The organism is Paraburkholderia mimosarum LMG 23256 = NBRC 106338, from assembly GCF_000739815.1.
Taxonomy (GTDB): Bacteria; Pseudomonadota; Gammaproteobacteria; order Burkholderiales; family Burkholderiaceae; genus Paraburkholderia; species Paraburkholderia mimosarum.
The window spans coordinates 1-56,067 of sequence record NZ_BBJJ01000023.1 but is presented as its reverse complement, the minus strand read 5'-3'; the positions used below and the strand labels follow the sequence as shown (position 1 = coordinate 56,067).

51 protein-coding genes, 2 tRNA genes and 1 riboswitch (1 of these 54 only partly in view) are annotated in these 56,067 nt (G+C 64.9%); of the genes, 33 read left to right on the top strand and 20 right to left on the bottom strand.

Translation table 11 applies throughout. From position 1 onward, the window contains the following. On the bottom strand, window positions 1-633 hold the 5' portion of the coding sequence (locus BMI01S_RS18410; RefSeq protein WP_028231144.1) for a polysaccharide pyruvyl transferase family protein. It extends 588 nt beyond the left edge of the window; only the first 633 of its 1,221 coding nucleotides appear in the window; the start codon lies at window positions 631-633; its stop codon lies off the left edge, out of view. A gap of 184 nt (window positions 634-817) precedes the next feature. On the opposite strand from BMI01S_RS18410, the gene BMI01S_RS18405 reads away from it, so the two are divergent. Then, window positions 818-1,243 carry a Fur family transcriptional regulator gene (locus tag BMI01S_RS18405; RefSeq protein WP_028212286.1) on the top strand — a complete coding sequence of 142 codons (426 nt, stop codon included), beginning with the start codon at window positions 818-820 and terminating at the stop codon, window positions 1,241-1,243. A gap of 323 nt (window positions 1,244-1,566) precedes the next feature. Here the strand turns inward: BMI01S_RS18405 and BMI01S_RS18400 are convergent, their stop codons facing one another. After that, window positions 1,567-1,851, bottom strand: coding sequence for a DUF3303 domain-containing protein (locus BMI01S_RS18400; protein ID WP_028212285.1), 285 nt, complete (start codon window positions 1,849-1,851; stop codon window positions 1,567-1,569). A gap of 383 nt (window positions 1,852-2,234) precedes the next feature. On the opposite strand from BMI01S_RS18400, the gene BMI01S_RS40900 reads away from it, so the two are divergent. Both BMI01S_RS40900 and BMI01S_RS18395 read left to right on the top strand, forming a co-directional pair. Next, window positions 2,235-2,465, top strand: a complete 231-nt coding sequence (locus tag BMI01S_RS40900) for a hypothetical protein (RefSeq protein WP_154671265.1) — start codon at window positions 2,235-2,237, stop codon at window positions 2,463-2,465. A 507-nt stretch (window positions 2,466-2,972) separates the two neighbouring features. Beyond that, on the top strand, window positions 2,973-3,407 hold the full coding sequence (locus BMI01S_RS18395; protein ID WP_028212284.1) for a PRC-barrel domain-containing protein: 435 nt from the start codon (window positions 2,973-2,975) through the stop codon (window positions 3,405-3,407). Between the two features lie 116 nt (window positions 3,408-3,523). Here BMI01S_RS18395 and BMI01S_RS18390 read toward each other — a convergent pair whose 3' ends face one another. From BMI01S_RS18390 to BMI01S_RS18365, 6 genes are all read right to left on the bottom strand, one after another. Next, window positions 3,524-4,378, bottom strand: a complete 855-nt coding sequence (locus BMI01S_RS18390) for an urea carboxylase-associated family protein (RefSeq protein WP_028212283.1) — start codon at window positions 4,376-4,378, stop codon at window positions 3,524-3,526. Window positions 4,379-4,413: 35 nt separating this feature from the next. Further along, window positions 4,414-5,517 carry a TAXI family TRAP transporter solute-binding subunit gene (locus BMI01S_RS18385; RefSeq protein WP_028212282.1) on the bottom strand — a complete coding sequence of 368 codons (1,104 nt, stop codon included), beginning with the start codon at window positions 5,515-5,517 and terminating at the stop codon, window positions 4,414-4,416. 60 nt (window positions 5,518-5,577) lie between these two features. Continuing rightward, window positions 5,578-6,375 carry a hypothetical protein gene (locus tag BMI01S_RS18380; RefSeq protein WP_154671264.1) on the bottom strand — a complete coding sequence of 266 codons (798 nt, stop codon included), beginning with the start codon at window positions 6,373-6,375 and terminating at the stop codon, window positions 5,578-5,580. A gap of 688 nt (window positions 6,376-7,063) precedes the next feature. Then, window positions 7,064-7,825 (bottom strand): YoaK family protein, encoded by a 762-nt coding sequence (locus tag BMI01S_RS18375; RefSeq protein ID WP_028212280.1) that lies wholly within the window; start codon window positions 7,823-7,825, stop codon window positions 7,064-7,066. Window positions 7,826-7,952: 127 nt separating this feature from the next. Further along, window positions 7,953-8,444: an LEA/WHy family protein gene (locus BMI01S_RS18370; RefSeq protein WP_028212279.1), complete on the bottom strand. Its 492-nt coding sequence runs from the start codon at window positions 8,442-8,444 to the stop codon at window positions 7,953-7,955. A 163-nt stretch (window positions 8,445-8,607) separates the two neighbouring features. Beyond that, complete coding sequence (locus tag BMI01S_RS18365; protein WP_028231143.1) at window positions 8,608-9,486, bottom strand: LysR family transcriptional regulator; 879 nt, start codon at window positions 9,484-9,486, stop codon at window positions 8,608-8,610. 97 nt (window positions 9,487-9,583) lie between these two features. On the opposite strand from BMI01S_RS18365, the gene bla reads away from it, so the two are divergent. From bla to BMI01S_RS18340, 5 genes are all read left to right on the top strand, one after another. After that, window positions 9,584-10,465, top strand: a complete 882-nt coding sequence (gene bla, locus BMI01S_RS18360) for a class A beta-lactamase (protein WP_028231142.1) — start codon at window positions 9,584-9,586, stop codon at window positions 10,463-10,465. A gap of 200 nt (window positions 10,466-10,665) precedes the next feature. After that, window positions 10,666-12,408, top strand: coding sequence for a methyl-accepting chemotaxis protein (locus BMI01S_RS18355; RefSeq protein ID WP_028231141.1), 1,743 nt, complete (start codon window positions 10,666-10,668; stop codon window positions 12,406-12,408). Between the two features lie 267 nt (window positions 12,409-12,675). Then, window positions 12,676-14,886, top strand: a complete 2,211-nt coding sequence (locus tag BMI01S_RS18350; RefSeq protein WP_081723425.1) for a TonB-dependent siderophore receptor — start codon at window positions 12,676-12,678, stop codon at window positions 14,884-14,886. An 81-nt stretch (window positions 14,887-14,967) separates the two neighbouring features. Then, window positions 14,968-15,052: transfer RNA gene (locus tag BMI01S_RS18345), tRNA-Leu, on the top strand. A 56-nt stretch (window positions 15,053-15,108) separates the two neighbouring features. After that, window positions 15,109-15,184, top strand: a tRNA-Ala gene (locus BMI01S_RS18340). 114 nt (window positions 15,185-15,298) lie between these two features. Here BMI01S_RS18340 and BMI01S_RS18335 read toward each other — a convergent pair. Then, entirely contained in the window at window positions 15,299-15,799 is a 501-nt protein-coding gene (locus BMI01S_RS18335) for an Lrp/AsnC family transcriptional regulator (RefSeq protein ID WP_028212274.1), read from the bottom strand. 193 nt (window positions 15,800-15,992) lie between these two features. Here BMI01S_RS18335 and BMI01S_RS18330 point away from each other — a divergent pair, with 193 nt between their 5' ends. After that, entirely contained in the window at window positions 15,993-17,009 is a 1,017-nt protein-coding gene (locus tag BMI01S_RS18330; RefSeq protein WP_028231140.1) for a 1-aminocyclopropane-1-carboxylate deaminase, read from the top strand. 266 nt (window positions 17,010-17,275) lie between these two features. Here BMI01S_RS18330 and BMI01S_RS18325 read toward each other — a convergent pair whose 3' ends face one another. Further along, window positions 17,276-17,899 carry a glutathione S-transferase family protein gene (locus BMI01S_RS18325; RefSeq protein WP_028231139.1) on the bottom strand — a complete coding sequence of 208 codons (624 nt, stop codon included), beginning with the start codon at window positions 17,897-17,899 and terminating at the stop codon, window positions 17,276-17,278. A gap of 180 nt (window positions 17,900-18,079) precedes the next feature. Here BMI01S_RS18325 and BMI01S_RS18320 point away from each other — a divergent pair, with 180 nt between their 5' ends. The 10 genes from BMI01S_RS18320 to BMI01S_RS18275 all read left to right on the top strand — a co-directional run bounded on the left by BMI01S_RS18320 (window position 18,080) and on the right by BMI01S_RS18275 (window position 27,456). Continuing rightward, window positions 18,080-18,739, top strand: coding sequence for a glutathione S-transferase family protein (locus tag BMI01S_RS18320; protein ID WP_028231138.1), 660 nt, complete (start codon window positions 18,080-18,082; stop codon window positions 18,737-18,739). A gap of 380 nt (window positions 18,740-19,119) precedes the next feature. Beyond that, window positions 19,120-20,289 (top strand): porin, encoded by a 1,170-nt coding sequence (locus BMI01S_RS18315; protein ID WP_028212270.1) that lies wholly within the window; start codon window positions 19,120-19,122, stop codon window positions 20,287-20,289. Window positions 20,290-20,654: 365 nt separating this feature from the next. After that, entirely contained in the window at window positions 20,655-21,083 is a 429-nt protein-coding gene (locus BMI01S_RS18310; protein ID WP_238327846.1) for a glycine zipper family protein, read from the top strand. Between the two features lie 177 nt (window positions 21,084-21,260). Continuing rightward, window positions 21,261-21,839 (top strand): BPSL1445 family SYLF domain-containing lipoprotein, encoded by a 579-nt coding sequence (locus BMI01S_RS18305; RefSeq protein WP_028212268.1) that lies wholly within the window; start codon window positions 21,261-21,263, stop codon window positions 21,837-21,839. Window positions 21,840-21,855: 16 nt separating this feature from the next. Continuing rightward, the gene (locus BMI01S_RS18300) at window positions 21,856-22,446 is read left to right on the top strand and encodes a copper-binding protein (RefSeq protein WP_028231137.1); all 591 of its coding nucleotides are present in this window, start codon (window positions 21,856-21,858) and stop codon (window positions 22,444-22,446) included. A gap of 94 nt (window positions 22,447-22,540) precedes the next feature. Beyond that, window positions 22,541-22,918, top strand: a complete 378-nt coding sequence (locus tag BMI01S_RS18295) for a response regulator transcription factor (protein WP_028212266.1) — start codon at window positions 22,541-22,543, stop codon at window positions 22,916-22,918. 85 nt (window positions 22,919-23,003) lie between these two features. Further along, window positions 23,004-24,347 carry a paraquat-inducible protein A gene (locus BMI01S_RS18290; protein ID WP_028231136.1) on the top strand — a complete coding sequence of 448 codons (1,344 nt, stop codon included), beginning with the start codon at window positions 23,004-23,006 and terminating at the stop codon, window positions 24,345-24,347. Then, window positions 24,331-25,947 (top strand): PqiB family protein, encoded by a 1,617-nt coding sequence (locus BMI01S_RS18285; RefSeq protein ID WP_028231135.1) that lies wholly within the window; start codon window positions 24,331-24,333, stop codon window positions 25,945-25,947. The genes BMI01S_RS18290 and BMI01S_RS18285 overlap by 17 nt, the downstream gene beginning before the upstream one ends. Continuing rightward, window positions 25,944-26,603 carry a PqiC family protein gene (locus BMI01S_RS18280; RefSeq protein ID WP_238327840.1) on the top strand — a complete coding sequence of 220 codons (660 nt, stop codon included), beginning with the start codon at window positions 25,944-25,946 and terminating at the stop codon, window positions 26,601-26,603. Before BMI01S_RS18285 ends, BMI01S_RS18280 begins: the two co-directional genes overlap by 4 nt. A 19-nt stretch (window positions 26,604-26,622) precedes the next feature. Further along, window positions 26,623-27,456 carry a hypothetical protein gene (locus BMI01S_RS18275; protein WP_154671263.1) on the top strand — a complete coding sequence of 278 codons (834 nt, stop codon included), beginning with the start codon at window positions 26,623-26,625 and terminating at the stop codon, window positions 27,454-27,456. A 29-nt stretch (window positions 27,457-27,485) separates the two neighbouring features. Here the strand turns inward: BMI01S_RS18275 and BMI01S_RS18270 are convergent, their stop codons facing one another. Next, window positions 27,486-28,412 carry a DUF2950 domain-containing protein gene (locus BMI01S_RS18270; RefSeq protein WP_028212261.1) on the bottom strand — a complete coding sequence of 309 codons (927 nt, stop codon included), beginning with the start codon at window positions 28,410-28,412 and terminating at the stop codon, window positions 27,486-27,488. Window positions 28,413-28,424: 12 nt separating this feature from the next. Beyond that, a complete protein-coding gene (locus BMI01S_RS18265; RefSeq protein WP_052408434.1) occupies window positions 28,425-29,960 on the bottom strand; it encodes a DUF3300 domain-containing protein in 1,536 nt (511 codons plus the stop codon). A gap of 1,223 nt (window positions 29,961-31,183) precedes the next feature. Between BMI01S_RS18265 and BMI01S_RS18255 the strand changes: the two genes are divergently transcribed. After that, complete coding sequence (locus BMI01S_RS18255; RefSeq protein ID WP_051381427.1) at window positions 31,184-32,407, top strand: ATP-binding protein; 1,224 nt, start codon at window positions 31,184-31,186, stop codon at window positions 32,405-32,407. Then, the gene (locus BMI01S_RS18250) at window positions 32,404-33,096 is read left to right on the top strand and encodes a response regulator transcription factor (protein ID WP_063619599.1); all 693 of its coding nucleotides are present in this window, start codon (window positions 32,404-32,406) and stop codon (window positions 33,094-33,096) included. The genes BMI01S_RS18255 and BMI01S_RS18250 overlap by 4 nt, the downstream gene beginning before the upstream one ends. 64 nt (window positions 33,097-33,160) lie before the next feature. Here the strand turns inward: BMI01S_RS18250 and BMI01S_RS18245 are convergent, their stop codons facing one another. Then, window positions 33,161-34,162 (bottom strand): AraC family transcriptional regulator, encoded by a 1,002-nt coding sequence (locus BMI01S_RS18245; RefSeq protein WP_028231133.1) that lies wholly within the window; start codon window positions 34,160-34,162, stop codon window positions 33,161-33,163. Between the two features lie 245 nt (window positions 34,163-34,407). On the opposite strand from BMI01S_RS18245, the gene BMI01S_RS18240 reads away from it, so the two are divergent. The 10 genes from BMI01S_RS18240 to BMI01S_RS18195 all read left to right on the top strand — a co-directional run bounded on the left by BMI01S_RS18240 (window position 34,408) and on the right by BMI01S_RS18195 (window position 44,014). After that, window positions 34,408-35,463: a beta-keto acid cleavage family enzyme gene (locus BMI01S_RS18240; protein WP_028212257.1), complete on the top strand. Its 1,056-nt coding sequence runs from the start codon at window positions 34,408-34,410 to the stop codon at window positions 35,461-35,463. Window positions 35,464-35,604: 141 nt separating this feature from the next. Beyond that, a complete protein-coding gene (locus BMI01S_RS18235; protein WP_028231132.1) occupies window positions 35,605-36,936 on the top strand; it encodes an MFS transporter in 1,332 nt (443 codons plus the stop codon). A 58-nt stretch (window positions 36,937-36,994) separates the two neighbouring features. Then, entirely contained in the window at window positions 36,995-37,975 is a 981-nt protein-coding gene (locus BMI01S_RS18230) for a quinone oxidoreductase family protein (protein WP_028212255.1), read from the top strand. A gap of 10 nt (window positions 37,976-37,985) precedes the next feature. Continuing rightward, a complete protein-coding gene (locus BMI01S_RS18225; protein ID WP_028231131.1) occupies window positions 37,986-38,834 on the top strand; it encodes a TauD/TfdA dioxygenase family protein in 849 nt (282 codons plus the stop codon). A gap of 33 nt (window positions 38,835-38,867) precedes the next feature. Continuing rightward, a complete protein-coding gene (locus BMI01S_RS18220; RefSeq protein ID WP_028212253.1) occupies window positions 38,868-39,428 on the top strand; it encodes an RBBP9/YdeN family alpha/beta hydrolase in 561 nt (186 codons plus the stop codon). Continuing rightward, a complete protein-coding gene (locus BMI01S_RS18215; protein WP_042290081.1) occupies window positions 39,415-40,131 on the top strand; it encodes a DsbA family oxidoreductase in 717 nt (238 codons plus the stop codon). The genes BMI01S_RS18220 and BMI01S_RS18215 overlap by 14 nt, the downstream gene beginning before the upstream one ends. Before the next feature lie 40 nt (window positions 40,132-40,171). Then, complete coding sequence (locus BMI01S_RS18210; protein WP_028212251.1) at window positions 40,172-40,504, top strand: Rieske (2Fe-2S) protein; 333 nt, start codon at window positions 40,172-40,174, stop codon at window positions 40,502-40,504. Window positions 40,505-40,563: 59 nt separating this feature from the next. Next, entirely contained in the window at window positions 40,564-42,195 is a 1,632-nt protein-coding gene (locus BMI01S_RS18205) for a 3-(methylthio)propionyl-CoA ligase (RefSeq protein WP_028212250.1), read from the top strand. Between the two features lie 97 nt (window positions 42,196-42,292). After that, window positions 42,293-43,483: a porin gene (locus tag BMI01S_RS18200; protein ID WP_028212249.1), complete on the top strand. Its 1,191-nt coding sequence runs from the start codon at window positions 42,293-42,295 to the stop codon at window positions 43,481-43,483. Between the two features lie 162 nt (window positions 43,484-43,645). Further along, complete coding sequence (locus tag BMI01S_RS18195; RefSeq protein WP_028212248.1) at window positions 43,646-44,014, top strand: BON domain-containing protein; 369 nt, start codon at window positions 43,646-43,648, stop codon at window positions 44,012-44,014. Between the two features lie 232 nt (window positions 44,015-44,246). Here BMI01S_RS18195 and BMI01S_RS18190 read toward each other — a convergent pair whose 3' ends face one another. Continuing rightward, window positions 44,247-44,942: a DUF2182 domain-containing protein gene (locus BMI01S_RS18190; protein WP_244145237.1), complete on the bottom strand. Its 696-nt coding sequence runs from the start codon at window positions 44,940-44,942 to the stop codon at window positions 44,247-44,249. Between the two features lie 128 nt (window positions 44,943-45,070). After that, window positions 45,071-45,835, bottom strand: coding sequence for a DUF899 domain-containing protein (locus tag BMI01S_RS18185; RefSeq protein WP_028212246.1), 765 nt, complete (start codon window positions 45,833-45,835; stop codon window positions 45,071-45,073). Window positions 45,836-45,991: 156 nt separating this feature from the next. Between BMI01S_RS18185 and BMI01S_RS18180 the strand changes: the two genes are divergently transcribed. After that, window positions 45,992-47,212 carry a hypothetical protein gene (locus tag BMI01S_RS18180; protein ID WP_028231129.1) on the top strand — a complete coding sequence of 407 codons (1,221 nt, stop codon included), beginning with the start codon at window positions 45,992-45,994 and terminating at the stop codon, window positions 47,210-47,212. A 35-nt stretch (window positions 47,213-47,247) separates the two neighbouring features. Beyond that, the gene (locus tag BMI01S_RS18175) at window positions 47,248-47,889 is read left to right on the top strand and encodes a Vgb family protein (RefSeq protein WP_028231128.1); all 642 of its coding nucleotides are present in this window, start codon (window positions 47,248-47,250) and stop codon (window positions 47,887-47,889) included. 65 nt (window positions 47,890-47,954) lie between these two features. Here BMI01S_RS18175 and BMI01S_RS18170 read toward each other — a convergent pair whose 3' ends face one another. From BMI01S_RS18170 to BMI01S_RS18150, 5 genes are all read right to left on the bottom strand, one after another. Beyond that, window positions 47,955-49,895 (bottom strand): TonB-dependent receptor domain-containing protein, encoded by a 1,941-nt coding sequence (locus tag BMI01S_RS18170; RefSeq protein ID WP_028231127.1) that lies wholly within the window; start codon window positions 49,893-49,895, stop codon window positions 47,955-47,957. Window positions 49,896-49,999: 104 nt separating this feature from the next. Then, a riboswitch (cobalamin riboswitch) is annotated at window positions 50,000-50,181 on the bottom strand. A 155-nt stretch (window positions 50,182-50,336) separates the two neighbouring features. Then, window positions 50,337-52,601, bottom strand: a complete 2,265-nt coding sequence (locus BMI01S_RS18165) for a xanthine dehydrogenase family protein molybdopterin-binding subunit (RefSeq protein WP_028231126.1) — start codon at window positions 52,599-52,601, stop codon at window positions 50,337-50,339. After that, complete coding sequence (locus tag BMI01S_RS18160; protein ID WP_028231125.1) at window positions 52,598-53,110, bottom strand: (2Fe-2S)-binding protein; 513 nt, start codon at window positions 53,108-53,110, stop codon at window positions 52,598-52,600. The genes BMI01S_RS18165 and BMI01S_RS18160 overlap by 4 nt, the downstream gene beginning before the upstream one ends. Beyond that, a complete protein-coding gene (locus BMI01S_RS18155; protein ID WP_028212240.1) occupies window positions 53,107-54,381 on the bottom strand; it encodes a c-type cytochrome in 1,275 nt (424 codons plus the stop codon). The genes BMI01S_RS18160 and BMI01S_RS18155 overlap by 4 nt, the downstream gene beginning before the upstream one ends. 180 nt (window positions 54,382-54,561) lie before the next feature. Then, entirely contained in the window at window positions 54,562-55,776 is a 1,215-nt protein-coding gene (locus BMI01S_RS18150) for an MFS transporter (protein WP_028231124.1), read from the bottom strand. Window positions 55,777-56,067 lie beyond the last annotated feature (291 nt).

The following is a 56,067-nucleotide window of genomic DNA, read 5'->3' as shown; positions in this document are numbered from 1 at the left end:
CGCGCCGAACAAGGCGGCGGTCATCACGGCGGGGTCGGGGATGAGGCGGGCGTTGACGCCCATTTCAGCGAGCCGCGCCAGGGTTAGCCGCTCGCGTACGGTGATGGTGTCGGCAGTTTGCAGCGCGGCCAGCACATCCGCACGCAACGCCGTGTCGCGTACATCGAGATCGACGCCGCCCACCGCATTGAACGAGAGATGCTGCACACGCACACCCGCCAACGCGGACTTCGAGAGCGCATAAGGCGCGAGCGAGGCCACGCCGACATGCCTTCGTGCCCATGTACGCGTGTCGTGCAACCATTTGCCTTCCTCTTCGATGAGCGCCTGCACGCGCTGCGCTGGAGCGAGCATGACGGCGGCTTCCCACGCGTTACAGGTCAATAGCTCCCCGCCGACGTGAATCACGTTGACGGCGCGGCCGCGTGCAAATGTCGCGATACGCGCGAGCGCGACGGTGGCCGGTCCGCCGTCGCCGTGCGGATCGCGCGTGGCGAGGCCGGCGAAGAGCAGCTCTCGGCGCGGCAGCATGCGTGCGACTACCTGCGCGATCAGCAGGTCGCCGAAGTTGTGCCGGTCGAACGCGCCGAACAGAACAGTGGGCGTGGGGTCCGCAAGCGATTCCCGCTCCATCGGCTTTCCTGTCTGCGGATTGAAATAAAGTCCGGATCCAGAGCCGGTCCCGGACGTCTCCCGGTCTATATGGCAATGCAGCAATCAGACGCCGATCCGCCGCCGGGGCGCCTGTCGTCCTCGACATAAGGAAACCTTAAGCATCCGACGCGGAAACTGTCGGCTTTGCCGACGCGTTTTTCCTATGAGAACGGTCTATTCTGAACTGAAGAGCGCGCGCCTGCGCCCAACGTCAAGCCGCGTGGCCGTGCTGAAAGTATTCCATGATGCTCCGCACGAACACCTGACCGCCGATCAGGTTTTTCGCAGGATCGCGAAGGACGTGGAGCAATGCAGCCTGGCGAGCGTGTATCGCGCGCTTGCACAGCTCATGGAATCATCGCTGCTGGCCAGCACCTGGGTGGGCGAAACGCGTGTGGTGTACGAGCTTGGCCGCGGCGTTCCACACGCGCACCTCGTGTGCGAGAGTTGCAAGACCGTCGTCGATATCGACGAGCCCGCGCTCGAGGAACAGCACGCCGCCATCGCAGCGAGCAAGCGCTTTCGTTATACGCATTCGAGTCTTGTCGTTTTCGGGCTTTGCGAGCAGTGCGCACCGGCCGCCTCGTAAACTGACGCGGCGGGCCTGCGCGTGCCCAGCGCGCTGAATGCACCCCTGAGCGGCGGGGGACAGCTTCACCCCTCTCCGTCTATTGCCGCCTTGCAGCGAGGCCTTGCGCCTTGATGGCCTTACCGAATGAATCATTCGGCTCAAGGAGTTCCGGATTACTGACGGAATCAAAAGCAAAATCCTGCAGCACGTGTGAGCGCAATTCCAGCCTTGTCTCGCGCACTCACCGTAGCCCGCACGATCCGGCGCCTGCGTCGGCAGAAGCACTCAGGGGAAATAGTCCCCGCGCTCCATTGACTAGCAGGGACCATTTGCGGGAATTGTTACTTCGATTGCGATTGCCGGGCGGCGAGGATGGCGCCCAGTTCCTCATCGGTAGCAGCGGGTGTTGCGGACATCGTGAATAAATCGCCCCACTCGAGCATCAATTCTCCGAGCGCGGTCGTGTCGTTCACTTCGACGATCGCAACGCCCTTCAATTCACCGACCGCATGCCAGCGACCGAGTAACGTGACGTTTTCCGGCGGCCTGCCGCCGGATTGCATGAAGCGCTCAATTGCGGCCTGTTGCGCTGCTGGTTGCCCTTGCCACTGAACGATGAATTTCATGAAGAACCTCCGTTCTCGATGTGCGGAGCAGTTTATTCACGGAATGTCGGCGCTGTGAATGCGGCCCCGCCGACGCATCGTCATCAGTCATCCGGGCCGCCGTGTGAGTGCCATGACTTCTCACCGAATGACATGCGACGCTCAAACCATGATAGGGCAGACCCTCGCAAATTCAACGATCGCGTTGAGTCGTCGCCGCCATGTGTCGCAAGGCGGCATTTGGCCGCTCAGTGTTCGTGTCGTATGATATTCAGCGGATTCGTTATCTCCATCGAACGATGGAGGCAGTGTCTTTCGGAGGCGGCTAGCCTTAACGTGCCGGGTTGCAGTTAAAACCGAGATCATAAAAATAAGTATGACCAAACATCGCATTGGAGGCCATTATGAAAGTGCTTGCATTGTTGTTGGTCCTCGCCGTTGTGGCGCCGTTAGCCAATGCAGAGCAGGGTGACGCGGAAGACAGAGCGCTCACTGCACAGATGACGCGCGATGCGCAAACGGCACCACCATTGGCAAATTCGGGCTATGGTGATGTTGGAAAGGCAAATGTCGAGTCGGGACTCCCAAAGTCAAAAGAAAGTAACGACACGACCGACACCGGCAGCGGTCAGTAAGCCATAGGGGCTGTTCTCGTGGCTCGGCTTCGCGAATGGCCATCAATATGGAAGAGGATGCATTTGGCGCTTTCGAAAGACAAGGCAGAGAAAAGCTTGCCCAGGGGCATCACTCGTATTACGCAGCCTTGACGAATCAGTCGATTGATCAATTGCTTGACGTACTCGATCTTCAACCCGGCGCCCTTCGTACAGCAACCCCAGCATTCAACGCGGCACGACCCTGGCATACAACGAGGCAACGGCGACGCGAGTCACGAAGGACGTGGCGCAGTGTGTCGCGCTGACGCTTAAGCCAACGCCCTCCCCGTAGCACCTTGAGCATTTTGCGGACGGCGCAGGCGCACTCCAAGGTGCGCTTCGTTCTAATTCGCGATTCCGCACTCGCCAACCACCTTGAGCGCATAGCGGCGCCATACCGGCTAACATGGCGTTCCGCCTGCGGTTTCGCACTCGCGCCGCAGTGAACCGCAGGCCGAACCAACCCGAATAGAGGAGCGAAACACGATGCTTTTCCGCAAGACAATATTGACCGTGGCCGCGTTTGGCGCCGTGGCGGCTAGTGCCAGCGCGAATGCGCAGATTGCAGGCTCGCAGCCCCTGAGCGTTACCGTCGAGCAGTCGCAGGCGCTGCTCGAAGGCTGGAGCGTGAAGAAGAGCGTGCTCGGCAAGCCCGTCTATAACGACGAGAACGTGAAGATCGGCACGGTGCGTGATCTGATCGTGGCGCCGGACGGTTCGGTTTCCGCGGCCATCGTTTCGGCTGGCGGATTCCTCGGCGTCGGCTCTCACGACGTCGCTGTGCCGATCGCGTCGCTCGACGTGCGTCAGGGCAATCTCTACCTGCCCGGCGCCACCAAGGAAGCCCTCAAGGCTACGCCCGCATTCCAGTACGCGAAGGTCGAATCGCCGCCCAAGCCGAAGAAGACCGACAAGCATTAAGCGCAATCCGCTTCGCCGTTATCACGGCGCACACGGTCGCGTCATATGAACACGCAACCTGTGGACGCATGGCCCTGCACGCCATGCGTCGCTCGAACAGCTGGCGCTCTCCCGTTTCAACAACCTCGCTTCCAGTCGGGCTGCTGCAACGTCATGCCGTGCAGTCCGCGATATTCGGCGACGGCAGGCGAGGACCAGCCCGCAAGCAAAGCGGGCGCAAGCCGGTAGACCTCGATGCCGAGCGGCCGGCAGACCTCCAGCGGGTCGCGTGCGTCGGGTCCCCACATCGGCAGCGAGAGGTCTCCGCCAGGGCAGGTCGAAAGTGCGCAGAGCAAGTCGATCTCGGCGAAAAACTCGAGATAGTCGCCCTTTTTCGCCGGGCACGCCTTCATGAAGTACTTGTCCTCCAGATTCAGGCCGGTGCACTGGAATACGTTGAGCACGTCGTGCACGTCGTATTCGGTGAGACCGTAGGGTGCGATCGCGCGCGTGAGATTGGAGTGGCAGTGGAAATGGAAGTCCTCGCCCGTCAGCATGCGGTTGACATACGGATCGCAGCGCGTGCCGAGCAGGTCGTGGACGCGGCCGCCGTGCTCGTCGACGCCGTAGTTCGCGAGGCTGTCGTCGGTGATGGTGACGAGCGGACGCAGGAACGGCAGCGTGGACCACAGGCGGTCGAATGTGCTCACGTGCGCTTGCTGGAGCTGGCGTGTGCGAGAAGCCCACATGCGCTCGCGTGGATCGTGCCGGTTCCAGAGGTTCAGGTCGGCGACTTGCGGGCCCTCGATGGTCACGATGCGGAACACGTGACCCGCGGGTACCGTCCAGGCTTGCCCCGATCGTATCGGCACGACGATCGATTCGATCAGCTCGCGCTGGTCTTGCTCTTCGGCGATGCGCCGGTAGAAGGGCTTGTTTACGTCGAGCGCGGAGCCTTTCGTCGACTGATAGGCGGCGGGATAGTTGAGCATTGCGTCGGACTCCTTTTCGAATTGCGCAGGCGGAACTACTTGCCGCAAAGCAACAGCAGGCGCTCCTGATCCGAGCACGGGCGTCCATTGATTTTCTGCGTGGCGGCGGCGCCTTGCGGCGTGGCCGAGCCTCCGGCCGTCTGCATGGCGGCACGATGTGCGAAGCATGCCTTGAGTCGCCGCTCGACAGGCGGATAGTATTGCCATCCTTTGCCGAGGGCGGGCAGTTCGAGTTTCACCTGCTTCCATTTCGGGTGGCCGTGTTCCTGCAAGTTGTCAAAGTTCTCGCAAAGCGAATCGGCAAAACGTTTCAGGTTGCCCACCGTACCGCGCAGATTGTAGTCATAGGTGACGAGAAACGCCTTGACCGTCCATGTGGGCACGTCCTCTTTCAGCCAGTTGGGGTAGCTCGAAACATGTATCGTCGCGGGGAAGTAGGTTTGCTTCGCGCGCGCGGTTTCAGGGGCGTTCGGATCGACGCGTAAAAAGCGGATCTGCTGCAACAGATCGGGGTTCATGTCGGTGAAGAGCTTCGCCGGCTGACCGGCCACGACAATCGCCACGTCGATCTTCTTGACGATGAGCGCAGCAAGCGCGTCTTCATTGCTGAGGTGCTGCGCGTTCTGCTCGGGAATCGGCTCGCCGAACATCAGACGGTACAGCGTCGTTGCCGATTGCGCAGTACCGCTGCCGATCAGGCCGACGCTGATCACCTTGTCCTTGATCTCATTGATCGATTTCATCGGCGAGTCGCTTCGGACGACAAAGTAAATCTCCTCGTCGTAGAGCGGCATGATGAGCCGCAGCGGACGAATCGTCGTGCCTGCATCTTCGTTGCCGGCATTGGCCATATCGACGTAGGCCTGGTAGACATCCGACTGAACGAGCGCCAGCTTGACGCCGGGCTCGAAGCGCATGCGCTGGACGTTTTCCGCGGAGCCTTTGGATGGAATCACTTCGAGGTCGATGCCGGCCGGCTGCGCAACCCATTTCGCCAGGTCCTGGCCGATCTGGATGTAAGTGCCGCGCTCCGGGCCGGTCACGATCCTGTAGTGCGCATCCGCCGATGCGGCGACGGCGAGCGTCGCGAAAAGCAGGGCGCCGAGCCCGGTGAGCGCTGCCAGAATCGTTTTCAACATGGTCTCTCTCCCGCCTTGAATGGGTGTTAGGGAAGACATCGTTATGTTATGGAATCCTGCTCAATGGGCGACGCCGGGCGGCGCGGTGGGCTTCCATCCGTTTTGCACGATCGCCCGTTCTTGCGCGTCGACGCCGTTGTCGTTGCTGACCTCCCCTGGCGTAGCCGGGGCAGTGTTCGTCGTGGCGGTCGTGGTGGTCGTGGCGCTTGTCGCGTTCGTTACGTCCGGCAGCGGCGGTGGCGTGGCTGATTCCCAATCTTGAGAGGAAGGCAGCCGCACGGTGCCCGCAGCGTGCGGCAATGGCGCCGCCGCAGCCCCTCGCGCGTGTTTCGTTGACCCTGGCAAGCTGGGCGAACTGGGCGGTGGATTGAGCGGCTTCCAGGCCGTCGCCAGGATGGCGCGCTCCATCATCGACCGCGCATCGACGCTGCTGGAATCGATGGCGAGCGCCTCCGAAGCCTGTTGCTGCACGCAGGCCCAAGCACGCTGCGTCGCACATTGTTCCGCGTTTTGCAGCGCGCTGTCACGCCGTTGCTCGCGCGCCGCGATGTCGCGTTGTACCGCGCGTGCCTCCTCGTTGCCCGCGTCCCGCGTGAGCGCGGCATTGACCGCCGCTTTCGCGTCGAAGAGATTATTTTCCGCAAGGCTGGTGCGCGCGACACGCAAGCTATCCGCCACATCCGTGAACTGCGGCTCGGCGCGCGGTTTGGACGCGCCGGGTTGCACTCCCGTTTGGGCATTAGGGGGCGTCACGTCCATCTGTTGTTGCGGCGAGTAGGGCGAAACGGAGCCGCCCGAAGCGTGCAGGGTTTGTTCGCTAACCGTGCCCTGCCGCTCGCGGTTCATGCCGAACAACATATAGACGCCATACGCGATAGCGAGAAGGAAACCGACAAGGAAAACGCCCCTCGGGAAAATCCATCGCCGAACCTGCGGGAGCGGCAACGCGTGCGAGAGAGACGAGGCATGCTGGTGGTCGGGCGTCGCTGGCGCTTCATCGGATGGGGGCAAGCCGGCCGGCCACAGCTTCGCGGCCGCAGGCACGGGAGGCGCCGCGGCAGCGGGACCGAGAGCGCTGAATGTCGCTTTGGGGTGCGTGCCGAGCGCAACGGTGTCGAGCGGACGGTCGGTGCCACAGTAAGGGCAGTAATCGACGTGCTGGTAGAGCACGCCGCCGCAGCGCTTGCATGCAGCGGGGAACCTCTGGTCGCGATTAATCTGAGCGGACATGTCTTCGTCCCACCGGTATGGCGATGCCATTTCGGCATGCTCAGAATCGTCGTTGAAGCGATCGGCCAGGCCGCGCGGAACTCACGATCTGCATGCGCACGAGAGCGGCGGGGCTGGACCGAGCGCCGCCGCGTGAGGAAAATATGGGTGATTTCCACCAGCGCGTCAATCGCCCTTGTTGCCTGGCGCACATAGGCGATGCCGCGTTTGCGTTTTAACGCCTTTAAAATGGGGATTTTTCGGCGCATGCACGTTTCGCGTGCACGGCGCTTTTATGTTTGTTTTCGAATACGCGTGGTGTGACCCTGCAATCCGCTCATCCCAGCTCGCGTAGCGGCAGGCGCCGTAGATCGTCGGTGACCGGGACGCCGGCCAGGACGACGAGCAGCATCGACAACGGCACCCCCGATGCGAATCCGAAATGCCGGAAGGCAAGGGCGCCCACTATACCGCCGAAGACGAACATGCCGAGCAGCGATGCCAGCACGCGCACGCGCTGCATGTCCGCGGCAACGTGGTGCGCGGCCGAGGTCGGCACGCCCCAGTTCCAGTACAGCGCCTTGCCGAGTTCGATGCCCAGATCCGTCACGATGCCGGTTACATGCGTCGTCCGGATCTCGGCTTGCGAAATTTTCGTGATCATGGCGTTCTGTACGCCCATGACGTAACAGAGCAGCGCGACGGTGACCGGCACGAACAGAAGGCGATGCACCTCGAGATTCGCGCCGAGCGCGGCGAAGCACAGCAGCAGGGCGGCTTCGAGCAGCAGCGGCACGGCGTAGACGCTGAGCGCGCCGCGGCGGCGTCCCCAGTTGATCAAGATGGCTGAAGTCGCCGCGCCGCACGCAAAGGCCAGGATGGCGCTGAGCGCGGAGAGCGCGAGCCCGGAATTGCCGAGCGCGACGTTGTCGGCCAGGGACGAAACAATGCCGGACATGTGCGACGTGTATTGCCCGACAGCGAGAAAGCCGCCCGCATTCGTGGCGCCGGCGATCCAGGCCAGCGCGCGGCCGAGCCTGAGGTTGGTTCGGTCAGTCCGTTCGATCGAGGTGAAACTGCGAAGGTAGGGGATGGGCACGGCGGCTTTCCGGCGGGAGGCATCGGCGATGCATAAGTGTACGTCGCGTGTCCTTGTCGGCAACGTACTATCCGCTACATTCAGCCTGCGGTGAGTTGCCGCAGGGGCGTGGCAAACCGGCAAGCGGTCACGGGCCCATCAGGCTTTGTGTGGGCAGCGAGAGTTTGCCATGGTCGACGAAGCGGGCGCCGCCCCCGATTCCGCCTGCGAGGCGCCCGCGAAGCTCGTACGGGAAACTGCCCGAACTCGCGCTGCCCGCGAGGGCGAACGCCTGGCGCACGGCGGCAAACGCCGGAACGGTCAGCGGCACGTCGATCACCGTTTCGCCGAAGCGGGGCACTACGCCGCTCTGATCGCTGACGCCGCTGGCGAAGGACTGCCCGTTCAGATCCAGTTGCAGCGAAACTCCGCTGAACTCGACTGGCGTGTCGTTGGGATTCTGGACGCGCAGCTTCACGTTGAAGCGCATCTCCATCCCTTCGCCCTTCAGCGGGTCGATGCCCGCTACATTGACGCGCAGCGGCTCCTGCCCCATTCCCGCACAGCCGCCCAATCCGGACAGGATGCACAAGAGCAGGCACAGCAGGGCAGCCGAGCGATGGGCAAGGGAGGCTGGCATGGCGAGTACCTCGTCCGGGGAGTCTGCGGGTGTCGGTTAGTGTAGCGTCGTTCCGTTTCAGGCAAACCGAAAGGGCCTTTGCGGTTCGTCGCCTGTCGTCGGCCGCTGTTTCAGAAAGTGCGCGAACGCTATCGAGCGCGTTGCCTGCCGGAATCGACCGGATTCACGATTCCTCGCCGCCGCCGGCTTCTTTCACGATCCATTGACTGAACACGCGCATGGCCGGTGTTGCCGTTTTTCCCTTTTGCGACGTGAGCCAGTAGCTGCCCGCCTGGACCTCGATATCGAATGGCCGCACGAGGCGGCCCGCGGCGAGATCGCGTTCGAACATCGAAGCCGGGGCCAGCGCGATGCCCGCGCCTTGCATCGCCGCTTCCACCATGAGCCGCGACGAATCGAACACCGGCCCGCGCACCGGGCGCGGCACGAGTCCGGCCGCTTCGAACCAGAGTGTCCAGTCGTCCGCGCGATACGAGCGCAGCAGCTTTTCGCTGGCGAGATCGGCGCACGTATGCAGGCGCTGCGCGATGTCGGGTGTGCAGAGCGCGCTAAGCGGCGCGTCGAACAGCTTCCTCGCGCGCGAACCCGGCCAGGTGCCGTCGCCAAAGCGTATGGCCAGGTCGAGGCCTTCTCCGGCGAGATCGACCAGATTGTTGTTCGTCATGATGCGCAACTCGACGAACGGATGCGCCTCGTGAAACGACTTCAGGCGCGGCATCAGCCAGCCTACCGCGAAAGTGCCCACGACTCCCACGGTCAGCACCTCATGAAAGTGGCCGCCCTCGAACTGCCGCAGCACGGCCTCGATGCGATCGAACGCATCGGTGAGCACGGGGCGCAGCGCCAGGCCTTCGTCCGTGATCGCAAGGCCTCGCGGCAAACGCTTGAAAAGCGTTGCGCCTAGACGCTCCTCGAGCATTCTCACCTGCTGGCTCACCGCCGCCTGAGTGACGTTCAGCTCGCTCGCCGCGCGTGTGAAGCTCAGGTGGCGTGCCGACGATTCGAAGGCGCGCAAGGCATTGAGAGGCAGATACGGTCGCATGATCGAGCAATAAGATTTTCTGGGGTTTCGAGCAACTTATCATCGTTTGTCGGTGCGTGGCGAATACGCAATAGTGGCGGCTGCTCAAGGAGAAGCCATGATCACGAGACGTAGATTCACCATGACGATGTTGGGAAGTGCGATAGCTGGAGTTGCATCTGAGGCATTCGCCGCGGGCGCGGCACGCGCCGATGCGTTCGAAAAGCAGCTCGCCGCCATCGAGGCGCAGGTTGGCGGCCGGCTCGGCGTGGCGATGCTCGACACCGCAAGCGCTCACGTGCGGGGACGGCGCATGCACGAGCGCTTTCCGATGTGCAGCACGTTCAAGCTGCTGCTCGCATCGGCTGTGATGGCGCGCAAGGATCATGGCGAAGAAGACCTCGCACGCAGGGTCGTCTATTCGCCCGCGCAGGTCGTGTCGTATTCGCCCGTTAGCGGATCGCGCGCGGGTGGCGAAGGCATGACGGTTGCCGAATTGTGCGAAGCCGCGCTCACGCGCAGCGACAACACGGCGGCCAATCTGCTGCTCGAGAGCGTTGGCGGGCCGTCGGCGATCACCGCATTCGCACGCGGCCTGGGCGACCCGCTCACGCGGCTCGACCGCAATGAGACGAGCCTCAACGAAGCGATACCCGGCGACCCGCGCGATACGACCACGCCTGCCGCGATGGTCGCGAACCTGCACGAGCTGCTGCTCGGTGAGCGTCTTTCGGCGGCGTCGCGCGAACAACTCATCGCGTGGCTCGTCGCCAACGAGACCGGCGACGCACGCTTGCGCGCGGGCTTGCCGAAAGAATGGCGCGTGGGCGACAAGACCGGCACCGGCGACAGAGGCACCGCTAACGATATCGCCATCGTCTGGCCAACCGGGCGTGCGCCCATCCTGGTGGCCACGTATCTCACCGGCGCGACGCGTGCAAGCTCGGCGCAGCGCGACGCGGCGATTGCGAAAGTGGGGGCCTGCATGGCGAATTGTTGAAGTAAGGGCGGTGCAGCGCGAGTGATTTCCGGTTCGGATCGCGACGTAAAAGACGATAGTTCGCTTTCCTAAATAGCAATAAGAGACCGAACGTTCGCTGCATCTTGCGCCATCCTTCCGCGCCGTTATATTTGCAACAGTGTCTCAATTTTTCTGCGCCGTGGTCGTCAATAGGGGTGACCTCTCACTACGGCGTACTCATGTCATTCCTCACAAGAATCAAGATCGGCCCGCGTCTCGGCGCAGGCTTTGCCATTGTGTTGCTCCTGCTTGGCGCGGTTGGCGGGATCGGGCTCATTCAGACGTCGCGCGTCTTCGATGGCACGCAGGAGATCGGCTCGAACTGGCTGCCTAGCGTCGAGACACTCGGCAACTTGCGCAATCAAGCGCAGGACGTGCGGCGCATCTCCCTGCGCATGCTGCTCACCAGCGACGCCAGCGAGAAGGCCTCACTGCGTGACCGGCGCGCGCAGATGATCAGCCAGTTCGGCACGCTGTACGACAGCTATTCGAAGCTCGTTTCCACCGGCGACGAGCGCCGCCTCTCCGACTCGATCGGCACCGCATGGTCGCAGTATCTCGAAGAAGACAAAAAGATCGATGCCCTCGCCATGACGGCCGATGGCGGTTCGATCGATGCACGCGCAGCAGTTTCGACCGCGTCGGCGAAATCGTTCCAGGCGCTGATCGACCTCATCAACCAGGACGTGACCCTTAACCACAACGGCTCGACTGCCGAAGTCGCCGCCGCGAAGACGGCTTACCAAAGCGCATTCGCATGGACGGTTGGCCTGATCGTCGTTGCAATTGGTTTTGGCGCCGCGATCGCGCTCTTCATCACGCGCTCGATCACGGGGCCGATCGCACGAGCGGTGGAAGTGGCCGAGACCGTTGCGCGCGGCGATCTGACCGCGCGCATCGAGGTGCATGGCAGCGACGAGGCGAGCCAGTTGCTCGGCGCACTGCGCCATATGAACGAGCGGCTCGTCGATCTGGTGGGCCGTGTGCGCTCGGGCAGCGAAGGCATCGCGACGGCCTCTGCGCAGATCGCGGCGGGCAACACCGATCTGAGCCAGCGCACCGAAGAACAGGCTGCTTCGCTCGAAGAAACGGCGGCGAGCATGGAAGAGCTCACGGCGACCGTCAAGCAGAACGCCGACAATGCCACGCAAGGCAACACGCTGGCGGCCCAGGCATCGCAGACAGCGACGCGTGGCGGCGAGGTGGTGGGTCGCGTGGTCGATACGATGCGCGAGATCGCGAGCAGTTCCGAGCAGGTCTCGCAGATCATCTCCGTGATCGAAGGCATTGCGTTCCAGACCAACATTCTCGCGCTCAACGCGGCCGTGGAAGCGGCGCGCGCGGGCGAGCAGGGCCGCGGCTTCGCGGTCGTGGCCGGCGAAGTGCGAACGCTCGCGCAACGCAGCGCGACGGCGGCGCGCGAGATCAAGGAGCTCATCATCGTTTCGGTCGATCGCGTGAACAACGGCACCGCGCTCGTGGATGACGCGGGCCGCACGATGGGCGAGATCGTGCAATCGGTCAAGCGCGTCGCCGACTTGATGAACGAGATTTCCGCGGCTTCGGGCGAACAGCGCACGGGCATCGAGCAGGTCAACCAGGCTGTCACGCAAATGGACGAAGTCACGCAGCAGAACGCCGCGCTCGTCGAGGAAGCGTCGGCGGCGGCGCAATCGATGTCCTCGCAGGCGGCGGCGCTGCGCGAACTCGTCTCGGTGTTCAATATCGGCTCGGCGGGTCGCCAGGCGGCAGCGAGCGTTGCGTCGACGGCGCCGGTCGCTGCGAGGGCGACGGGCAAGCGTGCCGTGTCTTCGAAGCCTGCTGCCGCGCGCGCGCCGTCCGCTCCCGTTGCGCCTGCGCCAAGGGCGGACCGGCGCGAACCGGTTGCGGCGACATCGGACGATGACTGGCAGACTTTCTGATGGCGCTCTGAAGTAAATCGCGCAGACGCTTTTTCAACGCCCCGGTCAGCATAACCGGGGCGTTTCGCATCGGGCGGCCGCTTCGCGGCTCGCGCCGCGTCGGCCTTACATTTGACCCGACGCCTTTGTTGTATTTCCCCTACAAGGCGTGAGTTGCTCCTCCGTAATGAGAATCAGTCGCATTATTATCTCGACTCTTCCGCTGACCGGGGCCGGATGACAGCACCCCCGGGACAGCGCTGGTTGAACGCAAGAAGAAGGGAAAGCATGGCTTCGGGGAAGCGCGCGCCACAGACGCGCACGCAACAATGGCGCAAGACTTGTGCACACGCAATCATCACCTCGACGCTGGCGGCGAGCATCACCGGCGTTGCACACGCGGCGCACGCAGCCGATGCCGACGCGGCGAGCACAGCTGCGAACCCCGCGGCAAACCTCGCGGAAAACCCAACCGCACCCGCCGACGACGCCCCGCAGCTTGCGCCTGTCAAGATCACCGGCACGAAGACCCAGGGCTACGCGCCGCAATCCGTCGAAACCGGCCAGTACCGCGGCATGGATGCGCTCGCCGTGCCGGCCACGGTGAACGTCGTCACGCGCGCGGTCATGGACGCCCAGGGCGACACCGGCCTCTACGACGCGCTGCGCAACGTCGCGGGCGTGACGCGCCAGCAGCTCAACGGACTGGCCTACGACAATCTCTCGGTCCGCGGCATCCCGCTCGACAACCGCTCCAGCTTCTATCTCGACGGCCTGCTGCCCATCGACAACAACATCTGGATGCCGATGCAAAACAAGGAGCGCGTGGAAGTGCTCAAGGGCGCGTCCGCGCTGTACTACGGCTTCGGCGCGCCGGCGGGGATCGTCAACATGGTGCTGAAGCGCGCGGGCAGTGAGCCGGTGACGAGCATTTCCGTGCTCGGCGATTCGCACGGCTCGATCGGCGCCGCCGCCGACATCGCCCGCCGCTTCGGCTCGGACAACGAATTCGGCATACGGGTGAACGCGATGGACGAGCACGTCGAAACCCCCATCGACGGCGATCGCGGCTATCGCAAGTTCGTGAGCGCCGCGCTCGACTGGCGCGTGAGCGACAAGCTCAAGCTGCAATACGATCTCGAGCACATCGAAACGCGCGTCGTCGAGCAGGCCGGCATCGCGCCGCTCACGGCCGTGAACGGCAAGATCGCGCTGCCGGCCATGCCCGACCCATCGAAGCTGCTGGTGCCGAACGACAAGCCCACCACCGCGAGCGCCACCTCGCAGCTCGTGCGCGCCGACTACGCGTTCAACGATCACCTGAGCGCGATGCTCTCGCTCGGTCAGTCAATCACGCGGCGCGACCGCTGGGCCTGGGTGTTCCAGAAGTACAACGTCGCGACCGGTGCGGGCACTTTGCAAGGCAGCCAGCAGTACGGACAGATGTACGAGAACAAGAACGTGCGGTTCGAAGTCAATGGAGACTTCAGGACGGGGTCGTTCATGCACACCGTCACGACGGGCGTGGTGCAGAACTGGCTGTTTCAGCCGGACTTCACGACATATACGTATACGGCGGCGCAAAATCTCTACGATCCGGTCGACATCACGTCGCTCAAGCAGAGCGGCAGCGCGCGCCAGTTCTACGCGCAGCACGTGCGCAACAGCGGCGTTTATCTATTCGACCAGATCGACATCACGCAGCGCCTGCAAGTGGTGGCCGGCGTGCGCCGCTCGGAGTACAAGACCTCGCAGGCGGGCACGCCGAGCAGCGATATCAATCACACATCGCCCTCGGGCAGCATCACGTACCGCATCACGCCACAGACGAGCGTCTACGCGAGCTATGTCGAGGCGCTCGAATCGGCGGGCAGCGCGCCGGCCACGACTGTCAACGCGAACCAGATCCTGCCCGCGGCGGTGAGCCGACAGCAGGAAGTGGGCGTGCGCACGCGCTTCCCCGGAAACACGCTCGTATCGCTTGCGCTTTTCAATCTCAAGCAGGCCAGCGCCGGAACGAACGCCGACAACGTCTATGTGATGGACGGCAACGCGCGTTATCGCGGCGTGGAGTTCTCGGTGCAGGGCGGCGTGACGAACAACGTTTCGCTGAGCGCGTCGGCCGTGTATCTCGACGCGAAGCAGATCGACTCCTCCGATCCGACGCTTGTTGGCAAGACTCCGGAAAACACGCCGCGTGTGACGGCGAGTGTGTTCGCCGAATATCGCGTGCCGGTGCTTGCGGGTCTGTCGGTGAACGGCGGCATCTACTACGTCGGGCCGCGCCAGGTGAACAACGCGAACCAGGCGCAGATCGGCGGCTACACGCTGTTGACCGCGGGACTGCGTTACGCGACGCGCGTGTACGGCAAACGCGTTTCGGTGCAGGCGAATCTGGAGAATGCGGCCAACCGGCGCTACTGGAGTGCGGCCGGGTCGAATCAGCTTGCCGTGGGGCTTGGACGCACGCTCGAGCTGACGTCCACGCTGGAGTTCTGAGCGCCGCGCCCGCGCGTTAAAAATTCCTCACGCAGGGCCTTCAAAAATGCGCGGGGACTCGATACAATGGCGACCCTTCAAGCCCAGGTGGCGAAATTGGTAGACGCACTATCTTGAGGGGGTAGCGCTGAAAGGCGTGCGGGTTCGAGTCCCGCCCTGGGCACCAGTCGCAAGCGTATGAATCTGCTGCAACGGTAGATTCGTGCGGCAGCCGTTCTGCAAGGGGGTATAGCTTAGCTGGGAGAGCGCTTGCATGGCATGCAAGAGGTCAGCGGTTCGATCCCGCTTACCTCCACCAACAGAACGGCAGCAGCAAGGGTAACTTCGCAGCATCATCATCCTGTTTCGCTTCCGCTACGTTCCATCGAAACTTAGTCGTCCTCTGCAAAGGATCGACTCCGCGCCTCTGTGGTCACAGCGGCAAAGCGTGCGTCGAAAGAATCTCCTTCAACACCATGAAGCTGCGCACCTGGCGCACGCCCGGCAAGTACAACAGCTGCTCCGCATGCAGCTGGTTGAAGCTCTCGTTGTCGCGCGTGCGCACGAGCATGAAGTAGTCGAATTCGCCAGTCACGACGTGACATTCCACGCAGCCTGACACCTTCTGGGCCGCTTTTTCGAACGCGGCGAACGCTTCGGGCGTCGAGCGATCCAGCACGAAGCCGATCACCACCAGCATGCCCGCCCCGAGCGCCTTCGGGTCGAGCAGCGCGACGATTCCTCGTATCAGTCCCATCTCCTTGAGCCGTTCCACGCGCCGCAGGCACGCGGGGGCGCTGAGCTTCACCTTCGCGGCGAGGCTGACGTTCGAGATCGAGGCGTCCTGCTGCAAATGCCGGAGGATCGCGCGATCGATGCGATCGAGGGCGGCTGGCTCATTCGGCGCCGCGGATGGGTGTCTGGTTAATTTCATTGCGTCCGTGCCTCGTTTAGCGAATTAAACATTTACGACGATGGGAATCATCGATCTAAACGTAGGTCGAGGGAATTATTTTCGCAAGCTCATTTCGCGGCAATCCGCCTACCATTCCTCCATCGGGTTGCGCTTGCGAGGCGCCCCGACCGTTGATTACGCCCTGTGTGAACCGACCTTCCGGAGCCATCCGATGAACCTCCAGCGCTTCCCCCGCTATCCACTGACGTTCGGGCCCACGCCAATCCAGCCGCTCCAGCGCCTGAGCCAGCATCTCGGCGGCAAGGTCGAGCTCTATGCGAAGCGTGAGGACTGCAATAGCGGCCTTGCGTTCGGCGGCAACAAGACGCGCAAGCTCGAATACCTGATTCCCGACGCACTCGCGCAAGGCTGCGACACGCTGGTCTCGATCGGCGGCATCCAGTCGAACCAGACGCGCCAGGTTGCGGCCGTCGCCGCGCATCTAGGCATGAAGTGCGTGCTGGTTCAGGAGAACTGGGTCAACTATTCCGATGCTGTTTATGACCGCGTCGGCAACATCCAGATGTCGCGCATGATGGGCGCGGACGTGCGGCTCGTGCCGGACGGCTTCGATATCGGCATCCGGCCGAGCTGGGAAGAGGCGCTCGAAAGCGTGCGTGCGGCGGGCGGCAAACCGTATGCGATACCGGCGGGTTGCTCCGAGCATCCGCTCGGCGGCCTGGGTTTCGTGGGCTTTGCCGAGGAAGTGCGCGCGCAGGAGGCGCAACTGGGCTTCAAGTTCGACTACATCGTGGTGTGCTCCGTGACGGGCAGCACGCAGGCGGGCATGGTCGTCGGCTTCGCGGCGGACGGGCGCGCGGAGCGGGTGATCGGCATCGACGCTTCGGCTACGCCGGAAAAGACGCACGCGCAAATCACGCGCATCGCGCGGCATACTGCGGGCCTCGTCGATCTGAACCGCGATATCACCGGGAAAGACGTGATTCTCGACACGCGTTACGGCGGCCCCGAATACGGTCTTCCCAACGATGGCACGCTGGAGGCGATTCGCCTGTGCGCGCGGCTGGAAGGCGTGCTCACCGATCCCGTGTACGAAGGCAAGTCGATGCATGGAATGATCGACAAGGTGCGCCGCGGTGAATTCGAGCCGGGCTCGAAGGTGCTTTATGCCCATTTGGGCGGCGTGCCGGCACTGAGCGCTTACAGCTTTATCTTCCGCGACGGTTGAGACGAAGCGAAAGTCGCTTGCGCGCCCGCAGGCGCTCTCGCGTCATGGTCTTTGACTTCGATCACGGCGCGCGTGGCCGCGCGCATCGACAATGAGCACCGTCTACACGTCGTGGGAGTGCCGGGCTCTCTAGCCTCTCCTACGAATTGCGCGCCGGGCTTTCAGCCCGGCGTTTTTTTTCGAAGCTGCAATCGCAATCGCAATCGCAATCGCAATCGCAATCGCAATCGCGAACGGAAGGCGAGCGGTCCCGAACGCACCCCTCGTCAGGGCGTCCCGTTTCTGCAATGCGCGGCGAAGCCGGGCCGTTCGGCCAGGCGATCGAAATACCGGGAAACGGCAGGCAAGTGCGGGTGATCGAACGGCGTGCCGAACCAGCGGTTCACCGACAATCCAATGGGAATATCCGCGAGCGAAAACTGCTCGCCGGCAACGAACGCGCCGGTTCCCTGCAACTGCGCGTCGAGAATGCGCATATGCCGGGTCCAGTTCTCGATCGAAAGCGCAATCTCGCTCGGCGCCTGGTGAGCGGGCGACGCTCGCACCAGCCCGGGAAATGCATAGCTCCACGAACGGTTCAGGTCGGTCGCTTGCCAGTCCATCCACTGATCGACACGCGCACGCAGCATCGGGGCGGCCGGATAGAGATGTGCGCCGCCGTAGCGCGACGCCAGATAGCGGATGATGGTATTCGACTCCCAAAGAACATAATCACCATCCTTGATGACCGGCACGAGCGCATTGGGATTCAACGCGAGGAATTCCGGGTCATGCGTCGTGCGAAAGCCGGTTCCCCAATCCTCTCGCTCGAAGGGAAGATTCAGTTCGACACAGGTCCACAGCACCTTGCGAACATTGATGGACGACGCTTTTCCGAGGATCTTCAGCATATCGAATGGAAAGAGAGGAGGAACATGCGAGTCCAGGATACGTCACGCGTGCGGCCCACGCCATATACACTTCTTGGCGCGCGTGCCGTTGCAGTTCTCGCCGGCGCTTGCAATCCGCTCGCAATCCGTGCATGGTTCAACGACTTGCCGGCGGCAGCCGGCACGAAAGGAGACTCGACGATGTCGCTAGCGCTATATGGCCATCCGTTCTCTTCGTACACGCAAAAGGTGCTGATCGCGCTGTACGAGAACCGCACGCCCTTCGAATTTCGCAGCATCGGCCCCGAAACGCCGGGGCACACGGCAGAGTGGCTGCGGCGCTGGCCGCTGCGCAAGTTCCCGCTGCTCGTGGATGGCGAACGCAACGTGGCGGAAACAAGCATCATCATCGAATACCTGCAACTCGCGCATCCCGGCCCGGTGCGTCTGCTGCCCGCCGACGCCATGGACGCGCTCGAGGTGCGCTTTCTCGACCGCTTCTTCGACCTCCATGTCATGACGCCCGTGCAACGCGCGGTGGACGGCGCGCTGTCCGGTGATCCTTCAATGCGCGATGAAGGGCGAGCGTTTGCCACGGAAAAACTCGAACTCGCCTATGCGTGGCTCGAAGGCCATCTCGCGGGCAGGAACTGGGCCACGGGCGAGAACTATACGATGGCGGATTGCGCGGCTTCGTCATCGCTTTTCTATGCCGACTGGACACATCGCATTCCCGGAACGTATCCCTTGCTGCGCGCATATCGCGAACGCCTGCTCGCCCGGCCTTCGTTCGCGCGGGCCGTGGAAGAGGCGCGGCCATACCGTGCGCTCTTTCCGCTCGGCGCGCCCGATCGCGATTGACGGCTCGCCCACGCGGCATTTGGTAAGGCTTGCTAATCACATTAACGAGCACCTGATAGCGTTCCATGAGCCGTTTGCGGCGCGTGGCAATTTTCGCTTGATTGCCGGAGCGTGCCCAACGCCGGGTTTTCGTTCGCGAGGCGTTTGCAAACGTGCCTGGCTGCGAGCCGTTAATTAACCTGTCGCTCTTATCAACGGCGAATAAGGGATGATTGAAAACGGAATTGCGTGACAGCCGAACTTAACCCGCTGCAGTCTGCATAACAACGACGTTATTTGTATTACGCCGACAACGGAACCATTTTCACGCCGACGCATGTGAATAAACATGGGACTAACATAGGAATACCGATTACCCGGAGAGAGAAGGAGACGCAAAGATGAAGAAACATGTGCTCATGTTGCTTCCAGTTCCTCTTTCCCTGCTGGCGTCAGCCGTTCAAGCGCAAAGCAGCGTCACCCTGTATGGCGTGATCGACGAAGCCTTCCAGTTTGTCCACAACGCCAACGCCCAGGGCAACAACCTCTACAGGCTGCAGGGCGGCAACCTGCAAGGATCCCGCTGGGGTTTGAAGGGAACGGAAGATCTAGGCGGTGGGCTCAAAGCCATCTTCCAGCTGGAAAATGGGTTCGACGTCAATAACGGCACCCTGCAACAGGGCAGCCGCCTGTTCGGCCGTCAGGCGTTCGTAGGCTTGACGCATGAGCAGTACGGTACGTTGACGCTGGGTCGCCAGTACGATCCCGTCGTGGACATGGTGCAGCCACTCACGGCAGACAATTACTGGGGCAGCACCTTCACGACGCCCGGTGACGTCGACAACAACGACAACAGCTCTCGTACGAACAATGCCGTCAAATACCTTTCGCCGCAGTTCTACGGTTTCCAGGTCGAAGGCATGTACGCGTTCGGCGGCGTCGCGGGCGCGACGGGCTCGCAGCAGACATGGTCGGCGGCGGCAAGCTATGTGAATGGTCCGTTCAGCATCGCGGCCGGTTACGTGCGCATGCATAACGCCAACTCCACCCTGCCGCGCACCACGTGGACCAGCACTTCGGACGGAACGTTCGACGGCGGCTATCAGAACCTCGCCTACGAAACCGCCAAGTGGGTCGGAATCGGCTCCGTTGCCCTGCAATACGTGGCCGGTCCGTTCACCTTCGGCGGGCGGTATAGCAACGCACAGTACAAGGCCGACGCGCAGTCGCTCTTCCCATCCAACCAGCGCTACAACGTTGCCGCCGGCTTCGTGAACTATCAGCTCACCCCGGCTTCGCTGGTCGGCATCGGCTATACGTGGACACACAGCGCCGGCGACACTTCGGCAACCTACAACCAGGTTTCGCTGGGCGGCGACTACAACCTGTCCAAGCGTACCGACGTATACCTGGTCGGTGCGTGGCAACATGCCAACGGCACGCAGCGCGTCCCGGTCGCAGGCGGCGGTTCCGTGCTGACCACGGCTGTGGCTTCCGTGGCCGACTATGGGCTCAATGCAAGCTCGAGCTCGCAGATCATGGTCAGCCTCGGCATACGCCACAAGTTCTGATCCGCCGTCGCTACCCGCTGTTTCCCTCGCCGTATTCCCTCGCTGTTCTCCCTCGCTGTTTTCCCTCCCACGCCCGCCGCACCGTCCGGCCCTCCCGGCCAGGCGCCGGCGGGCGCGGTGCTGCGGATGACGGTAGGACCATGGTCCGATTGTGCTCGTCGCTGCCCGCACACATCATTGAACACAACGCCGCGCCGCCCGGTGCGGTGCTTGTCCTGCTTTCGGGCCTCGTGCTCTCGCTCGGGCCTGTCGTTTCCCAACTTCCCGTCGATTGCAGCAGGCGCAATCGACGCGCTCTCGCACGCGTGCAAGGAATTGATATGGATGCCTACATAAATCGCCGAGCGGGCGCACTGTGCGCCGCCATGCTGCTGTTCGCGAGCGCCGCGCAGGCCACGCCCATTGCCTATCCATCGAAGGGGCAGAGCGCGCAGCAACAGCAGTCGGACGAATCGGCCTGCTACTCATGGGCGAAGCAAAACACGGGCATCGACCCGCAGCAGGTCGCGACGCAGCCACCGCCGCCTTCGGGGCCGGCCGTGGGCGGTGGCGAGCGTGTCCAGGGTGCGGCGCGCGGCGCGGCTGGCGGCGCGGTGATCGGCGCGATCACGGGCGACGCGGGCAAGGGCGCCGCGGTCGGCGCGGCGGCCGGCACGATGGTGGGCGGCTCGCGCGCAAGGCAGAACCGGCGCGCCCAGCAGGCCAATTCCCAGGCACAGACGCAGGGTGCGATGGACACATTCAACCGCGCGTTTGCCGCCTGCATGCAAGGGCGCGGCTACACCGTCCAATAGCGTGCCGTGTGTATGCGAGGCGTAAGACCAAGGTCCGATTGTCCTGCTCGCTGCGTCTGAGACCATGTGGCACAACGGTGAGCAACGATGGGCGAGCAGCTTCTGATTCTCGCGTCACGTTCGATCCGCTTGCGTGAGTGCCGTGTCCGGGCTGTAAAAACTCAATGGAGGACGATAATGAAGCGACGGATTTTTGTGCTTACGACGGCGGCCGCGGCCGGTCTCGTCGTTGCGGGGTGCAGCACAACCACGAGCAGCGGACAAAGCGCTGAAACCGACGCGGCGAAACGCCAGGAGATCGATGCCGCCGTGGACGGCACGCTGTCGCGGCTGTTCTCGACCGTCGACGGCTCGCGTGAACTCGTCTCGAAGGCGCAAGGCGTGCTGGTGTTTCCATCGGTCGTGAAGGCGGCATTCATCGTCGGCGCGGCATATGGCCAGGGCGCGTTGCGCGTGGGCGGCAAGACCGCGGGCTATTTCAGCACGGCGGGCGGTTCGTTCGGCTTGCAGGCCGGCGCGCAGTCCACAGCCTTGATCTTTCTCTTCATGACCCAGGATTCGCTCGACAAGTTCCGCAATTCGGCGGGCTGGGCGGTGGGCGGCGACGTTGCGGTTTCGCTCGTGAAGGTCGGAGCGAATGGCGCGATCGACACGAGAACCGCAACGGCGCCTGTCGAGGCGATCGTGATGACCAATACGGGTCTCATGGCCGATGCCTCGGTAGCCGGCACCAAAGTGACGAAGCTCGATTTGTAAACAGCGGAGAAACGCGATGGCGTACCTCAAGTGGGTAGCAACAGCCGCCATGGTCGCCGCGGCGCAGCTTGCCGCGGCGCAGGGCCAGACGAGCGCCAATGTGACGCATGAGCCGGGGAAGGCGACCGCTTCTGCGATGCACAAGGTGACGGCCACCATCGAGAAGATCGATGCCGATACGCGCACTGTCACGCTCAAGCGTCATGACGGCAAGATGGTCGATGTGGAGCTCGGGGAGAAAGTCAGGAACTTCGATCAGCTAAAGGTTGGCGATGTCGTGACGATGACCTACAAGGAAGCGCTTACGCTCAGCCTGAAGAAGGGCGGCGGTGGCGCAGCCTCGATGCAGGAGACGCCGCAGGTCGAGCGCGCGGCCAGCGGTGCCAAGCCCGGCGGCATGGTCGGGCGCGAAGTGAAGGTGATGGCGGACGTGGTGGCCGTGGACAAGAAAACGCAGACGGTCACCTTGAAAGGACCTGAAGGTGGGACGATGGATCTGCGGGTCGAAGATCCCGCACAGTTGGCAAGCGTGCAGGTTGGCGATCAGGTCGAGGCGGTCTATACGGAAGCGTTCGCCGTATCCGTCAAGCCCGCACAGCACAAGTAGTCGCGCCTGGGCGCAGCCACGCGCGAGGAGCAGGCCGGTGCGCACGGCGGCGCCGGTCTGTCCGTCCTCATTGGTAAAACGGACGCAAGGTCATATGAACAACGCGACACGATCTGTGGCCGTCGTTGACGACGAGGAGTCGGTCGGGCGAGCGATCCAGCGCCTGTTGAAGTCGGTCGGCATCGACTCCGACGTATACACCAGCGGCGAGGCATTTCTCGAAGCGCTCGCAGCCTCGGCGCCTCACGCGCCATCGTGCGTGGTCCTCGATATCCAGATGCCGGGCATCAACGGTATCGAGGTGCAGCGGCGGCTGGGCGGCACGGGCATCAAGTGCATCGTGATCACGGCGCACGACGATACGCGCGTGCGAGAACAGGCGCAGGCGGCCGGCGCGGTCGCGTACCTGCGCAAGCCGTTCGACGATTCGGCGCTCATCGGCGCGGTGCATGCGGTGCTGGGCGTACCGTGACCACGCATGTGTACATGCCGTGCTCATGCAGCAACGCGCAGCGACAATGAGCCACCGCGCCATGACCGTAAAAGGAGGCCCCGCGATGAAGCGCGCCGAGCTTCTGGTTTGCCACGACTGCGATCTCATGCAGCAGGGCGTGCCTTGTCCGCCCCGTGGCACGCTGCGCTGCCTGCGCTGCGGCGCCGAACTGGCGCGCGATCATCCGGAAGGTCTCGCTCGCTCGCTCGCGCTCGCGCTGGGCGCGCTCCTGCTCTTCGTCATCTCGAACCTGTACCCGATCGTCGGCCTCGCGGTCAACGGCAATATCGTGCGCACGACGCTGTGGCATTCGGTCCGGATTCTCTATCTCGACGGCATGTGGCCGATCGCGGTGCTGGTGTTCATCACGACGATCTTCATGCCCGCCATGCAGATCGTTTGTCTGCTCGCGCTGCTCGTTCCGCTGGCCATGAACCGCGCGCCATGGCAGGCGCCGCTCCTGTTTCGCGCGATGTACGCCGCGCGGCCCTGGGGCATGACCGAGGTGCTGATTCTCGGGCTGCTGGTTGCACTCGTGAAGCTCTCGCATATCGCCACCGTCGTGGCCGGCGTCGCGCTGTGGTCGTTCGGCGCGTTGATGCTCGTGCTGGCGGGCGCGAGCGCGGCCTTCGACACGCGGCAGTTCTGGGCACGCGTGGCGGGCGCCGCGCTGCCGTCAGGCGCTGCGACAGCGCCAGGGACAAACGGCGCACATGGCGTCGCGCTCAACGGCGCACTCCGTTATGCGCCCGGCGCAAGCGGTGCGCGTGCCGGCGGCGCGCTCACGGGCGCCGCCTGCGGCATCGCGCGCTGCCACGCGTGCGGGCTGCTCGCGCGTATGCCGGGGGCCGCGCATGGGGTGGCGTGCCCGCGCTGCGGCAGCGCGCTGCATCTGCGCAAGGTCGCGAGCCTCTCGCGCACCTGGGCGTTTCTCGCAGCGGCGGTGGTGCTGTACGTGCCGGCGAACGTGCTGCCGGTCATGGATACGAGTTCGCTCTTCGGCACCCAGAAAGACACGATCATGAGCGGCGTGGTGTACCTGTGGACCTCGGGGTCCTGGCCGCTCGCGCTGCTCGTGTTCATCGCCAGCATTACCGTGCCCATGGTGAAGATCCTCGGGCTGTCGTACCTCGCATGGTCGACGCAGCGCGGCTGGAGATGGCTGCCCGAGCAGCGCACGCGCATCTACCGCTTGATCGAGCTGATCGGCCGGTGGTCGATGCTCGACATCTACGTCATCACGATGCTCGTCGCACTGGTGCAGTTCAAGGCGCTTGCCACCATCAAGGCGGGGCCCGCCGCGATCGCCTTCGGCGCCGTCGTGATCCTCACGATGTTCGCCGCGAACATGTTCGATCCGCGTCTCATCTGGGACGCCGTGGAGCGCAGTAATGGCGACGCCCGGTAACGACGGTCTGCCGCCGGATCTGCCCGAGGCGAAGCCGGTACAGGGATCGCGTTGGCGCATGCAGATCGTTTGGCTCGTGCCGATCGTCGCGGTGCTCATCGGCGGCTGGCTCGCCGCGAAGGCGATTCTCGAGGAAGGGCCGACCGTGACCATCAGCTTCAAGACCGGCGATGGCCTGGAGGCCGGCAAGACGAAGATCAAGTACAAGGATGTGGATATCGGCGTGGTGAAGTCGGTCACGCTCTCTCACGACCACAAGCGCGTGATCGCAACGGGCGAGCTCGTGAAAGACGCAACCAGCATGCTGGTCGACAACACGCGCTTCTGGGTCGTGCGTCCGCGCATTTCGGGCGGCACCGTCTCGGGCCTCGGCACGCTGCTCTCGGGCTCCTATGTCGGCATGGACGAGGGCAATTCGAGCAAGACGCGGCGCGACTTCGTCGGCCTCGAAGTACCACCCGTGTTTCCGAGCGACATACCGGGGCGCGAATTCGTATTGAGAAGCAATGACATGGGCTCGCTCGACGTCGGCTCGCCGGTGTTCTTCCGCCGCCTTCAGGTGGGGCAGATCTCGTCCTACGATCTGGACCCGAACGGCAAGGGTGTCACGCTGCACGTGTTCGTGAATGCGCCCTACGATCGTTTCGTGCGCAACGACACGCGGTTCTGGCATGCGAGCGGGCTCGACGTGTCGCTGAGCCCGGACGGGGTGCAGATCAACACGCAGTCGGTGGTGTCGATGCTGATCGGCGGTGTGGCGTTCGAAACGCCCGATAGCGACGATACAACCGAGGCCGAGGCCAATGCGAAGTTCCAGCTCTACCCAACCCATGCCGATTCACTGAAGACGCATGACCGCATCGTCGACACCTACGTCGTGAACTTCTACGATTCGGTGCGCGGGCTGACGATCGGCGCTCCCGTTGATTTTCGCGGCGTCGTCGTGGGCGAGGTGACGCGAATCTACACGCGTTTCGACCCGGTGAAGAAGCAGTTCAGTATTCCTGTCGAAATCAATCTGTATCCGGAGCGGTTCACATCGCGCTTCCAGCATGACAGAACGGCCGGACGTCTCAGCGAGCAGCCGCACGAGCTTGCCGATTTCCTCGTCGCCAATGGCTTCCGGTTCCAGCTGCGCTCGGGCAATCCGCTGACGGGGCAGCTCTACGTCGCCTTCGACATCTTCCCGGACGCGCCGAAGGCGAAAATCGACTGGACGAGAACGCCGGCCGAATTGCCCACGGTGCCGCGCACGCTACAGTCGCTGCAGGACTCGCTCACGCGGCTGCTGGCGAAGCTCAACGGCATCCCGTTCGAAGCGATCGGCACCAACGCGCAACGCACGCTGCAGAGCGCGAACGACGTGATGGCGAAGCTCGGCACCGACGTCGTGCCGCAGGCGCACGATACCCTCTCCGCGGCGCACTCGGCGCTCGACTCGGCCAACGATGCGTTGCAGCCCGACACGCAGTTGCAGCAGAACGCGAGCGACGCCATGCGCGAGCTGGCGCGCACGGCGGCTTCGGTGCGCATGCTCACGGACTATCTCGAGCGTCATCCTGAGGCCGTGGTTCAGGGCAAACCGGGAGGCAAGCAGTGAGCCGCATCGTGACCGTGCCGACCGTGCCAATCGCGCGCGCCGCTGCGGCGGCGTGGATCTGCATCATGGGGAGTCTTGCCGGATGTTCGTCGCCCTCGCCGACGTTCTACGCTTTGCGCGCCGACGATGGTGGCGCGACGGCCCCCGCTGCCTCGACTGCCGGCCCGGCGGGCGACGCGGCGCTCGCTGTCGTCGTCGGCCCGGTCACCGTGCCCGACATGGTCGACCGGCCGCAAATCGTGACGCGCAATCCCGACAACACGATCGAGATGAACGAGTTCGCCCGCTGGGCCACGCCGCTGAAACTGGATATCGGCCGCGTGATCGCCGCGGACCTCGCGTTGCGGCTGGACACGGCTCGCGTGTCGACGGTCGATCTCGGCATGAGCTCGCCGCCGGTATGGCGCGTGCGCGTGGATATCGTGCGCATCGACAGCGTGGCGGGCGACTCGGTGACGGTCGAGGCGCAATGGGTCGCGCGCCCCCCAGGTCACCGCGCGCCGGTCGTGGGGCACACGCTCGCGCACGCGCCCGTGACGAGCCGCGACTACGGTGCAATCGTGGATGCGCATGACCGCGCCCTTGCCATCATCAGCACGGATATTGCCGCCGCGATTCGCGCAGACCACACATCCGTTCGCAGTGCGACGGATTGATACACGGCCCGTTCATCCTATGAAGAGATCGGGGTCGCGGTGGGTGGTGCTCGCGCTGATCGCGGCGCTGGCATGGGCGGACCGCGATGCGCTCGCCAACGTGCCGCCGCCCGGGAACACGCCAGCGGGCCTTCTGGGTATTCTCGCCTTCGTTCTCGCGCCTGCTCCCGCCGGGCCGGGCATGCGCCATTTGCAGCTGGCGGGCGTGGAGCCGGACACGGTCAAGGCGCGCATTGTCGAGGCCTGGTTCGACCGGCTGCACGCCGACCCCGTCATTGCCTTCGCCATGCCCGGCGGCGCGGCGGGCCTCGAGGCGCGGCTGCGCGACGACGCGGCGCGCGATCGCCTGATCCGAAGCGGCATTGCCCGTTTGACGCCGCAAGAGCGGCTCGCTTACTTCACGTTGCTCGCGAAGTACATCGGACAGGCGGCGAGCGGCGATTGTCATGGGGTCGCGAGCGTGCAGGACATCGCGGATCGCATTTCGCCAGGGAGCATGAGCGATGCCGACGCGGTCCAATACTTCTCATTGCTTCACCTCATCGTGATCCGCTCCGTGCTCGGCGCGCCGCTGAGATTGCCCACGCCCATGCAGTACGAAGCCGCGCTGCGGCATCTCGACGAGGCGGTCAATGGCCAACTTGCGGGCGATGCGCAGGCGGTGGCGCGGCTCAAGCGTGTGACGGGCGGCGCCCCAGGCGCCACGATTGCCGACATCTGCTGGGCGAGCGCGCTGCTCATGCGTTCGACGGCCGCGATGGACGGGCCCGACCGCGACGCGCTGCTGCTCTACATGCTCGGTGACGGCGCGCCTGTGCAGAGGCAATCCCCGAACGCCGCGCCCGCGCCTTGAAGACAACGGCCGTGCGGCGGCGCATGGCATCAAGGCGACGACTTCGACCAGCCCGGGCCCGGATCGAACGACGTCATGGCTTCGGCCTTGGCCGCGCTGTCCGGGCCCAGATCGCGCTCGTACACCTGGCCGTCGTGGTTCACCATGAAGGTCTTGATGCCCGTGTCGCCGTAGCGCACCGGCCAGGCGACGACGCCGAAGCCGCCGAACAGCTTGTCGTGCACGAGGTAGTTATACGCGCCGCCCGGCGCGTGCGGTCCCTGCGAGGTCAGCAGCTTGTAATGGTAGCCATAGTAGCCGGCGCTTTCGGTGCTACGCTTGCCCGCGGTGAGAAATGCTACGCCTAGCGGGCTGGGCGCTTCGTCGGGGCCGGTCGGCCAGTACAGGCCGTCGTGCTTGCCGGGCGAACTCGCGAGCCTGCTCGCATAGACGAGCATCGTGTTGCCGTCGTGATATGTCTGCGCATATTCGTCCTGCGCGTCGTAGACCGCGAGCAGCGCTTGCATCACGGCCAGTTCGTTGCGGCCGATACGGCGCGCGCGCATTTCCTCGGCACCGGCGGCGGTGTCGAAATGCCAGCCTTGCGCACTCTTGACCAGCGGGATCGGCAAGGTCCAGCCGTCGTCGCCAACCGCGATGACCGCATGATTTGCATCGGTATCCTGAATGGTGTGCGAGACCTTCCATTCGCTCAGGAATTTCTCGCGCAATTCCGCACCGACCGGCGGCAAGAGATGGCGGAAGTCTGCGCCGAGCAGCGTCTTCAGTTCGGGCTCGTCGTTGCCGGCTACGGCGTCGCCGAACGCGGTCATCGCGGCGTCGGGCGATGCGAAGTACCTTTGTCCGGCGGCCGCGCAAAGCCGCGGCGTGAAGGCCGCAAGCACGGCGAGCGCGATGACGAGGGCCGCAGCCAGCGCTGCCGAGGCGACCGGACGGAGAAACATGTGTTTGTTCATGGCCGTTCTCCTCTAGCGCCTGCCGCCGCCGCGTCCGCCGCCGCCACCGGCGCGCATCCCGCCGCCGCCGCCGCTTGGACGATTGAATCCCGAAGACTGCATGCTCGAGCGCCCGCGGCTCGCGTCGCGCTGCGTGGCCGCGCCGCCGCCCACGCCCTGGAACGCGCTGTCGCGGCCGCCGCCGCCTCCGTATCCGCCACCGCCGCCGCCGCCACCGGCACCCGTGCTCACGCGATTGCTCACAGCGGCGTTATTGCCGGCCGCCGCGCGATTGCCGGTGCCCGCGTTGTTGCCGACGCTGGCGCGATTGCCGGTGCCTGCGTTGTTGCCGACGCTGGCGCGATTGCCGGTGCCCGCGTTGTTGCCGACGCTGGCGCGATTGCCGGTGCCTGCGTTGTTGCCGACGCTGGCGCGATTGCCGGTGCCCGCGTTGTTGCCCGCGTTGGCGCGATTGCCGTTGCCCGCGTTGTTGCCGACGTTGCCGCGATTGCCCGCACCCGCGTTATCGGCGAAGTTCGCGCGATTGCCTGCGTTAGCGTTGTTGCCCGCGCCGCCAAGCCCCTGGCGGTCTGAGCCGCCCGCGCGGTTGCCACTGCGATCGGCGACGTTGGCGCCTTGCTGGCCTTCGCGGCCACGGTAGTCACGGCGTGCGTCGGCGCCGCCCACGTTGTTGCCGTATTTTTGGCGCGTGGCGTTGTCGCGATAGGCAACGCCCTGCCGATGGCTCGCATCATGCTGCCATTTACCGCCCTGAACCTTCGTGCTGTCGAAGTTGCGATTGACGTTCCTCGCCTTGTTCACGTTGATGTTGACGTCGCCTCCGCCCCAGTTGCAGTTGCTGAAGATCGCGCCCGCGGCCGCGAGGCCGACGCCCCATGCGAAGCCCGTCATCAACGCGCCGCCGGGATAATAGGCCGGTGAGGGCGGCCAGGAGTACGGCGGGTAGGCGGGGTAGCTCCATGCGCCGTAGACGACCGTGGGGTTGTACGCGGGCACGTAGATCACCTCGGGGTTGGCGGGCTCGATCTTCACAATGGTCTGCCCCCCCTGCGCGGGCGGCTGTTCGACCACGACCTGCTGCTGCTCGTTGCTCTTCAGGTTGCCCGCATCCTGTGCGCGCGCACGCAAGCGTTGGACGGCGGCGAGCACGTCCTTTTCCTGGGCGAGGAACGCGTCGCCGAGTTTCTGTGTCCAGTCGAGCTTTTCGTTCATCGGTTCGAGCGCCTGCGGGAAGGCAACGAGGGATTTGACGCTCGTGTCCCACGGCTGGTCCTGGACTGCCTTCACGGCATCGTCGCCTTTGACCTTCGGATGTTCCTTCACCCAGCGCGCCGCCTGCACGATCTCCAGCGGGTAAGTGGAGGCCATGAGGACCTGGGCGAGCACGGAATCGGGGTACAGGGCAATGGGCGCGACGAGCGCCTCGAGTTCTTCGGGTTTGTACGGAGCGGGCTGCGGTGCGTCTTGTGCGCGCACCGCGCCTGCAAACAGCAACGCGAGCATCAGCAGGCAGACCGCGTACGTGCGTTGTTTGATCGAGGATGTCATGGCCGTACCTTCCATTCGTTTGCTCCAACCGGACTACGGGACGGATAGCGACAACGTGAAGGGGCGTGCGCGTGCGAGCGCGTTGCATCGTGAGCAGACCGCCGGGAGCCTTGGTGTCGTTTTCGAGGGCGCCCGGGCGGGATGGCCCAAGCCTATAGTCCGGTAAGCGCCTTTGTGCTGGCAATCGGACCAGAGTCCTATTGACACCGAATAGTGGGTGGAACGAATCTGTTCGCTCGTCGGCTCGGGGGCAGCGCGCCTCGTCGCGGCTGTGGCCGAGCGACGCTTCGGAGCGGGCACCGTCGATACCGGGAGGTCACAAATGAAGATGCGTATGACTGCGCCATGCGTGATCGCGCTCGTGTGTTGCGTGCCGCATTTCATGCCGGCGGTCTATGCGCAAACGGGAACGCCGGGCACTCAACAACTGCGCCACGTGCAGCGCAAAGCGGAGCAAAAAGCGCGCGCAAACCAGTCTCAGCAGACTGCGACACAACATCAGGCGGCGAGCGCCCCTGCAGCGGCAACAGCGGCTCCGGCTTCGGTACCCTGATCGACAATTGCGCAGAAATGAAATGACAGCGCCCATTATTGAATAATCGGCCTGATGAATGCACGGTTCGAAATAGTGGACGCTTCTATTTCGTAAAAAACATAATAGCTATTTCGCGCGATGAGGCTCGTTCATATCGGATGGATCATCCGGCCGACGCCGTGAGCCGAAACGGCTCGTTCAAACAGAACGTTCGCAAATATCGGATGACAATTGTCGGTCGCAATTCAGGCGCAATGCGCCTCGGCAAGCCGTCTGTCGCATTGCCGAACCCGGCGCGCGGAAAGAATTATCGAAAAGAATTGCAATGAGCGCTAGCATCCGGAATTTCTTTCATATAATTGACAGGCGGAGAGAGTTGGGAGTCGCCTTGTTGTACGATCATTGAATCCATTCATCCGTTTTCTTTAGTGACTGACTCATTCTCCGTTAGAGCAGGATCGTCCTTGATTCATTGAACTGCAGGCGCAGTCGGCAGGGGGGCGAAGCTGGTCCCGCACACGACCGGAATTCTGGTGCTCGTCAAACCCGCCACGTTCGGCATCGAAACGTGATCAACGTTTCTCAGGCTCGAACGGGGCAGTTGTCGGAGGAGACCGTGATCAGGGCGCATTTGGGGAACAAAAACACAGGTCTGAGCAGATCGAAAGCAGAACATGCAGTGGCCAGCATGTTCGCGTGGTTGGAAAAGGTAAGGCCGTACGCCTTCCCGAACGGGAAGGCGTTTGCACCGCCGCAACGCAGCCGTGCATCGTCACGCACCGCGCAGGACGTGGTGCGAAGTCTGCAAAGCGTGCTCGAAGTCGTGCCCACGGCGGCGCTCGTGATCGACGACGCGGGGCGCATCGTCTGGACAAACGGCCGCGCCACTCGTGTGCTCGGTTACACGCTGGGCGAGATGATGAGCATGCGTCTGGAAGAGGTGCTCGTGGCCTGGCGCAGCGACGAGCGCGCTTTCTCGTTCGCTGAACTGAATACGGCGCAAGGACTGACGCAAAGCGTCACGCGCGTCGCCGTGGCGCGTGCGAAGCATGGCGCGCAAATCGATGTGCATGTGACCGCTTCCGCGTCGCTGGCGGCGGGCGCAGCGGCGCGAATGGTGGTGGTCGTCGAGCCGGTTGACGATGCCGCGAGCGCGGCGCGCGCAAACGAGCCACGCCGCTTGCAACGCGAAAGGGCTTCCGAGATCGGCGACATGGCAGCGGCGCTCGCGCATGAAGTCGATCAGCCGCTCACGGCCATTCTCAGCAACGCCCAGGCGGCGCAGCGCTTTCTCGCGCAGAACCCGCCGGCCCTGAGCGACCTGCGTGAGCTGCTGGGCGAGGTGGTGGCGGACAGCACGCGCGCGCACGCGATCATCCGCAAGATGCGCCAGTCCGCGAAATGCGAGCCCGCCGAACGGGATGCCGTGGACGTAGGCAGCCTCGTGCGCGATGTCATTCGCCTTGTGCGGCGCGAAACGCAAAGCTGCGGCGCGGCGGTGGGGGCGCGCATCGAAGACGGGCTGCCGCAATTGCGCGGCGACGCGGTGCAGCTGCAGCAGGTGCTCGTCAATCTGCTGCTGAATGCGCTCGATGCCGTGCATGAATGCAGCGCCGACGAGCGCACGGTTTCCATCGCCGTCACCGCCACCGAGGATCGCGCGAAGGTGCACATTGCCCTGCGCGACGACGGCCCGGGTGTCGATGCCGGCCGGTTCGCCACACTGTTCAAGCCTTTCATGACCTCCAAGCCGCAAGGGCTGGGTCTGGGCCTGTCCATCAGCCGCACCATCGTCATGGCGCACGGCGGCCAGCTATGGGCCGAGCGCAACGCCGACCATGGCCTGACGTTCCATATCGAACTTCCCGCGGAGGGCGCGTCCATGCACACGGCTGCGCGTTTATCACCATGAATTCGTTCACTTCCACCGTGTTCGTCGTGGACGACGACGAACACGTGCGCAACGCGTTGTGCCGGTTGCTGAGGTCGGGTGGTTACACCGCCGAGGCCTATGGCAGCGCGAGCGCGTTCCTTGACGAGGCAGATCTGGCGAGCGCGCCTGCCTGTCTGCTGCTCGATCTTCAGCTGCCCGACCTGAGCGGTATCGAACTGCAGCGGCGGCTCGATGGCATCGTGCCGATCGTCTTCGTCTCCGCTCACGGCGACATGACGACGGCGGTGGAAGCGATGAAAGCCGGCGCGTCCGACTTTCTGACGAAGCCGATCGATGCGCGCGTGCTGTTCGACGCCACGTCGAAGGCGCTGGAGCGCGCGCGGCAGCTGTTCGAACAGCGCGAGCAGCGCGCGGAGATCCAGCGCCGCGTCGAAAAGCTGACGCCGCGCGAGCGCGAGGTCATGGCGCTCGTGGTGACGGGCCGGCCGAACAAGCTCGTGGCCGACGAACTGGGCGCCGCCGAGAAGACGATCAAGATTCACCGGGCGCGCGTCATGGAAAAGATGCAAGCGAACTCGCTTGCCGATCTCGTGCGGCTCATGACCACGTTCGACTTCGAGTTGCAGGAACTGCTGTCGCCGGAGCCGTCGCGAACGCGCGGCGCGCGAAGACACGCCGAGCCGCATTCGCTTCCTCATACCGGGTGACGGCTCGCGCGCCCTGCGCATCGGCAACCCCGCAACGACGCCGGCGCCCGGCGCCACCGCTACGTCATTTCAACTGACCATTGCGCCAGTCGCGCGGCGTCATGCCAAAGCGTGCGCTGAACCAGTTCGTGAACGAGCCCTGCTGCGCATAGCCGAGCAAATCGGAAACGCGCCCGATCGGATAGCGCGGGTTGCTCATGTAGCGCACGGCAAGCTCGCTGCGCACTTCTTCCACGAGCCGCGTGAAGCTCGTGTTGGCGAGGCCCAGCTGGCGCTGCATGGTGCGAACGCTCAGGTGCAGATGATCGGCCACCAGCTCGACGGTGGCCCGTTCCAGCGGCAGCAGCAGGTAAATCGCCTTGCGCACCTCCAGCGCGGTCGATTCGACGCCCGCGGCGTTGAGCGAATCGGCCAGGCTTTCCGCATAGCGCACCAGCTCCGGGTCGGCGGCGGGGTTCGGGTAGTCGAGATCGGCGGCCGTGCATACGATGCCGTTGAAGTCGCTGCCGAACTCCAGCGGACAGCCGAAGAAACGCCGGTGAAACGTGAGGCTTGGCGGTGCCCGATGAACGAAGTGCACGGCTCGCGGTTTCCAGTGTTCGCCAAGGAGCGCGCCGGAGTGGCGCGCGAGCACGGCAACCGCGAGCTCGATGGCCTGGTTCGTGGGAATGCCCGGATCGACCACCAGTTCCTCGCGGATGGTGACGGTCGCGCCCGTGTCCTCGACATGTACCGCGAGCGCTTCGTTGAGCAGGTGCCGGTATTCGGCGGCGGCGAGCAGCACCTCCCGCAGCGTGCGCTTGTGGGCGAGCAGGATGTTGACCACGCCGCTGCCGAACTTGTGCCGGGTCTCGGCCATTTGCAGCGCAAAAGTCGGGCACGATGCCCTTTCGGCGGAGCGTTCCAGCAGCAGGCAGGCAGCGGCGGCGGGAATGCGTTCCTCCGGGTTCGCGAGCGACGCGGCGTCGATTCCCACCTCGTGCGCAAGCTCGACCGGGTTCAGGCCCACGCGCCTCGCCACGTCGAAATAGCCGCTCATCGAGACCGAGCTGATGGTCGTTTGCATGGTCGTGTCTCCTTCATGTCGCTGCGCCGCGGCGACCCGTCAGCCCGGAATACATGGGCTTGGGCCTATATTGGTGTTAACGCCTGGTGGCGCCAAAAGATAAAACGATGGCGCTCAATCAGAAAAGTTTAGCGCAGGATTGCCGTATCGTGCATCTCAACGGATCAACCATGTCCCGAGCGGTATTCGAGGCGTGCTGCGCCCGGCCGACCATCGGAATACCGTCATCTATATTGGAGAACACGATGCAATTCCTCGACGATTCGCTGCACCCCGAGAACCAGGACAAGGTGGTGATCACCACGGCGCCGTACGGCCCGGAGTGGATGCCCGAAGATTTCCCGGAAGACATTCCGGTCACGATGGATGAACAGATCCAGAAGGCCGTGGACTGCTACAACGCGGGCGCGACGGTGCTGCATCTGCACGTGCGCGAACTCGACGGCAAGGGCTCCAAGCGCCTCTCGAAGTTCAACGAGCTGATCGCCGGCGTGCGCGCCGCGGTGCCGGACATGATCATCCAGGTGGGCGGCTCGATCTCGTTCGCGCCGGAAGACGAAGGCCAGGCCGCAAAGTGGCTTTCGGACGACACACGCCACATGCTGGCCGATCTCGATCCGAAGCCGGACCAGGTGACCGTGGCGATCAACACCACGCAGATGAACATCATGGAGCTGCTCTACCCCGAATACCTCGCGGGCACGTCGCTCTCCAACCCGGCGTTCATGGCCGCGTATAGCGAAATGACGGTGCCGGCCGGCCCGGCATGGGTCGAAGAGCATCTGCGTCGCCTGCAGGCTTCGGGCATCCAGCCGCACTTCCAGCTCACGGGCATCCACGCGCTCGAAACGCTCGACCGCCTCGTGCGCAAGGGTGTCTACAAGGGCCCGCTGAACCTCACGTGGATCGGCATCGGCGGCGGCTTCGACGGTCCGAACCCGTTCAACTTCTTCAACTTCGTGCACCGCGCCCCCGATGGCTGCACGCTCACGGCCGAGTCGCTGCTCAAGAACGTGCTGCCGTTCAACATGATGGCCATGTCGATGGGCCTGCACCCGCGCTGCGGCATCGAAGACACGATCATCGACCAGCACGGCAACCGCTTCACCTCGGTGCAGCAGATCGAGCAGTGCGTGCGCGTGGCGCGCGAGCTGGGCCGCGAGATCGCCACGGGCAAGGAAGCGCGCGAGATCTACCGCATTGGTGTGCAGTACGAAACGGTCGAGGAGACGCTGGCAGCGAACGGCATGGCGCCGAACCGCGCCGCCGGTGTGAAGAACCTGCCGCTGCGCGCGGCGTAGCGACGCGCGGCGTAGCGACGGGCGGCGTAACGACGAACGGGTCCGGCGCGTGCCGGACCTCGAAACGGGTGGTTGGCGCTTGCCGGCGGACCTGAGAGAACAACGAACCCGACGCAGATCGGGGTGCCAAGGAGACAAGACATGCACATGCATGCCGCGCCCACTGCGGGCGAATTGACGAAGAGCGAATCGAACGTGCGCGTTTATGCGTGGGTCGTGTTCGCCTTGACGGTGGGCTTGCTGCTTTCGGACTACATGTCGCGACAGGTCCTGAATGCGGTTTTTCCGCTGCTCAAGACCACGTGGAATCTTTCCGACACCCAGCTGGGCTCGCTGAGCAGTGTGGTCGCGCTGATGGTGGGCGTGCTCACGTTCCCGCTCTCGGTGCTCGCCGACCGCTGGGGCCGTGTGAAGAGCATCGTCCTGATGGCGGCGATGTGGAGCATCGCTACGCTCGGCTGCGCGCTCTCGACGAACTACGGCGAAATGCTGCTTGCGCGGGCCTTCGTCGGGATCGGTGAAGCCGCCTATGGGAGCGTGGGAATCGCAGTTGTCCTGAGCATTTTCCCGGTGCGGCTGCGCTCGACGATCACCGGCGCCTTCATGGCGGGCGGCGCGTTCGGTTCCGTGCTCGGCATGGCGCTCGGCGGCGCGGTGGCGGCGCACCTGGGCTGGCGCGCGGCGTTCGGCGCGATGGCGCTCATGGGGATTGTGCTCGTCGTGATCTATCGCGTCGTCGTTACCGAGAAGCGGATCGCGGCGCTTCAGCCGGCGAGCGTGAGCCGCGAGGCGCAAGGTCTTGGCATGCGTATTAGCCTGCGCACGCTGCTGAAGGGCCTCTTTTCCACGCGTTCGGTCGTTTGCGCGTATGTGGGCAGCGGCGTGCATCTGCTCGTGCCGGCGGCCGTATGGAGCTGGCTGCCGAGCTTCCTGAACCGTTACTACGGCATGGCCACGGGCAAGGCCGCCGTAACCGCAGCGTTGTTCGTGCTCGTCACGGGCGTGGGCATGGTGGTGTGCGGCAACCTCGCGGACCGCTTCAGCAAGGAAAACGGCGCGCGGAAATGGAGCATTGCGATCGTGTACTGCCTGCTCTGCTTCGCGTTCCTCGCGATCGGTTTTCGCATGCCCGCTGGCCCGGCGCAACTCGTCGTGATCGGCGCGGGGATGTTCTTCTGCGCAGGCGCGGCGGGCCCTTCGGGCGCGATGGTGGCGAATCTCACGCCGCCCGCGATCCACGCTTCGGCGTTCGCCACGCTCACGCTGGCGAACAACCTGCTCGGCCTCGCCCCTGCCGCGGTGCTGACGGGTGTGGTCGCCGACCGCATCGGCCTGCTCGGCGCGCTGCAACTGGTGCCGTTCGCGCCGCTCGTGGCCGCAATCGTCTTCCTGATCGGCCGGCGCAACTACGCCGCAGATCTGGACCGCGTGAACGCCCTGCGCGAGGAAGCGGGCGCGCCAGCGCAACGATGAATCGGATTTAGTTCTGAGCCAGTCTGGCTCAGCTTGAGTAAAGGATAGGAGATTGAACATGGCGAAAGCAGTGCGCTTTTACGAAACCGGCGGTCCCGAAGTCTTGCGCTACGAAAGCGTGGAAGTGGGCGAGCCGGGCCCCGGTCAGGTTCGCCTGCGCCATGAGGCAGTCGGTCTGAATTTCGCCGACACGTACTTCCGCTCGGGCCTGTACCCCGTGCCGCTGCCTGCGGGTATGGGCGTGGAGGCCGCGGGCGTGGTCGAGGCGGTCGGCGCGGATGTGATCAACGTCGCGGTGGGCGACCGCGTGACCTACACGGGCTTCATCAACACACTCGGCGCCTACAGCACCGAACGCCTGATCCCGGCGGCACCGCTCATCAAGCTGCCCGACGCGATTTCGTGCGAAACGGCAGCCGGCATGACGATGCGCGGTCTCACCTCGTCGTACCTGATGCGCCGCATCCACGACTTCAAGGCCGGCGACACGATCCTGCTGCACGCCGCGGCCGGCGGTGTCGGCCTGATCGTCTCGCAGTGGGCGAAGCTGCTCGGTCTCACGGTGATCGGCACGGTGTCGAGCGAGGCGAAGGGCGAGGTTGCCCGTGCACATGGTTGCGACCACATCGTCTATTACAACCGCGAAGACGTGGCGAAGCGCGTGCGCGAGCTCACGAACGGCGTGGGCGTGAGCGTGGTGTTCGACAGCGTGGGCAAGGATACCTTCGAAGCCTCGCTCGATTCACTGAAGCGCCGCGGTCTGATGGTTTGCGTGGGCACGGCTTCGGGTCCGATTCCGCCGTTCAATCCGCAGATCCTCGCGATGAAGGGCTCGCTCTATCTCACGCGCCCGGCGCTGGCGGACTATATCGCCGATCCGGCCGAGAAAAACGAGCTTGCGGGCGAACTCTTCGGCCACGTGGCCGCCGGCCGCATCAAGATCGAACTGAACCAGCGCTATGCGCTGGAGGACGCGGTGCAGGCGCACCGCGACCTCGAATCGCGCAAGACGACGGGCTCGTCGGTCTTCGTCATCTGAGGAGCGCAGCATGCAAGTCGAACAACTGACTTATGCCATCGGCGCCGAACTGACCGGTGTGAACCTCGCCGATGCCGTTCACGACGACGGGCTCTTTGCCGAGATTCGCGCGGCGCTGCTCAAGCACCGCGTGCTGTTCCTGCGCGACCAGAACATCACGCGCGCCGAGCATGTGGCATTCGCGCGCCGCTTCGGCGAGCTGGAAGACCATCCGGTCGCGGGCAGCGACCCGGAGCACCCGGGCCTCGTGCGCATCTACAAGAACCCCGAGCAGCCCAACGACCGCTACGAAAACGCATGGCACGCGGACGCCACGTGGCGCGAGGCGCCGCAGTTCGGCGCGGTGCTTCGCTGCGTGGAGTGCCCGCCCGTGGGCGGCGACACGATGTGGGCGAACATGGTGCTCGCCTACGAGAAGCTGCCGGAATACGTGAAGGCGCAAATCGCCGACTTGCGCGCGCGCCACAGCATCGAGGCGAGCTTCGGCGCCGCCATGCCGATCGAGAAGCGTCTTGCGCTCAAGGCGCAGTATCCGGACGCGGAACACCCGGTGGTGCGCACGCACCCGGAGACGGGCGAGAAGGTGCTGTTCGTGAGCGCCTTTACGACGCACTTCACGAACTTTCATACGCCGGAGCGCGTGCGTTACGGGCAGGACGCGAATCCGGGCGCGGGCGACCTGCTGCGCTATCTCGTGAGCCAGGCCTATATTCCGGAGTACCAGGTACGCTGGCGCTGGAAACCGAACAGCATCGCGATCTGGGACAACCGCAGCACGCAGCACTATGCGGTGATGGACTACCCGCCATGCCACCGCAAGATGGAACGCGCCGGCATTATCGGCGACAAGCCGTACTGACGCCGTTTTGAAACAGGCAGGAGACCAAATTCAATGTCGTACGAGAACAAGCCGACCATCCTGATGGTTCCGGGGTTGCGCGATCATGTGGCGGAACACTGGCAAACGCTGCTGGAGCGCAAGCTGCCCAACGCGGCCTCGGTGCCGCCGCTGGAGCATGACAAGCTCAGTTGCGCGGCGCGCGTGGCCGCGCTCGACGCGGCGCTCGCGAAGATCGACGGTCCCGTGATCCTCGTCGCGCATAGTGCGGGCGTGATGATCACGGTGCAGTGGGCGCAGCGGCATAGCCGCAAGATTCACGGCGCGCTGCTCGCCGCGCCTGCCGACCTCGAAACGCCGCTGCCCGCAGGCTACCCGGACTTCGAATCGCTGGCCGGGAACGGTTGGCTTCCGATTCCGCGCAAGCCCCTGCCGTTTCCGAGCATCGTGGGTGCGAGCCGCAACGATCCGCTTGCGCGCTTCGAGCGCGTCGAGACGATGGCGAGGGACTGGGGCAGCCGCCTCGTCGATCTGGGTGAAGTCGGTCACCTGAACCCCGCTGCGGGTTTCGGTGAGTGGCCTATGGCCGAGACGCTGATCGATGAACTTGTCTGACCAAAAGTGGGTGGCGCAGGCGAGCGATACGAGCGAGCGCCCCGTGCTGACGATCGAAGCGTTCTTCGACTTCATCTGCCCGTGGTGCCTGATCGGCAAGCGCAATCTGGACGCAGCCGTATCGCGCTTCGCCCAGTCGCGGCCCGAAGTGAAGGTGAAAGTGCAGTGGCGCTCACATCAACTGCTGCCGTGGACGCCGCTCGACGGCATGCCGTATCAGGCGTTCTATCGCGACCGGCTGGGCAGCGACGAGGCAGTGGCGGCAAGGCGCGCGCAAGTGCAGCAAGCGGGCCGCGACGCGGGCGTGGCATTCGCGTTCGACCGCATCGAGGTGCTGCCGAACACCGCCGCGGCGCATGATCTCGTCGCGTTCGCCGCGAGGCGCGGCACGAGCGTGCAGAGCGCGGCACTGATCGACCGCCTGCTCACCGCCTACTTCATGGAAGGCGAGAACATCGGCGATTACGCGGTGCTCGAGCGCCTTGGGCTCGAATGCGGGCTTGAGCGCGAAGCCCTCGCGGCGCGACTGAGCGCATCGAGGCGCCTGGCCGACCCGACGGGCCAGCGCGTGGAAGAGGCGACGCGAGCCAACCCGCACGTGAGCGGCGTGCCGTATGTCGTGTTCAACACGGTGTATTCGCTGTCGGGGGTGTACTCGCCTGTGGCGATTGCGAGCGCGATGGCGCTGGCGGTCGACAGGTGATGCGAACGGAAGTGGACCGATGGTAGTGGAGGGGAAGGGAATGTCACGAGAAGTAGCCGTTGGCACGTTGGATGAACTCGCGCCGGGCCAGCGCAAGCTGGTCTTCGTCGATGGCCGCAGCATCGTACTGTTCAACATCGCCGGCGAGATTCACGCGGTCGACAACTCGTGCCCTCACAACGGCGCCTCGCTCGCGAGCGGCGCGCTCGAAGGATGCATGCTGCGCTGCCCCGCGCACGGGCTGCGCTTCGATGTGCGAACGGGATGCATGCCCGGCGCCGGTGGCCTCAGCCTGACGACATTCCCGGTGCGGGCCGAGGGCGGCAAGCTGGTTGTGAGCGTCGCGGATTCGGCGGCCTCCAGCCAGGCATAATACGGTATTGAATTTGGGTTCGCACGCGAACAAACAGTAGTCATTTAGGATAGCAAACCATGCAAGGTCTGATGATGGAGCAGCCGCTCCTGGTCGCTTCGCTTCTCAAGCATGCAGAACGCCATCACGGCACGCGGGAAATCGTCTCGCGCCGGGTGGAAGGCGATATTCACCGCTACCGCTACCAGGACCTCGCCCAGCGCGCGCGCCGCATGGCGAATGCGCTTTCGAGCCTCGCGATCGCGCCGGGCGAGCGCGTGGGCACGCTGGCATGGAACGGCTACCGGCACATGGAGCTGTACTTCGCCGTGTCGGGCTCCGGCGCGGTGCTCCACACGCTCAATCCGCGGCTGCACGCCGATCAGCTCGTCTACATCATCGAGCATGCGCAGGATCGCGTGATCTTCTTCGATCTCACGTTCCTGCCGTTGATCGAGACCGTCGCCCCGCGCGTGAGCAGCCCGACATTCTTCGTCGCGATGACCGATCGCGAGCACATGCCGCGCAACCATGGCCTCGGCTCGCGGCTGCTCTGTTATGAAGACCTGATCGAAGGACACAAGGCGGATTTCGAGTGGCCGCTGCTCGACGAAAACAGCGCCTCTTCGCTGTGCTATACGTCCGGCACGACCGGCAACCCGAAAGGCGTGCTCTACAGCCACCGCTCGACGCTGCTGCATACCTACGCGGCGGCGCTGCCCGATTCGCTGAACTGCTCGGCGCGCGACGCGATCCTGCCCGTCGTGCCGATGTTCCACGTGAACGCCTGGGGGCTGCCGTACATCGCCTGCATGGTCGGCGCGAAACTCGTTTTTCCGGGTCCGGCGCTCGATGGGAAGTCGCTGTATCAGTTGATCGAGGAAGAGCAGGTCACGCTCTCCGCTGGTGTGCCGACGGTCTGGCAGGGGCTGCTCTCGCACGTCGAATCGATCGAGGGATCGTTCTCCTCGATGCGGCGCACGATCATCGGCGGCGCGCCTTGCCCGACCGCGATGACCCAGGCATTCCAGAAGCGCCATCACGTCGACGTGCTGCACGCGTGGGGCATGACGGAGCTGAGCCCGGTGGGCACGGTGTGCAGTTTCAAGGCGCACCAGTCGGAACTGCCCGAGGATGCGCGCTATGCGCTTCAGGCGAAGCAGGGGCGCTCGGTATTCGGCATCGATATGAAGATCGTCGACGCGGCGGGCAACGAACTGCCGTGGGACGGCATCGCGGCTGGCGACCTGCTGGTGCGCGGTCACTGGGTCACGCGCGGCTATTTTGGCGGAGATTACGCATCGCCGCTGGAGGATGGCTGGTTCCCGACCGGCGACGTGTCGAAGATCGACCCGGACGGTTTCATGCAGATCGTGGATCGCAGCAAGGACGTCATCAAGTCGGGCGGCGAGTGGATCAGTTCAGCGGACATTGAAAACGTCGCGAGCCTGCACCCCGAGGTCGCAACGGCGGTGTGCATCGCCGCGCGCCACCCGAAGTGGGACGAGCGCCCGCTGCTGCTGATCGTGAAGAAGCCGGGCGCAGCGCTCGAAGCGAAGGAACTGCTTGCGTTTTTCGAGGGTCGCGTGGCGAAATGGTGGACACCCGACGCCGTGCTGTTCATCGATTCGGTGCCGATCGGCGCGACGGGCAAGGTTCTCAAGAACCAGTTGCGCGATCAATTCGGCGGCCATTATTTGCCGGCTTGCTGAAACGGCAACCCGGTCACAGCGTTTCATTCAGGTAAGACTCAACAGGTAACACCAAAAGCCGCCGGGACCACCGGCAGGCACCACACGGAGAGAGACAATGAAATTGAAGTTCGGCAGCGTGGCAGCGCTGGTTCTGTTCGCCAGCGCAGCGCATGCGCAATCGTCGGTGACGCTCTATGGCGTCGTGGACTCTGGTTTGCTTTACCAGAGTACGTCGGCACAGCATGCCTTCGCGCCGAAGACCGTGGGCGGCAAACTGTTCAACGGAGATGCAGGGCATCTGTTTGCGCTCAAGGACGGCGGCATTTACTCGAGCATCTTCGGTTTGAAGGGCACGGAAGACCTTGGCGGCGGATACGCGGCCAACTTCAAGCTCCAGGGATCGTATAACAGCTCCAACGGGCAGACGGGATTAAACAGTTCAGCAACTGCGGCCGCGATTTTCAACCAGGTCACCACCATTGGTGTGTCGGGGCCGTTCGGCAAGATCGACTTCGGCCGCCAGTTCGCACCGATGGCCTACGCGATGGCCGAAACGGACGTGCGCAATGCGCAGTACTTCGGCAGCACGCTGACCGCGTGGCTGACCATGAACACGATGTCGGGCTGGGCGGGAAACAACACGAACGCCCAGATTGGCGCGCTCTATGACGACAATGCGATCGTCTACAATTCGCCGTCGTTTTACGGTTTCTCTACCGCACTCGAGTACGCGCCCGGCGGTGTGGCAGGGCAGATGCAGGGCGGTACGCGCGAGTCGGCCATCCTCAAGTATGCGGGCTTTGGCCTGAACGCCGATGCCGTCTACTACAACGGTCACGATGCGAACCCCTACGCGTACTCGAGCCCGCCGACTGCCACGCCGGCAACCGGCCTGAACAACAACCGCTTCGTCTACTTTGGCGCGAAATACACGTGGCACGGTTTCTCGGTTTCTGGCTCGTTCGCCAACGGTCGCAATCCGGCCAACACGAATGGGGCGCCCAAGCCATTTGCTGTCTCCGGTGATTTCGACATGTGGACGGGCGGCCTCGGCTACCGGTTCTCCCCGGCGCTCGAGGTCACGTCGGGTGTCTACTACCTGAAGGACAACCGGAACAACTCGAACCAGTCGACCGCCTACGCAATCGGCGCCGACTACGGCATCTCGCGGCGCACGATGGTTTATGCCCAGGCCGGTTACGTGTCCAACCGCGGCCAGATGAACCAGGAGCTCATTTATGGGACGCCTGTGGCCCCGGGCAAGAACACTACCGCGGTCAACATCGGCTTGCGCCATACCTTCTAAATCGCGTCCGGCCGGAATATCGCTCGTTCCCGCAGTGGCACGCCCCGGCGCAGTCTGCCGACGGCGTTGTCTACTGCTCAGTCAGGTAATTTCAGTCTGTCGGCGTGATAGCCGGTCGGATAACAGCGTTTCACGGAGCAGCAGTAACCATTGGAGTACGGAATGAACACACTTACCAAGACCCTCGGCCTTGCACTCGTCACGCTGCTCACCGCGGCGTCCCTGAACGCGTCGGCCCAACCCGAGGCCAGCGCGGCTAGCGCTGCAGCCGCGGCGGCGACCAGCAACCCGGCATCCGCTACCCCCAGCAACACCAAGCTGCGGCGCGCGGTGTATAAGGCGATCGTGAAGCACAAGGAAATTCAGGGCGGCAGTATCGGCGTCAGCGCCAAGAATGGGGCGATCACGCTGTATGGCACGGTCACGGATGCCGCGCAGGTCGACCGGGTCGCCGAGATCGCCAGGGGCGTTCCCGGCGTGACTTCGGTGACGAACAAGCTGACGGTTCAAAAGCCTTTGGGCGGCATGTGAGCTGCAACAGAAAGCGCGGGGCACGGCAAGGCCAGGGCTGTGGTCGAACCGTGTTCCGCCTGACAGTGCGGAGGCGTCTTCCAGTTCGCCTCCCGCTGCTTTATCCGGACTGCTAATCACAGTCCGGATCGTCGATCAGGCTCGTGTGCAGGCGCGAGTCTGGGGGCGTGAGGTTCGGCCGTAGAGTCGGAGCGTTTTATCGCCGTTTCGTGGGTGCGGAACGGCGATTTTTTTATCCCGCCACCGCCCGCACGACCATCGCTACTCCCAACGCAACCGCAGCAACCCCGATCCCCCGCGCGAACCGCCCGCCGGCGCGCAAGGGCACCCACCGCTCCCCCGCAATAGCCGCAGCGACCAACGCCATCGCAGGCCGATCCATCACGCCCGCTGCAAGAAGCGCCGCCATCAAATTTCCGCAGCAGCACACACAATGCCTCCCCAGCCTCAAGCCGTGATGCAGTGCCGAGCGTAAGTCGACCCGCGCATCCCCGCACGACGGCGCACTGCCGCAGCATGCAAGCCACCGCGCTTTCCATGCAGAGAACTGCAACACGCCCGCAATTGCGACCACAACACCGGCCAGGGCTGGCGCGGTATGCGCCAACGCAGGCGCTTCTACGGCTAGCGCGGCAAGCTGCGCCCCCACCGCGAACACTAGCACCCCAACCACGAGCCAGACCAGGAAATAACCCGCCCCCACGATCACGGTCATCGCACCCGCACGTGCCGCGCCTCCATCGTCCGCCGCTTCGAAAAACCGCCACAAGGCCGGCGCCATGGCAGGCAGCATCATCGCGACCATCATCACGTTCCACATGCCGGCAAACGATACGGCGGCGTCGAACCAGGTGCGTCCACACATGGGTGTCCAAAGCGCGGACATCGTCCAGCCGCCAGGCATCGGCGTGCCGCCCATCGCGTCCATCGACGCACACCACACATACGTTGCCGCCGCACTCGCCGCGAATAGCAGCGACGAGACGCAGAAGAAAACCGCACGCGGCGCGCCTTCGCGCCGCCGTACCGTCATGCCGACGTTATCCATGATGATCCTCAAGCCTCGGCGTACTCGTCATGCCGGTGCCACCAGATACCGGCCTCATTGCGCCCCCTGGGCGCGCGGTCGAGCCACTGATACATGCCCCACAGGCCGTCCAGGCCTCGCGCATAGGTGGAGTAGGTGTGATAGACCACGCCGTCTTCCAGCACGAACGCGCTCATGCCCGGACGGTCGCGCGTGTAGGTGGCCGCGTCGGTGCCGCAGCTCGCCGCGAACTCGGCGACGGGCGCGGGCGGCGGTGACATGTCCATTGCGTGGCCGCTGCGCGCGTAGTTGTATTCGATGTCGCCCGCGCGCTGCTGCGCCGTGGTGAACGCCACGTTGAAGTCGAAGTTGAAATCGTTGCCGCTCGAAGAGGCCCACGGAAAACGCCACCCCATGCGCTTGCGGTAGGCCAGCAGCTTCGCGAGCGGCGCGCGCGACACGGCCATGAGCCTCACGTCGTGATTCGCGAGGTGGATGGCGATCCCGTCGAAGCCATCCGCGATCGAGGAGCACGACGGACAGCCCGCCGCGTAGTCCGGCCCGAACATGAAGTGATACACGAGAAGTTGCGAGCGCCCCTTGAAGAGATCGGCGAGCGTGGCGCCGCCATCCTCGGTTTCGAAGCGATACGTCTTGTCCACGCGCACCCACGGCAGTGCCTGGCGCTGTTGCGCGAGCGCGTCCGCGCGCCGCGTGTGCTCCTTCTCGGCCGCGAGCAGTTCGATACGTGCCGCAAGCCAGTCTTCGCGTGTTCCTGTGGTATGGGTTGCCATTGCCTGGTGCTCCTATGCATTGAGTGTGGTGGCCGCGTTAGTCAAGCAGCGCCTTCGGGGCCGTCTTGCGATCGATGATTCAACTGATCGCCGTGTTAGATTAGGTCCGGTCGGCAACGCAGGGGGAGTGACAAGTGTGGCGGGATTCGCATGAGCATGGATTCGCTGATCACGGCTGCGGCGCACGCGCTCGCCGCCGGTGACCCGCTCGGCGCCCTGAACCGCGTCGCTCTGCGCGAGGACGCGCCCGCGCTCGCGCTGCGCGGCATCGCCATGGCGCAGCTCGGCGACCTCGCGCGCGCGAAGGCGCTGTTGCGCGGCGCGGCGCGCGCCTTCGGCTCGCGCGAGGCCGTGGCCCGCGCGCGCTGCGTCGTCGCCGAGGCTGAAATCGCGCTCGCTTCGCGCGATCTCGGCTGGCCCACCGATACGCTCGCTGCGGCGCGGCAAACGCTCGAAGCCCATGGCGACCGCCTCAATGCCGCGCACGCGCGCTACCTCGAGATTCGCCGTCTGTTGTTGATCGGGCGGCTCGACGAGGCGGGGGGCATGCTCTCGGAAATCGTTTCGGCGCCGCTGCCGCCTGCCTTGCGCGCGTCCCACGAACTCATCGCCGCGGGCATTGCGATGCGGCGCATTCGCACGCAGGACGCCCGCCGGGCGCTGGCCGAGGCGGCGCGCGCGGCGCGCGAGGCGGGCATTGCGGGGCTGATCGCGGAGGTGGAGAGCGCCGCGCTGCTGCTGAACGCGCCGGCGGCGCGCCTGATCGCGCGGGGTGAGGAACGTGCGCTGCGGCTGGAGGATGTCGAGGCGCTGCTCGCCTCGCGCTCGCTCGTCGTGGACGCGTGCCGCTACGTCGCGCGCGAAGGCGCGACGGTCATCGAACTCGCAAGACGCCCCGTGCTGTTCGTGCTCGCCCGCGCGCTTGCCGAGGCGTGGCCCGGCGACGTGCCGCGCGACGCGCTCATCGCGAGCGCGTTCCGCACGAAGCATGCCGACGAAACGCATCGCGCGCGCCTGCGCGTGGAAATCGGCCGGCTGCGCACGCTGCTGCGCGAGCTGGCCGACATTCGCGCGACCCAGCAAGGCTTCGCGCTGGCGCCGCGCAACGCGACCGAGGTGGTGGTGCTGGCGCGCCCCGTCGAGGAAAAGCACGCGGCCGTGCTGGCGTTTCTCGCCGATGGCGAATCGTGGTCGAGCTCGGCGCTCGCGGTGGCGCTCGGCGCGAGCCAGCGCACCGTGCAGCGCGCGCTCGATTCGCTCGCCGCGGCGGACAAGGTGCAGTCGTTCGGCTATGGCCGCGCGCGCCGCTGGACCACGCCGCCCGTCCCCGGATTCGCGACGACCTTGTTACTCCCCGCCCCGCTGCCGGGCGATTAGTATGGACGCCTGAGCCTTCAACCCAGGAGGGAATCATGAAACGTTCGACCGCCGAGGTGATCCGCGAGTACGGCCCGTTTCCGGGCATCGACAAGGTGGGCGGTGTCACGTACGACGGCAAGCAGGTCTGGTTCGCCACAGGCGAGCGCATCGCGTCGCTCGATCCCGGGAGCGGCAACACGCTTCGCTCGATCGACGTCACCGCCCACGCGGGCACGGCCTTCGACGGGCGGCATCTGTTCCAGATCGCCGAGGACCGCATCCAGAAGATCGATCCCGAAACGGGCCGCGTGCTCGCCACGATTCCCGCGCCGGGCGGTGGCGGCGACTCGGGGCTCGCATGGGCGGACGGCACGCTCTGGGTCGGGGTGTATCGCGAGCGCAAGATCCATCAGGTCGACCCGCAGACGGGCGCGATTTTGCGCACCCTCGAATCGAACCGCTTCGTCACGGGCGTGACGTGGGTGGATGGCGAGTTGTGGCACGGCACCTGGGAAGGCGACGAAAGCGACCTGCGCCGCATCGACCCCGGCACGGGCGAAGTGCTGGAGCAGCTCGACATGCCGCCGGGCACGGCCGTGTCGGGGCTGGAGTCCGACGGCGGCGAGCAGTTCTTCTGCGGCGGCGGGAACAGCGGAAAGATTCGTGCGGTGCGGCGACCAAAGCGCGAAAGCTGAGCACGCAGCAAATTCAGCGGGCGAGTGTGCCATCGGCGCGGACTCGCCCGCTCGCGCTCAACATGTCAAAACGTGTAGGTCACCTTACCGAACGCCGTCCGCCCCAGCGAGTTGTACCCGTAAGCCGTCACGTACTGCCGGTTGAACACATTCGCTAGCGTGGCCGAAAGCGCGAGATGCGCGTTGACCTTGTAGGAGGCGCGCAGGCCGACGGTCATCCACGAGGGCAGGTAGATCGTGTTGAGCTGGTCGTCGAACGTCGAGCCGTTATACAGCAGCGAAATGCCGGTGCTGAGCGCGTGGAGATGGAACTCGTCCCACGTGTGATCGACGCTCAGGCTCGCCGTCTGGCGCGGGCGGCGATTGAGCCAGGTCTGATCGGTCACGTCCTGCGGATTCAGAATGCCGACCGTGAGGCTCACCGGCGTGTACTGCCCGAGCGTGCCCTTGTACGAGAAGTCGATGCCCTGTATGTGCGCGCGCCCCACGTTCACGGGCAGGAAAGTCTGCGAGTTGTAGGTGATGAGGTCGTGCACGCGCGTGTCGTAGACGGCCGCCGTGAAGGTGCCGATCGAGGTGACGGCGTCGAGCGCGGCCTCGACCGAATCGCTGCGCTCGGGCCGCAGGTCGGGGTTCGAGTAGGTCGGATAGTAGAGGTCGTTGAACGTGGGCAGGCGGAACGCGTTGCCATAGGAAACGCGCGCCGTGTAAACGGGCGTGATCGCCCACGAGAGGGCGACGTTGCCCGTATTCACCGACTGCCCCTGCACGATCTCGTGGCGCCCCGCGAGAAACAGCGTGAGCGCCCCGAGCGTGGTGGACTGGTGCATCGACACGGCGGAATCGTTGCGCGCGGGCAGGCCGCCCGGTATATCCACCGGCAGGAACGCCATCTCGCGCGTGTAGTCGTAGGCGAGCTTCGTCTCGCCTTCCAGCGGCATGCCGAAGAGCGTGTGCCCCCTCTCCTGGTGCGTGACCGACGTCGAGGTGGAGAAGCGCGTCGAGTCGATCTCGTCGGTCGGGATCGTCGGGTCGTTCGAATAGAGGAACTGACGATCCGTCGCGTAGCCCACGGACTGATCGAACTGCGTGGTCGGCGTGATGTCGAGATGGAACGCGAGGCCGGTCGTGAGCTGGTTGTCGCGCTGGCGGTTATTGCCGCCCAGGTTGTCGTACGAGAGATCGGAGCGGTGGTAGAGCGCGAAAGTCGAGACCGACCAGTTGTCGTGCGCGTAGCCGAGGCGCGCGTCCAGGTTCTGGGCGTGGTACGGGTTACGGCCGTCTTCGTGGCCGAAGGCCCAGGGCTGCGTCGCGTCGATCCCGGCCGTGTTGTAGTCGTGCAGGCCCAGCGAATACGTGAGGCCGCTCAACGCGGAAAGCGGCCCGGTAGAGGGGATCGTGCCCGAGGTGCGCAACTGCGTGTCGAAGGTGCTGTTCGTGCCGCCGCCGAACGAGACCGTGGTCTGATTCGGCTGATTCGACGCGTGGCGCGTGAAAAGCTGCACGACGCCGCCCACGGCGTCGGCGCCGAACGAAGCGGCCGCGGGACCCGAAATCACCTCGACACGGTCGAACGAGGCGGTCGGCAGATCGGCCCATTCCGCGATGCCCGTGGTGGGCGAGCCCACGCGTATGCCGTCGATGAACACAGGGACCTGGCTCGCCGACGACCCGCGTATGCTCACGCCCGTATAGGCGCCCGGGCCGCCGCTCTGGGAGACGGTGACGTTGGGGAGCGTGGCGAGCGCCTGCGTGATGCTCGGCTCGATGGGGGAGAGCCGGTCGAGATCTTCGCGCGTGAGCACCTGGGTGCTCGCGTAGCGCTGGTCGAACGATTGCGGCAGACGCTGTGCGTCGCCGACGACGAGGATGTTGGGCAGCGTGGCGTCGTCGCCTGACTGCTCTTGCTGCTGCGCCTGCGTGGGCGATGCAACGCCTGCGGCATGCGCGGCTTGCCATGCGCACGCGAGCACGGCGGAGGTAAAGACGAATTGCTGGAACTTCATGAGGCGATGGCTGGAAACAGCTCCTGAACACGGGCTGTCCTCGCAACGGGCGACCGCCGCTTCATGGCGGTGCTTGCGCATTGGGGCACCCCGCCCGCTGCGGCTGCTGGACTCGGCTGATGGCAGGTCTCCTGGCTCGCGGGTCGCCGTCCGATGCCGGCCTTCCCGGTTTCCCAGTGGCCCTGTCTGGCATGGACTCGCCGCTCACAGTTGCGGGGGCAGCCGCAGTCTTTCACTGCGTTCCCTTTTGATCCCGTCGCCGGGAACCATCAGCGCGCAAGGGTAATCGGCGTGCATCGCGCGCGTCAACCTTTCGTGCGGGAAGTGTGGCGAAAAGGCGCCTCGCCGCGCAGCTCGAATGGATCGTGCGGCGTTTGCACGCTGGACGGCAAGCGCTAGCCGTGTCGCCCGCGCCGCGCCGTGCGGGCCGAAATCCACGCGTCAGACCTCGATGAGCTTTCTCAGCGTGTCGCCGGCGAGCGGCATTTCGCGCACGCGCTTGCCCGTGGCGTCGAACAGCGCGTTGACGAGCGCGCCCGCCGTGGGGCCCATCGACGCCTCCGCCGTACCGAGGAACGGCGCGCCTGGCCGGTCGATCAGATGGACCTCGATGCGCGCCGGCACGGACGAAAAGCGCAGGATCGGGTATGTGCCCCAGTCGAAGCTGCGAATGCGGTGCGTGTCGTAGCGCAGTTCTTCATGGAGCGTCCAGCTTGCCGACTGCACGATGCCGCCTTCGATCTGGTTGCGCACGCCATCGGGGTTCACGACCTGGCCGCAATCCACGGCGGCCACCGCCTGCTCGAGCTTCACGAGCCCCGTCTCGGGCTCCACTGAAACTTCGACCGCAATGGCGACATAGCCCATCAGGTTCTTGTACTTCGCGAACGCAAAACCCACGCCGCGATTGCGCGCGCGCGGCGCACGCGGCCAGCCGAACTGCTTCGCCGCAAGCCGGATCACGTCTTTCGCGCGCGAATCGTCGAGATGGCGCAGCCGGAACTCGACCGGGTCGATGCCGGCCATATGCGCCAGTTCGTCCATCACGCTCTCGATGGCGAACACGTTGGTATGAGCGCCGAGCGAACGCATTGCCGAAGTCTGCAAAGGCATGGTCGACGAAAAGTGGTTCATCACCTCGATGTTCGGCAGCGTGTACAGCGGAATCGCGTTGCGGTCGCCGCCGCCCTCGGGTTGCAGCATGGGCGTGGACGGCGCGGAAACGAAAGGCTTTTCGAGCATGCGCGCCGGCAGCAGGCGCCCAGCGTTGACGATGCGCTCGTTGTGCGAGCTGCTCCACAGCGCATAATGCCAGTCCACGATCTTGCCGCTCGCGTCGATGGACGCCTTCACTTCCGTCACCATGGCCGGCGTGAAGTGATCCCACGTGTGTTCCTGCTCGCGCATCCATTGCACTCGCACGGGATGCCCAGGCATGGCGGCCGCGATCAGCGCGGCATGGGCGGCGGCGTCGTCCGCGGCGTTGTGGCCGTAGCAGCCGGAGCCTTCGGCGTGGATGCAGCGCACGTTCTCCTTTTGCATCGACAGCATTTCGGCCAGCGCGTCGCGCAGCGGATAGACGCCCTGCGAATGGGTCCAGACGGTGAGCTGGTTCCCATCGAGATGCGCAACGGCACAGGACGGGCCGATCGAGCCGTGCAGCAGATAGCGCTTGATGAAGCGTGCGTTGACCGTTTTCGCGGCGGGCGCCATCGGCGCATGGTGATCCGCGATCTTGATCTGCTGGGTGGCGATCTGCTTGAGGTCGCGATGCACCGTTGCCGGGTCCGGCAACGCGCGCCCCGGCGACCACTGCGCGCTGGCCGAGAGCGCGCGCTGCGCGACCACGGCCTGCCATTCGCCTTGCGCGACCACGGCCAGCATGCTGCCGTTGCGCACGATCCGCACGACGCCGGGCATCTTCGTGATCGCGGCTTCGTCGTACGCGAGGAGCTTCGCGTCGTACACGGGCGGCATCACCACGCGTGCATGCAGCATGCCGGGCAATTGCATGTCCTGGACGTAGCTCGCGCCGCCCGTGACTTTCGACGGGATGTCGAGCCGCGGCAATGCCGTGCCGATGGTCCGGAACGTCTTTGGGTCCTTGAGCGGAGAGCTGGGGCTCGCACTGCGATGCAGATCCACGAGGCCAACGGCCTCGCCGTAGGTCATCGTGCGGCCGTCCGGGGCGTGAATGACGGCGTCGCTGGCAGCGAGCGCACTGGCATCGACGCCGAAGTGCTTCGCAGCGGCATCTACCAGCAGGCCGCGCACCTGCGCGGCGGCATTGAGCAGCGCGCTGCCGCTGTCGGCCATGGTATGGCTGCCGGCTGTGAGCCCCTCGTCCGGCGACGCACCCGTATCGGCCGTGCGGAACGTAATGAGCGAGGGGGCCATGTCCAGCTCTTCGGCGGCCACCTGGAGCAGCGCCGTGCGCACGCCGGTGCCGAGCTCCACCTTGCCGGTGAACACGGTGACCTTGCCCTCGGGCGTGATCTTGATCCACGCGTCGAGGAACGGATTGGTCTTGAGGCTGCCGGCAAGTGCCTGGGTGTCCTTGCCAATGTGCACGGCGGCGCCTTCATCGGCGATGACTTCCTGGGCGAGCGCATCGGTGCCCTTGACCAGGCTGAACGCGACGAAGAGCGCGCCCGAAATCATGAAGTGGCGGCGGCTCTCGTCGATCGGATCGTCGTGGGGGCTCATGATGCGGTCTTCGCGGCGGGGACGGGTTGCGCGGCCGGGGCGCCGGACTTCGGCGCAGGCAGGCCCGCGACTTCGCGGATGGCCGCGAGAATGCGCATGTGCGTGCCGCAGCGGCACAGGTTGGGCTCCATGTGCGAGCGCATTTCGTGCTCGGTCGGATGCGGGTTGCGTTCGAGCAGCGCCTGCGCGCGCATGATCATGCCCGCGATGCAGTACCCGCACTGCGCCGCCTGATGCTTGATGAACGACTGCTGCAGCGCGCCGGGATGTTCCGCGCTGCCCAGGCTTTCGAGCGTGCGCACGCGCCGCGTGCCGATCGCGCCGACGGGGACGAGGCACGAGAAGGTCGCCTCGCCGTCGACGATCACCGTGCAGGCGCCGCATTGGCCGAGCCCGCAGCCGAACCTGGCGCCGTGCAGCTCGAGGTCGTTGCGCAGCGCGTAGAGCAGCGGCGTGGAAGGGTCGATATCGAGCGCGTGCTGGACGCCGTTGACGTTGAGTGAAATCATCGCGCACTGTTCTCCTTTCTGAGCCTGGCGACGAGCGGTTCGGCGTCGGGCCAGGCCGGCTTCGTCGACCAGGCGCCCCGCACCCAGGCGACGAGGTCGGCAATCTGGCGATCGTCGTAGACGCCGGAAAACGCGGGCATGTAGTTCGCGGCGTCCTCGCCGTGCCACGCAATGCCGTTGAGGATCATCTGGATGGCGTTGCGCGGCGTTCCCGCGTTGACCGCCGTGCTGAACGCGAGCGTGGGGCGCTCGCCGATCGTCTGCATCGGCGAGCCGGTGCCGTGGCATTGCGCGCACGAAGCGTTGAAGAGCACGGCGCCGCGTTGCGCGGCCGGTGACGCTGCGCGGCTCGCGACTGGCTCGACGGCGCGCGGCGCGCCCTTCTGAAGCGAGAGGACGTAGGTCGCGATTGCCTCGACGTCTTCACGCGGTACGGTTGCGAGATCGCGCGTGACGGGAAGCATCGGGCCTGCCGCGGCGCCGTGTTCGGAGGCGCGGCCCGTGCGCAGGTAGGTGACGAGCTGCGCCTGGGTCCATGGCCTCGCCGCCCCGTCGAGCGCGTTCAGCGGCGGCGCTTCCCAGCCGTCCACGATGCCGCCGTCGAACGCATGACCGGCTTTCTCTGCGCCAATCGCGTTCAGCGGCGAATGGCACGAGGCGCAGTGCCCGAGGCCATCGACGAGCAGCTTGCCGCGATTCCACCGTGCGTCGTGCGAGGCGTCCGCCTCGCGCGGCCCCGGGCGCAGGAAGAGCAGGTTCCAGAAGGCCACCGGCGGCCGGAAGTTCAGCGGGAAGATCAGCCGGTTCGCGGGCGCGATTGCGTGAACGGGTTCGCGGCTCATCAGGTAGGCATAGGCCGCGGCGATGTCGTGGTCGGACATGCGCGTGAAATGCACATACGGGAAGGCGGGATAGAGCAGATGGCCGTCGCGCGAAATCCCATGGCGCACCGCGCGCGCAAAGGCAGCCTCGGACCAGGCGCCGATGCCCGTCTGCGGGTCGGGCGTGATGTTGGTCGCGTAGATCGTGCCGAACGGCGTGACGAGCGGCAAGCCGCCCGCGAACGGGCGGCCGTCCTTCGCCGTGTGGCAGACCACGCAGTCGCCGAGCGCGACCACGCGCGCGCCGTCGCGCTTGAGTTGTGCATCGAAGCTGTCCGGCGCGGGCGGCGCGACGGGGGCGATCGCGGGCTCGTACAGGATGGCAACGGCGATTGCAATGGCCGCCATGACGGCGCCTGTTACGCCGATCCAGATGCGTTTGCGATTCATGCGTGTTCCCGATGCGAGATCAAGCGCACGGTCCCGGGCGCGTTGGCGGCGACCTGAAGATCTGGAGGGCAGTGCGAGTGGGACATGGTCGGATACCTGGTGCTGATGCAACGGTTGTGACCCGAGGTGATCACCTGCTGCACGCCATGCCCGACGCGCAGCCGTGCTGGCGATGCGCGCTCACGTTCCGCCGTGCGCACGTGCACGGCCGATGAACCAGTAATGGACGAAGGCAATGAGCGGGAACGCAAGGGCGACCCCGGCCACGAGCGTCCAGCCGCCATGCTCGTACAGCGGGCTTGCCAGCGCCGAGCCGAACGCCCCGCCCACGAAGATGCTCGTCATGTAGAGCGCGTTGAGGCGGCCGCGGCTCGCGGCGTGGAGCGCGTAGATTTCGCGCTGGCCGAGGACCATGTTCATCTGCGTGGCGAAGTCCAGCACGATGCCCGTCACGACGAGGCCATAGACGCCGAAGGCCGGATGGGCGAGCGCCGGCGTATAGGCCAGCGTGGCCGCGGCGAGTGCGACGATGGTGGCCCGCACGGAGTGGCCAGCGTCTGCGAGGCGCCCCGCGACCGGCGCGGACGTGGCGCCGATTGCGCCCACCAGCGCGAAGAGCGCGATGGCTGACTGCGAGAGGCCGTAGTGGCGCGTGAGCTCGATGGGCACCGCGGTCCAGAAGAGGCTGAACGAGGCGAACACCATGCCTTGATAGAGCGCGCGATGGCGCAGAACCGGCATGGTGCGTACGAGCTGCACCAGCGAGCCGATGAGCTCGAAATACGTTGCCTGATGCCCGGGCTGCCGGCGCGGAATGGTGAGCGCGAGAACGGCGGTGACGAGCGCCATGAGCGCGGCGGCCGCGGCGAAAACGAAGCGCCAGCCGAAGTGATCGGCAACGAGGCTCGAAAGCGGACGCGAAAGCAGGATCCCGAGCAGCAGGCCGCTCATGATCGTGCCGACGATACGCCCGCGCGCATGATCGGGGGCGAGGTGCGCGGCGAGCGGGACGAGAATCTGCACGGCGACCGAGCTAAAGCCGATCAGCAACGAGAGGGCAAGGAACCAGCCAGGCGAATGCGCGAGCGAGGCGGCCGCGAGGCTCGCGATCGACACCAGGGCGGTCGTGATCATGAGCTTGCGGTTTTCGAGCAGGTCGCCGAGCGGCACGATGAAGAACAGACCCAGCGCGTAGCCGATCTGCGTGAGCGAGACGATGAGACTCGCCGAACCGGCAGACATATGGAGCGACGGGCCGATCAATTCGGTGATCGGTTGCGCGTAATAGAGGTTTGCCACGATCGCGCCGCAACTGAACGCGAACAACGCGATGAGACCCTGGGTGAGCTTGATGGCCTGCTTGCTGCCGCCAAGCGTGCTCGCGGGTGAAGACATGATGGCTCCTTGAACAAAATGGTCACGGTGACGGAGCGGCCCGATAGCGGGTGCTACATCTCCCGTGCCGTTCCGGTGTCGACTGGGCACAGCTTATGCACCTCGCGCCTGCCGTGGAATCCACCCGTGACGCAATCTCACGTTGCATGCAACGCAACGTAAGGATCGCGATTCCTGCAGCCGGCGCGATAGCCCGCCATTCGGCAATGCGTTTGCCTCCAGGTGTCTTCGTGACATTCAGAAGGTTGTCATGGCGAGCCTGAAAAATCTTGAAATCTGGCGTAACTGTTC

Excerpts from the sequence above, each read along its gene's own strand:
- BMI01S_RS18405 (WP_028212286.1), top strand. The coding sequence starts at position 818 with ATGAGAACGGTCTATTCTGAACTGAAGAGCGCGCGCCTGCGCCCAACG.
- BMI01S_RS18400 (WP_028212285.1), bottom strand. The coding sequence starts at position 1,851 with ATGAAATTCATCGTTCAGTGGCAAGGGCAACCAGCAGCGCAACAGGCC.
- BMI01S_RS40900 (WP_154671265.1), top strand. The coding sequence starts at position 2,235 with ATGAAAGTGCTTGCATTGTTGTTGGTCCTCGCCGTTGTGGCGCCGTTA.
- BMI01S_RS18395 (WP_028212284.1), top strand. The coding sequence starts at position 2,973 with ATGCTTTTCCGCAAGACAATATTGACCGTGGCCGCGTTTGGCGCCGTG.
- BMI01S_RS18390 (WP_028212283.1), bottom strand. The coding sequence starts at position 4,378 with ATGCTCAACTATCCCGCCGCCTATCAGTCGACGAAAGGCTCCGCGCTC.
- BMI01S_RS18385 (WP_028212282.1), bottom strand. The coding sequence starts at position 5,517 with ATGTTGAAAACGATTCTGGCAGCGCTCACCGGGCTCGGCGCCCTGCTT.
- BMI01S_RS18380 (WP_154671264.1), bottom strand. The coding sequence starts at position 6,375 with ATGTTGTTCGGCATGAACCGCGAGCGGCAGGGCACGGTTAGCGAACAA.
- BMI01S_RS18370 (WP_028212279.1), bottom strand. The coding sequence starts at position 8,444 with ATGCCAGCCTCCCTTGCCCATCGCTCGGCTGCCCTGCTGTGCCTGCTC.
- BMI01S_RS18365 (WP_028231143.1), bottom strand. The coding sequence starts at position 9,486 with ATGCGACCGTATCTGCCTCTCAATGCCTTGCGCGCCTTCGAATCGTCG.
- bla (WP_028231142.1), top strand. The coding sequence starts at position 9,584 with ATGATCACGAGACGTAGATTCACCATGACGATGTTGGGAAGTGCGATA.
- BMI01S_RS18355 (WP_028231141.1), top strand. The coding sequence starts at position 10,666 with ATGTCATTCCTCACAAGAATCAAGATCGGCCCGCGTCTCGGCGCAGGC.
- BMI01S_RS18350 (WP_081723425.1), top strand. The coding sequence starts at position 12,676 with ATGGCTTCGGGGAAGCGCGCGCCACAGACGCGCACGCAACAATGGCGC.
- BMI01S_RS18335 (WP_028212274.1), bottom strand. The coding sequence starts at position 15,799 with ATGAAATTAACCAGACACCCATCCGCGGCGCCGAATGAGCCAGCCGCC.
- BMI01S_RS18330 (WP_028231140.1), top strand. The coding sequence starts at position 15,993 with ATGAACCTCCAGCGCTTCCCCCGCTATCCACTGACGTTCGGGCCCACG.
- BMI01S_RS18325 (WP_028231139.1), bottom strand. The coding sequence starts at position 17,899 with ATGCTGAAGATCCTCGGAAAAGCGTCGTCCATCAATGTTCGCAAGGTG.
- BMI01S_RS18320 (WP_028231138.1), top strand. The coding sequence starts at position 18,080 with ATGTCGCTAGCGCTATATGGCCATCCGTTCTCTTCGTACACGCAAAAG.
- BMI01S_RS18315 (WP_028212270.1), top strand. The coding sequence starts at position 19,120 with ATGAAGAAACATGTGCTCATGTTGCTTCCAGTTCCTCTTTCCCTGCTG.
- BMI01S_RS18310 (WP_238327846.1), top strand. The coding sequence starts at position 20,655 with ATGCTGCTGTTCGCGAGCGCCGCGCAGGCCACGCCCATTGCCTATCCA.
- BMI01S_RS18305 (WP_028212268.1), top strand. The coding sequence starts at position 21,261 with ATGAAGCGACGGATTTTTGTGCTTACGACGGCGGCCGCGGCCGGTCTC.
- BMI01S_RS18300 (WP_028231137.1), top strand. The coding sequence starts at position 21,856 with ATGGCGTACCTCAAGTGGGTAGCAACAGCCGCCATGGTCGCCGCGGCG.
- BMI01S_RS18295 (WP_028212266.1), top strand. The coding sequence starts at position 22,541 with ATGAACAACGCGACACGATCTGTGGCCGTCGTTGACGACGAGGAGTCG.
- BMI01S_RS18290 (WP_028231136.1), top strand. The coding sequence starts at position 23,004 with ATGAAGCGCGCCGAGCTTCTGGTTTGCCACGACTGCGATCTCATGCAG.
- BMI01S_RS18285 (WP_028231135.1), top strand. The coding sequence starts at position 24,331 with ATGGCGACGCCCGGTAACGACGGTCTGCCGCCGGATCTGCCCGAGGCG.
- BMI01S_RS18275 (WP_154671263.1), top strand. The coding sequence starts at position 26,623 with ATGAAGAGATCGGGGTCGCGGTGGGTGGTGCTCGCGCTGATCGCGGCG.
- BMI01S_RS18270 (WP_028212261.1), bottom strand. The coding sequence starts at position 28,412 with ATGAACAAACACATGTTTCTCCGTCCGGTCGCCTCGGCAGCGCTGGCT.
- BMI01S_RS18265 (WP_052408434.1), bottom strand. The coding sequence starts at position 29,960 with ATGACATCCTCGATCAAACAACGCACGTACGCGGTCTGCCTGCTGATG.
- BMI01S_RS18255 (WP_051381427.1), top strand. The coding sequence starts at position 31,184 with ATGTTCGCGTGGTTGGAAAAGGTAAGGCCGTACGCCTTCCCGAACGGG.
- BMI01S_RS18250 (WP_063619599.1), top strand. The coding sequence starts at position 32,404 with ATGAATTCGTTCACTTCCACCGTGTTCGTCGTGGACGACGACGAACAC.
- BMI01S_RS18245 (WP_028231133.1), bottom strand. The coding sequence starts at position 34,162 with ATGCAAACGACCATCAGCTCGGTCTCGATGAGCGGCTATTTCGACGTG.
- BMI01S_RS18240 (WP_028212257.1), top strand. The coding sequence starts at position 34,408 with ATGCAATTCCTCGACGATTCGCTGCACCCCGAGAACCAGGACAAGGTG.
- BMI01S_RS18235 (WP_028231132.1), top strand. The coding sequence starts at position 35,605 with ATGCACATGCATGCCGCGCCCACTGCGGGCGAATTGACGAAGAGCGAA.
- BMI01S_RS18230 (WP_028212255.1), top strand. The coding sequence starts at position 36,995 with ATGGCGAAAGCAGTGCGCTTTTACGAAACCGGCGGTCCCGAAGTCTTG.
- BMI01S_RS18225 (WP_028231131.1), top strand. The coding sequence starts at position 37,986 with ATGCAAGTCGAACAACTGACTTATGCCATCGGCGCCGAACTGACCGGT.
- BMI01S_RS18220 (WP_028212253.1), top strand. The coding sequence starts at position 38,868 with ATGTCGTACGAGAACAAGCCGACCATCCTGATGGTTCCGGGGTTGCGC.
- BMI01S_RS18215 (WP_042290081.1), top strand. The coding sequence starts at position 39,415 with ATGAACTTGTCTGACCAAAAGTGGGTGGCGCAGGCGAGCGATACGAGC.
- BMI01S_RS18210 (WP_028212251.1), top strand. The coding sequence starts at position 40,172 with ATGTCACGAGAAGTAGCCGTTGGCACGTTGGATGAACTCGCGCCGGGC.
- BMI01S_RS18205 (WP_028212250.1), top strand. The coding sequence starts at position 40,564 with ATGCAAGGTCTGATGATGGAGCAGCCGCTCCTGGTCGCTTCGCTTCTC.
- BMI01S_RS18200 (WP_028212249.1), top strand. The coding sequence starts at position 42,293 with ATGAAATTGAAGTTCGGCAGCGTGGCAGCGCTGGTTCTGTTCGCCAGC.
- BMI01S_RS18195 (WP_028212248.1), top strand. The coding sequence starts at position 43,646 with ATGAACACACTTACCAAGACCCTCGGCCTTGCACTCGTCACGCTGCTC.
- BMI01S_RS18190 (WP_244145237.1), bottom strand. The coding sequence starts at position 44,942 with ATGGACGCGATGGGCGGCACGCCGATGCCTGGCGGCTGGACGATGTCC.
- BMI01S_RS18185 (WP_028212246.1), bottom strand. The coding sequence starts at position 45,835 with ATGGCAACCCATACCACAGGAACACGCGAAGACTGGCTTGCGGCACGT.
- BMI01S_RS18180 (WP_028231129.1), top strand. The coding sequence starts at position 45,992 with ATGGATTCGCTGATCACGGCTGCGGCGCACGCGCTCGCCGCCGGTGAC.
- BMI01S_RS18175 (WP_028231128.1), top strand. The coding sequence starts at position 47,248 with ATGAAACGTTCGACCGCCGAGGTGATCCGCGAGTACGGCCCGTTTCCG.
- BMI01S_RS18170 (WP_028231127.1), bottom strand. The coding sequence starts at position 49,895 with ATGAAGTTCCAGCAATTCGTCTTTACCTCCGCCGTGCTCGCGTGCGCA.
- BMI01S_RS18165 (WP_028231126.1), bottom strand. The coding sequence starts at position 52,601 with ATGAGCCCCCACGACGATCCGATCGACGAGAGCCGCCGCCACTTCATG.
- BMI01S_RS18160 (WP_028231125.1), bottom strand. The coding sequence starts at position 53,110 with ATGATTTCACTCAACGTCAACGGCGTCCAGCACGCGCTCGATATCGAC.
- BMI01S_RS18155 (WP_028212240.1), bottom strand. The coding sequence starts at position 54,381 with ATGAATCGCAAACGCATCTGGATCGGCGTAACAGGCGCCGTCATGGCG.
- BMI01S_RS18150 (WP_028231124.1), bottom strand. The coding sequence starts at position 55,776 with ATGTCTTCACCCGCGAGCACGCTTGGCGGCAGCAAGCAGGCCATCAAG.